The 48919-nt window shown below is 50.7% G+C and carries 41 protein-coding genes (1 of these 41 cut by a window edge); 34 read left to right on the plus strand and 7 right to left on the minus strand.

The genetic code is table 11. The features are described 5' to 3' along the window. A protein-coding gene (locus DFR27_RS11245; RefSeq protein WP_121877560.1) for a bifunctional serine/threonine-protein kinase/formylglycine-generating enzyme family protein crosses the window boundary here: on the plus strand, window positions 1–1563 show its 3' portion. Its footprint begins 753 nt before the window's first position; the window shows 1563 of its 2316 coding nt (coding positions 754–2316); its start codon lies beyond the left edge, outside the window; the stop codon is at window positions 1561–1563. 65 nt (window positions 1564–1628) lie between these two features. On the opposite strand, the gene DFR27_RS11250 is transcribed toward DFR27_RS11245, so the two are convergent. After that, window positions 1629–2159, minus strand: a complete 531-nt coding sequence (locus DFR27_RS11250; protein WP_121877561.1) for an Mpo1 family 2-hydroxy fatty acid dioxygenase — start codon at window positions 2157–2159, stop codon at window positions 1629–1631. Between the two features lie 269 nt (window positions 2160–2428). Between DFR27_RS11250 and DFR27_RS11255 the strand changes: the two genes are divergently transcribed. Both DFR27_RS11255 and DFR27_RS11260 read left to right on the plus strand, forming a co-directional pair. Continuing rightward, a complete protein-coding gene (locus DFR27_RS11255) occupies window positions 2429–2908 on the plus strand; it encodes a PaaI family thioesterase (RefSeq protein ID WP_121877562.1) in 480 nt (159 codons plus the stop codon). Beyond that, window positions 2908–3372 carry a PaaI family thioesterase gene (locus DFR27_RS11260; RefSeq protein ID WP_121877563.1) on the plus strand — a complete coding sequence of 155 codons (465 nt, stop codon included), beginning with the start codon at window positions 2908–2910 and terminating at the stop codon, window positions 3370–3372. Before DFR27_RS11255 ends, DFR27_RS11260 begins: the two co-directional genes overlap by 1 nt. Before the next feature lie 111 nt (window positions 3373–3483). Here the strand turns inward: DFR27_RS11260 and DFR27_RS11265 are convergent, their stop codons facing one another. Then, window positions 3484–4350, minus strand: coding sequence for a diacylglycerol/lipid kinase family protein (locus DFR27_RS11265; RefSeq protein ID WP_121877564.1), 867 nt, complete (start codon window positions 4348–4350; stop codon window positions 3484–3486). A gap of 106 nt (window positions 4351–4456) precedes the next feature. On the opposite strand from DFR27_RS11265, the gene htpG reads away from it, so the two are divergent. The 5 genes from htpG to DFR27_RS11290 all read left to right on the plus strand — a co-directional run bounded on the left by htpG (window position 4457) and on the right by DFR27_RS11290 (window position 9181). After that, window positions 4457–6358: a molecular chaperone HtpG gene (gene htpG, locus DFR27_RS11270; RefSeq protein WP_121877565.1), complete on the plus strand. Its 1902-nt coding sequence runs from the start codon at window positions 4457–4459 to the stop codon at window positions 6356–6358. Between the two features lie 200 nt (window positions 6359–6558). Further along, the gene (locus tag DFR27_RS11275; protein WP_121877619.1) at window positions 6559–7584 is read left to right on the plus strand and encodes an NAD(P)H-dependent glycerol-3-phosphate dehydrogenase; all 1026 of its coding nucleotides are present in this window, start codon (window positions 6559–6561) and stop codon (window positions 7582–7584) included. Then, complete coding sequence (locus DFR27_RS11280) at window positions 7581–7859, plus strand: DUF4389 domain-containing protein (RefSeq protein WP_121877566.1); 279 nt, start codon at window positions 7581–7583, stop codon at window positions 7857–7859. The genes DFR27_RS11275 and DFR27_RS11280 overlap by 4 nt, the downstream gene beginning before the upstream one ends. Next, complete coding sequence (locus DFR27_RS11285) at window positions 7856–8308, plus strand: SixA phosphatase family protein (RefSeq protein ID WP_121877567.1); 453 nt, start codon at window positions 7856–7858, stop codon at window positions 8306–8308. The genes DFR27_RS11280 and DFR27_RS11285 overlap by 4 nt, the downstream gene beginning before the upstream one ends. Before the next feature lie 12 nt (window positions 8309–8320). Then, the gene (locus tag DFR27_RS11290; protein WP_121877568.1) at window positions 8321–9181 is read left to right on the plus strand and encodes an alpha/beta fold hydrolase; all 861 of its coding nucleotides are present in this window, start codon (window positions 8321–8323) and stop codon (window positions 9179–9181) included. Window positions 9182–9190: 9 nt separating this feature from the next. Here the strand turns inward: DFR27_RS11290 and folE are convergent, their stop codons facing one another. After that, on the minus strand, window positions 9191–9733 hold the full coding sequence (folE, locus tag DFR27_RS11295; RefSeq protein WP_121877569.1) for a GTP cyclohydrolase I FolE: 543 nt from the start codon (window positions 9731–9733) through the stop codon (window positions 9191–9193). Window positions 9734–9855: 122 nt separating this feature from the next. Between folE and prmB the strand changes: the two genes are divergently transcribed. The 4 genes from prmB to DFR27_RS11315 all read left to right on the plus strand — a co-directional run bounded on the left by prmB (window position 9856) and on the right by DFR27_RS11315 (window position 14121). Next, entirely contained in the window at window positions 9856–10779 is a 924-nt protein-coding gene (gene prmB, locus DFR27_RS11300) for a 50S ribosomal protein L3 N(5)-glutamine methyltransferase (RefSeq protein WP_121877570.1), read from the plus strand. A 106-nt stretch (window positions 10780–10885) separates the two neighbouring features. Continuing rightward, entirely contained in the window at window positions 10886–11968 is a 1083-nt protein-coding gene (gene aroC / locus DFR27_RS11305; RefSeq protein ID WP_121877571.1) for a chorismate synthase, read from the plus strand. A gap of 4 nt (window positions 11969–11972) precedes the next feature. Beyond that, window positions 11973–13124, plus strand: coding sequence for an MFS transporter (locus DFR27_RS11310; protein ID WP_121877572.1), 1152 nt, complete (start codon window positions 11973–11975; stop codon window positions 13122–13124). Window positions 13125–13212: 88 nt separating this feature from the next. After that, window positions 13213–14121: a hypothetical protein gene (locus DFR27_RS11315; RefSeq protein WP_121877573.1), complete on the plus strand. Its 909-nt coding sequence runs from the start codon at window positions 13213–13215 to the stop codon at window positions 14119–14121. Between the two features lie 166 nt (window positions 14122–14287). Here the strand turns inward: DFR27_RS11315 and DFR27_RS11320 are convergent, their stop codons facing one another. Beyond that, window positions 14288–15187 (minus strand): LysR family transcriptional regulator, encoded by a 900-nt coding sequence (locus tag DFR27_RS11320; RefSeq protein ID WP_121877574.1) that lies wholly within the window; start codon window positions 15185–15187, stop codon window positions 14288–14290. 130 nt (window positions 15188–15317) lie between these two features. On the opposite strand from DFR27_RS11320, the gene leuC reads away from it, so the two are divergent. The 18 genes from leuC (at window position 15318) to DFR27_RS11410 (ending at window position 37239) form a co-directional block, all read left to right on the plus strand. Further along, window positions 15318–16757: a 3-isopropylmalate dehydratase large subunit gene (gene leuC / locus DFR27_RS11325; RefSeq protein ID WP_121877575.1), complete on the plus strand. Its 1440-nt coding sequence runs from the start codon at window positions 15318–15320 to the stop codon at window positions 16755–16757. Continuing rightward, on the plus strand, window positions 16754–17395 hold the full coding sequence (leuD, locus tag DFR27_RS11330) for a 3-isopropylmalate dehydratase small subunit (RefSeq protein ID WP_121877576.1): 642 nt from the start codon (window positions 16754–16756) through the stop codon (window positions 17393–17395). Before leuC ends, leuD begins: the two co-directional genes overlap by 4 nt. Before the next feature lie 9 nt (window positions 17396–17404). Beyond that, entirely contained in the window at window positions 17405–18484 is a 1080-nt protein-coding gene (gene leuB / locus DFR27_RS11335; RefSeq protein ID WP_121877577.1) for a 3-isopropylmalate dehydrogenase, read from the plus strand. A 9-nt stretch (window positions 18485–18493) separates the two neighbouring features. Next, a complete protein-coding gene (gene asd / locus DFR27_RS11340; RefSeq protein ID WP_121877578.1) occupies window positions 18494–19597 on the plus strand; it encodes an aspartate-semialdehyde dehydrogenase in 1104 nt (367 codons plus the stop codon). A 227-nt stretch (window positions 19598–19824) separates the two neighbouring features. Then, window positions 19825–23736, plus strand: a complete 3912-nt coding sequence (locus DFR27_RS11345) for a FimV/HubP family polar landmark protein (protein ID WP_121877579.1) — start codon at window positions 19825–19827, stop codon at window positions 23734–23736. A gap of 97 nt (window positions 23737–23833) precedes the next feature. Further along, window positions 23834–24679, plus strand: a complete 846-nt coding sequence (truA, locus tag DFR27_RS11350; protein ID WP_211327628.1) for a tRNA pseudouridine(38-40) synthase TruA — start codon at window positions 23834–23836, stop codon at window positions 24677–24679. Window positions 24680–24769: 90 nt separating this feature from the next. Continuing rightward, the gene (locus DFR27_RS11355) at window positions 24770–25390 is read left to right on the plus strand and encodes a phosphoribosylanthranilate isomerase (RefSeq protein ID WP_121877580.1); all 621 of its coding nucleotides are present in this window, start codon (window positions 24770–24772) and stop codon (window positions 25388–25390) included. A 17-nt stretch (window positions 25391–25407) separates the two neighbouring features. Then, on the plus strand, window positions 25408–26637 hold the full coding sequence (gene trpB / locus DFR27_RS11360; protein ID WP_425452025.1) for a tryptophan synthase subunit beta: 1230 nt from the start codon (window positions 25408–25410) through the stop codon (window positions 26635–26637). Next, a complete protein-coding gene (trpA, locus tag DFR27_RS11365) occupies window positions 26634–27437 on the plus strand; it encodes a tryptophan synthase subunit alpha (RefSeq protein ID WP_121877582.1) in 804 nt (267 codons plus the stop codon). The genes trpB and trpA overlap by 4 nt, the downstream gene beginning before the upstream one ends. A gap of 93 nt (window positions 27438–27530) precedes the next feature. After that, the gene (gene accD, locus DFR27_RS11370; protein ID WP_121877583.1) at window positions 27531–28397 is read left to right on the plus strand and encodes an acetyl-CoA carboxylase, carboxyltransferase subunit beta; all 867 of its coding nucleotides are present in this window, start codon (window positions 27531–27533) and stop codon (window positions 28395–28397) included. Beyond that, window positions 28398–29657 (plus strand): bifunctional tetrahydrofolate synthase/dihydrofolate synthase, encoded by a 1260-nt coding sequence (gene folC / locus DFR27_RS11375; RefSeq protein WP_121877584.1) that lies wholly within the window; start codon window positions 28398–28400, stop codon window positions 29655–29657. 7 nt (window positions 29658–29664) lie between these two features. After that, window positions 29665–30180, plus strand: coding sequence for an SPOR domain-containing protein (locus DFR27_RS11380; protein WP_121877585.1), 516 nt, complete (start codon window positions 29665–29667; stop codon window positions 30178–30180). A gap of 11 nt (window positions 30181–30191) precedes the next feature. Next, window positions 30192–30692, plus strand: coding sequence for a CvpA family protein (locus DFR27_RS11385; RefSeq protein ID WP_121877586.1), 501 nt, complete (start codon window positions 30192–30194; stop codon window positions 30690–30692). Window positions 30693–30694: 2 nt separating this feature from the next. Next, entirely contained in the window at window positions 30695–32227 is a 1533-nt protein-coding gene (gene purF / locus DFR27_RS11390) for an amidophosphoribosyltransferase (protein WP_121877587.1), read from the plus strand. A gap of 62 nt (window positions 32228–32289) precedes the next feature. Continuing rightward, the gene (locus DFR27_RS11395) at window positions 32290–33504 is read left to right on the plus strand and encodes an O-succinylhomoserine sulfhydrylase (protein WP_121877588.1); all 1215 of its coding nucleotides are present in this window, start codon (window positions 32290–32292) and stop codon (window positions 33502–33504) included. Further along, window positions 33505–34416 (plus strand): AAA family ATPase, encoded by a 912-nt coding sequence (locus tag DFR27_RS11400; RefSeq protein WP_121877589.1) that lies wholly within the window; start codon window positions 33505–33507, stop codon window positions 34414–34416. After that, window positions 34416–35360: a DUF58 domain-containing protein gene (locus DFR27_RS11405; protein WP_121877590.1), complete on the plus strand. Its 945-nt coding sequence runs from the start codon at window positions 34416–34418 to the stop codon at window positions 35358–35360. The genes DFR27_RS11400 and DFR27_RS11405 overlap by 1 nt, the downstream gene beginning before the upstream one ends. Further along, complete coding sequence (locus tag DFR27_RS11410) at window positions 35353–37239, plus strand: transglutaminase TgpA family protein (protein WP_170150853.1); 1887 nt, start codon at window positions 35353–35355, stop codon at window positions 37237–37239. The genes DFR27_RS11405 and DFR27_RS11410 overlap by 8 nt, the downstream gene beginning before the upstream one ends. 161 nt (window positions 37240–37400) lie before the next feature. On the opposite strand, the gene DFR27_RS11415 is transcribed toward DFR27_RS11410, so the two are convergent. Both DFR27_RS11415 and DFR27_RS11420 read right to left on the minus strand, forming a co-directional pair. Further along, window positions 37401–38402, minus strand: a complete 1002-nt coding sequence (locus DFR27_RS11415) for a YheT family hydrolase (protein WP_121877592.1) — start codon at window positions 38400–38402, stop codon at window positions 37401–37403. A 444-nt stretch (window positions 38403–38846) separates the two neighbouring features. Then, the gene (locus DFR27_RS11420) at window positions 38847–40304 is read right to left on the minus strand and encodes an NAD-dependent succinate-semialdehyde dehydrogenase (protein ID WP_121877593.1); all 1458 of its coding nucleotides are present in this window, start codon (window positions 40302–40304) and stop codon (window positions 38847–38849) included. Between the two features lie 579 nt (window positions 40305–40883). Here DFR27_RS11420 and DFR27_RS11425 point away from each other — a divergent pair. From DFR27_RS11425 to DFR27_RS11435, 3 genes are all read left to right on the plus strand, one after another. After that, window positions 40884–41300, plus strand: a complete 417-nt coding sequence (locus DFR27_RS11425; protein ID WP_121877594.1) for a hypothetical protein — start codon at window positions 40884–40886, stop codon at window positions 41298–41300. Window positions 41301–41523: 223 nt separating this feature from the next. After that, on the plus strand, window positions 41524–42744 hold the full coding sequence (locus DFR27_RS11430) for an efflux RND transporter periplasmic adaptor subunit (protein WP_121877595.1): 1221 nt from the start codon (window positions 41524–41526) through the stop codon (window positions 42742–42744). Between the two features lie 8 nt (window positions 42745–42752). Beyond that, window positions 42753–45881, plus strand: a complete 3129-nt coding sequence (locus DFR27_RS11435; RefSeq protein WP_121877596.1) for an efflux RND transporter permease subunit — start codon at window positions 42753–42755, stop codon at window positions 45879–45881. 162 nt (window positions 45882–46043) lie between these two features. Here the strand turns inward: DFR27_RS11435 and DFR27_RS11440 are convergent, their stop codons facing one another. Further along, the gene (locus DFR27_RS11440) at window positions 46044–47129 is read right to left on the minus strand and encodes an integron integrase (RefSeq protein ID WP_121877597.1); all 1086 of its coding nucleotides are present in this window, start codon (window positions 47127–47129) and stop codon (window positions 46044–46046) included. A 752-nt stretch (window positions 47130–47881) separates the two neighbouring features. Between DFR27_RS11440 and DFR27_RS11450 the strand changes: the two genes are divergently transcribed. Next, a complete protein-coding gene (locus DFR27_RS11450; protein WP_121877599.1) occupies window positions 47882–48319 on the plus strand; it encodes a hypothetical protein in 438 nt (145 codons plus the stop codon). The last annotated feature ends 600 nt before the right edge of the window (window positions 48320–48919 follow it).

Raw genomic sequence — 48919 nt, forward strand, 5'->3', positions numbered from 1 at the left:
GATCCTGATCCGGTTGCCGCGTTAAATCCATCGAGTTATCCCGATTTTCCCGCGGGTTTTATTCTAGCAGTGTGGCAGGGCATGGCGGTTATTCGTAAGCATCGGATTCGCGATGTGAGTGCCTATCGCGAAGTGATGAATGCCTCACTTAATTCGCCATCGCCGCAGAAACCAATAGCACCCGTGACGCCCCCCCCTCAGCCGGCTCGTCCAAGCGGCCCGTCAACCTCAGGACCCCAGTCTAAGGTGGGCTCTGGCCCCCAATCACAGGGTTCTACTCATTCATCCGCTAAGGTGCCAATAAGTAGTGGTGGGCGCGTGGTTCAGATCATTCTGGCCGTGGTGGCGGTTGCAGTGGTAGCCATCGTAATCATTAACCCCTTCGCCAAGAAAGAGGATCCAATATTAGATCATGGTGGCGGTAGCGAGGAAGTTCAACTTCATTCAGTTTCGGTTAATGTTAAGCCAAGCGCTGCCGTCGATCGCATTTTGATTAATGGTTCAAGTGTCGCTAATGGTGCCACGACGAGCCTTGCCGAGGGAGAGCATCACGTTGAAATTCGCGGTGCGAGTGGCTATTCCAATGTAGATGAGCGCATTTTCGTTGACCGAAATAATCGCCAGTTCGAGTTTAGTTTAACTCAGGACCTCGTTCCCTTGACGCTTACACTAACGCCCTCTAACGCACGAGTCATTCTACCGGATCTGCCAGCAAACGTGACCTATCGTCCAGGCGTTCAACTTCCCCGCGGCACCCATCGAGTGCGCGTTATCGCCAGCGGTTATCAGCGATACGAGGGAAGTATTGACCTGAACCAGGGGTCAAACTGGCAGATTACCCTCGAGCGAGCAACGCCGATTGCACAAATCAATGCGCAGATGGTGGCGATACCTGCCGGGCGCTTTAATATGGGTGGGGATGTATACACCGATGAGAAGCCAGTGCACCGAGTTAATGTCCCCGCTTTTGAACTGCAGAAGACCGAAGTTACTTGGGAGCAATACCGGGAATGTGTCAATGCCGGGGGCTGCACCGCGCCGGCGAATTCATCATCGTTTGCCGATGATGAGCCGGTTCGCAGCGTGTCTTGGGATGACGCGCAGCGTTTTATCAGTTGGCTAAACCGTGAAACGGGATCTTCGTATAGGCTGCCTTCCGAATCGGAATGGGAGTACGCGGCAAGAGCTGGCTCAGGGGCGCGATACAGTTCCGGAAACACCCTTTACTGTGATGACGCTCGCTATGGGCAGGTTGAAGATGGTGCCTGTTATAATGGCGGCAGTGGTCCCGTGGAAGTAGGAAGCTACCGAGCTAATAATTTCGGTTTGTATGATATGGCGGGTAACGTCAACGAATGGGTAGAAGATTGTTTCTACAACGATTATAACGGCGCCCCCAATGATGGCTCAGCATGGGTTCGCAAAGCTGACTGTAGCGTTCGTTCTATGCGCGGCGGCGGTTGGGCTGGTTCGGTAGAGCAAGTGGCCGCTCCGTATCGTAATAGTGATCAACGCGATGCAACGTTTACCGATGTAGGTTTTCGCTTAGCAAGAAGTCGGTAGACATCACCTAGGGCGCTAGGCGTCCTAGGTGCGGCTTTAACCGAGCGGAGAAGTTTTCGAACGTCTTAGTCTTCGCTAGGACTGGTTTGTAGAGCAGTAAAATGCGCTTCGATCTTCGCATTAAGCGATTTAAAGGCGCCCAGCATGAAGGCCCATTCGGCAACCACAAATAACGGACCAATGGCCAAGCCCATGATGTCGTCCACAAAGGCCGGCTTTTTACCTTCAAAGTAATGCCCTATGAATTGAATAATCCACCCAACCACAAACAGTCCTATGCTGACGGTTAGCCAAAGACTAGTGCTGTAAGCCGCGAAAAGTCCGGCAATGGCGAAACATCCAGCGTTAAAGAGTAGCATTAAGATGCCTAGGCCGCGGTGAAGGCGCAGGTAATAGAAGCAGAGGATAGCGGCCAGAATATAAGCGGGCGTAAAGCTCAGCGTTACCGCGTCACTGGCTAAGCTAATCACTGGGCGTGATAACAGGCTCACCACTGAAAGATAAATTAGCGGTACCCCAACAAAGTGAGTGAGAATATTTTTGAAATTGCGGTGATAGCTGGCATAGCTAATCAGTTGTTGATCAATTGTCTTCACGGCGTTGGCCACTCCATTATTATACTTCAGTTCCCTTTATAAGTCTTAGCGACGGCTTTGTAAATGCGCTTGCTTCGCCTCTTAACCATCATTCGCAACTAGATACCTACAAGCATAACGTGCGTTAAGGCCAGCGTGGCGTGTCTTTTCGCTGCCCAGTGAGGCACGAAAGTTGGCGTGTCTAGACAGCTATTTGATCACCTAAGTTACAGTTTGGTGCATGATTTACGCTACACTAGGCAGACGCTAATAATTAAAGACTGGTAGCCATGAAGATCAACTATACGCAACTGATGAAGGCGGTAATCCCCACGATACGCCACTGTGAAGTACTGGGAATAAGCACTGTAGAAGCGTCTGCCGGTAAGCTTAAGTTGGCAATGCCCTGGAAGGAAGACATGTTAGGTGATCGAGACCGAGAGATTATCCACGGCGGAGCACTTACTACGCTGTTGGATACCACCTGTGGCTTTGCCTCAGCGTCAGCCTTAGACCCTTGGGGGCTTGCTCCTACGCTAGACCTTCGTATTGATTATATGCGCCCAGCTGAACCCAGAAAGACGGTGTTTGGTTTTGCTGAAGTCTATCGAAAGACAACTAACGTGATCTTTACCCGTGGTATTGCTTTTCACGAGGGTGAAGAGGATGAGCCGATTGCGCATTGTACGGCCACTTTCATGCAGTTAGATAAAACGGCGAGCGCTGGCCTAGAAGAGTGGCTTCGCCAATTTGAAGTGGAGGAAGTCTAATGGGAACAAGTTTATCTGCCTTGGTGGAAGCGCAGGAGTACGGTTCCATTGATAGCCTAGTGGCGGCGATTCCCTATGCTGAACTCATTGGGGTAGAGGGTATGCAGCTGGGCAGCGAATTGATTTTTAAGTTGCCTCGAAACCCAGACAACATTGGCAATCCAAGCCTGCCTGCAATTCACGGTGGGGTAATTGGCGGCTTCATGGAAGTGGTGGCTATGTTGGAAGTGCTCTACGAAACGAAAGTTACCACTTTACCCAAGGTGGTAGATTTCTCCATTGACTATATCCGTGCCGGTCGTGACCAGGACACCTTCGCCCGAGCCGAGGTAGTTCGCCGCGGAAGAAATGTGGTCAACGTTTCTATCAGCGCTTGGCAAACTTCCGAAGATACGCCGATTGCTAATGCTCGGGCGCATTTCTTGATCAAGCCTGTGTCAGCCGTTTCGCCACTAAGTGGCTAGTCAAAGCTAGTTAAAGCTAGTTAAAGCTAGTCAAAGCTAGTCAAAGCTAGTCACAGCTATTCAAAGCTATTAAATAGGCTAGCCCTAAAGCAGGCTCATAGTGATTTGGGGCTATCTGTAGATGGGGACACGCAATGCATCGCTGATCACCTCAACTCGCAGTGTCTTGGCGGGGGGATAGAGTTCACCGTCAATCTGTAGGGCCGTGGGTTGGTCGAACTCAACGTGCAGTTCAGGTTGTTGGTAGTGCAGTACATTAGGGTTGCTAATAAACCCCCCGGTTTTTAACCGAGGTAGCTCGCGATAGAGTTCCGAATTATTCAGTGGCGCAACCTCGGTAATACTTAGGGTGCGATTGTTCAACTTTGCCTGTGGCAAGAGACACATGCCAGACCCTGCAAAGCGTCCCTTGCCAATTAATAGTAAAATACGGTCCGCTTGATGATCACCAAAACACAAGGTTACCGGTTTTCGCTCCTTCAACATGGCAAGCAGTGAACGCCAATATTTGAAACGACCCTGTGGGTTGTCCTGCATATAGCTTAAGACCTGAGTGTCAAAACCACAGCCCACGCTATTTAGTCCCAGCGCCGTGTAATGGTCCGTAGTGACTTTAAAGAAGTCGATGCTTTGGGTTGGATTACTGAGTGCTAGACCCAGGGCGCCAGAAAAATTGAGCGGAGCTTTGAGTGAGCGGCACCAATCGTTGCCTGAACCTTTGGGGATTGGAGCTAGGCAGAGCGGCCTCGATTCCGTTGGCTGCATGGCATTCAAAGCTCGGTGTAGTGTCCCGTCGCCGCCAGCGACCAAGAAGAATTGCTCACCACGGGCTACGAGCGCCTGTAATTGCTCCCGCTGTTCCTGCTCAGAGTGAGTTTGGTGCCATTCAATGTTGGGATGCTTAGCACATTCACGGGACAGTCTCTTGGAGAGCGAACCGCTGCGTCCAGATTGCCGATTGATAAAGCCGTGCCACATAGTTTTAAAGCCTATTATTTTTTTCGCCCTATCATACCTTGAAAACTGGCTGACGCATCCCCATTTATTGAGACAGATAACAAAACCGCCTACTTAGGAGTTCATCATGACGGCAGAAACCGCAAACGAAAAACATGGTTTTCAGACCGAAGCCAAGCAATTGCTTCAGTTAATGATTCATTCTTTGTATTCAAATAAAGAAATTTTCCTTCGCGAGTTAATCTCAAACGCCTCTGATGCAGCGGATAAGCTGCGCTTCGAAGCATTGAGTAATGATTCTCTCTACGAAAATGACCCAAATTTACGTATTCGCATTAGCTTTGATGCCGATGCAGGTACCTTGACCATTGATGACAATGGTATCGGGATGACCCGAGACGAAGCGATGGCGAATCTTGGTACCATTGCACGTTCGGGAACTTCAGAGTTCATTAAGAACCTCAGTGGCGACCAGCAGAAGGATTCTCAGCTAATTGGTCAGTTTGGTGTAGGTTTTTACTCGGCGTTTATTGTGGCGGACAAAGTGGATGTCTTTACCCGCAAGGCGGGTGCGGCAGCTGCTGACGGCGTGCATTGGTCTTCGACTGGCGAAGCCGACTTTGATATTGCTACCCTAGAGAAAGCAGAGCGCGGTACCCGTATTGTGCTAACACTCAAGGAAGAGGGGAAAGAATTTGCTGACAACTTCCGTCTGCGAAGCATCATCAAAAAATACTCTGATCATATTGCCATTCCGGTTGAAATGGAGAAGCTCCATTACGGCGAAGAAGAGAAGCCAGAGACACCAGAGTATGAAGCAGTAAACGATGCAACGGCACTCTGGGCTCGTTCTCGCCAAGAGGTTAGCGACGAAGAGTACCAAACTTTCTACAAGCACATTAGCAATGACTTCCAAGACCCAGCTAGCTGGAGTCATAATCGTGTTGAAGGCAAGTTGGAGTATACCAGTTTGCTATTTGTGCCCAAGAAGGCACCGTTTGATCTGTACCACCGTGAAGCAAGCCGTGGTTTGAAGCTCTATGTGCAGCGTACCTTCATTATGGATGATGCCGAACAGTTCCTGCCGCTCTACTTACGTTTCATTAAGGGTGTAGTGGATTCGAATGACCTGAGTTTGAACGTTTCGCGTGAAATTCTTCAGCAGGACCCTGCGGTAGATTCAATGAAAAATGCGCTCACTAAGCGCTCTTTGGATATGCTTAGCAAATTGGCAAACAAACAACCTGAGGTCTATCAGGAGATTTGGAACGAGTTTGGCTCCGTGCTAAAAGAAGGCCCAGCGGAAGATGCCAACAATAAAGAGAAGATTGCTAAACTACTTCGCTTTGCTACAACTCAGAGCGAAACTTCCGTTCAGGATCAAAGTTTAGAGAACTATGTCTCGCGCATGAAAGCAGGGCAGAAGGACATTTATTTTGTCTGTGCTGAGAACTTCAATACCGCGAAGCACAGCCCGCATTTAGAAGTGTTCCGTCGTAAAGGGATTGAGGTCCTGTTGCTGACGGATCGTGTGGATGAGTGGTTCATTGCTCACCTGAATGAATTCGACGGCAAGAGCTTCAAAGATGTCGCCAAAGGCTCACTCGATCTAGGCGAGTTGGAAGACGAGTCAGACAAGAAGGCGGCTGAAGAGGCTTCTGAAACTAATAAGGCGTTACTCGAGCGCGTTCAAGCTATCTTGGCTGACGAGGTAGAGGCGGTTCGTGCCACAACTCGCTTAGTTGAGTCCCCAGCTTGCCTAGTAGTTGCTGAAGACGAAATGGGATTGCAGATGCGTAAGCTCATGGAAGCAGCTGGTCAGGAAGTACCGTCGGCGAAACCGACCTTGGAGCTCAATGTTGATCACGCTTTGGTGGCAAAAATGGATACCGAGACCGACGAAGATCGCTTTGCTGAACTTAGCCATTTGCTATTAGGGCAGGCGAAGCTAGCGGCGGGTGATCAGTTGGAAGATCCGGCAACATTTGTGGCTCGACTTAACAAATTGCTGCTTGAGTTGTCTAACTAAGGATTGAGAATGAGGTATTGTTGATCTAGAACCTACCTCATGGAACTCAGAATCTGTTAAACTGACGTGCGAATGGCGGAAGCTATTCGCACGTTTTTCTTTCTCTTAGAATAATAAAAATAACCATCTGAGCATTGACTATGCTTGTGATACACGGAGTTTAGCAAGGGTAATCTCAACCTGAGCGTATGCGGGATACTATGACAAACACTACAACAAAAGTTGCCGTTCTTGGTGGCGGAAGCTTCGGAACGGTTTTAGCGAATCTAGTGGCCGGGAATGGGATCAGCTGTGCGCTGTGGATGCGCAATGAGCAGCGAGCCGCTGAGGTGATGAACAGCCGTGAGAACGCGGAGTATTTTCCAGGCTTTATACTTGATAAGCGACTTAACATTACTAGTAATTTCGACGAAGCGATCGAAGATGCTGAGCTTATTATTATGGCGGTGCCTTCATCGGCTTATGATACGGTGTGCAGTCAGCTTGAGCAGCGAATTTCGCGCAATACTTTGATTCTATCAACAGCGAAAGGTATTCGCGCTGACGGCTTCCGATTAATGAGTGAAGTGATTCAAGAGCATTTACCACACAACCCTGTAGGGGTGTTGTCGGGGCCGAACCTCGCCAAGGAAATAGCCGATAATCAATACACCGCTACGCTTGTGGCCAGTGCCTCGACAGAGGTTGTGGAAGCCTCACAAACCGCGCTAGCGTCACCCACTTTTCGAGTATATGCTGGTGATGACCCACAGGGGGCCGAACTAGCGGGAGCGTTGAAAAATATCTATGCCATTATTGCTGGAATTACTGGCAGTATGCAGTTAGGACAGAATACTGTCAGCATGTTGATCACACGGTCTCTAGCGGAAATGTGCCGCTTGGCGAGTGAGTTGGGCGCAGAGCCAATGACCTTTATGGGTTTAGCGGGAGTAGGTGACTTATTCGTCACCTGTACGTCGCCCTTGTCTCGAAATTATCGAGTTGGTCAGGCGTTAGGGCAGGGCAAGACGCTAGAGCAGGCTGTTGCGGAAATTGGGCAAACGGCCGAAGGTGTAGCAACGCTGAAAACCGTCTACGACAAAGCTCAGGAATTAGGGGTTAGAATGCCGTTGGTTGACGGCCTTTACCGACTGATTTACGAGCACGTTGAAATTAGCGAGATCATCACTTCGTTGATGACAGCGCAACAGGCCACGGATGTTGAACATAAGGTGAAGGGAATATGAAGCCAGAATCTAAATACCGTTTTTTTGAGGACGCCCATTGGGTGCGATTGCTACTCATGGCCATTTTTTGGCTGGTGGTGCCCGTTATCCAGTTTCTAATCGGCGTAGTCGCCATTGTTCAAGCTCTGGCGGCGCTGGTTCGTCAAGAGCCAATTGAGTCACTCACGCCGCTGGGTTCGCAGTTAGCTCGTTGGGTGCTGCAAATTAATGACTTCTTGGTCTACCGCTCTGACCGTCGACCGTTCCCTCTTTCGGACTGGCCTGACGCGGAGTGAAGCTGTATATATTGCGTCACGGTACCGCGGAACGCTGGATCAACGACAGTATGGATTTTGATCGTCAGCTGACGGAGTTTGGCGTGGCGCAAATTGAGCAGCTAGTGGCGCAGTGGCGTCCGCAATTTTCTCAGTTGGAAACTTGGGTCAGTCCCTATCAGCGTACCCAGCAAACGGCAAAAGTCTTGCTGGGGACTAACGCGAGCTACCACACTACTCGGTTAATCACGCCCGAGGCCTCGTTAGCGAGTCTGCTTAATCTGCTGCCCGAGCAAACTCAGGATCTACTGCTAGTGAGCCATCAGCCGTTGGTGAGTGCTTTGGTCGCAAAATTATCGGGTCAATCACCCTATGATTGCCCTATGTCACCTGCCTCGCTGGCAGTTCTTGAGGGCGATGTTATGGCTTCTGGCTGTATGGATCTCATCGCACTTAATCACTTCGTTTGAGATTGATTTACCATGCTTGAAAAGCAGTTTAGCTGTGCCGATTTAAGCTTGGCTGGTGTCTATTACCCTGGCCAAGCCAGCGATGAGGGCGAACACCTTCCCGTTATTGCGCTCCATGGTTGGCTTGATAATGCTGCCAGTTTCCACCGTTTAGCGCCGCTACTGGCGCCACACCCAGTTCTTGCTCTTGATTTGGCGGGTCACGGCCAGAGTGATCATCGGCCTGCCTCAGCGGGGTATTCAATTTGGGCAGACATCAGTGATGTACTGTCGGTTGCGAATCAGATGGGATGGGAGCGGTTTGCGCTGGTTGCGCACTCGCGTGGTGCGGCTATTGCAACACTGATTACTGCGGTTTCGCCTCAACGCGTAGCGCATCTAGCTTGGTTAGATGGGGGGTGGCCGATGCTTGCCGGTGATAACGATTTTGTGTCGCAATTACGCGAGTCGGTGGCAGATCAGCTTGCCGAAGAGGGCGAAAAACGTGCCTTTCCCAGTTTTGATCATGCGGTAATTGCTCGTCGGCGAGGGCTGTTTAAATTAAGCGAAAGTGCTGCACGAGTGTTAACAGAACGTGGGACGCGCCAGACCAACCGTGGTTTTGAATGGTCATCCGATCGTCAACTTATGGCTGCCTCCCCGGTGCGCTTAATGCGCTCGCAGATGGAGCAGGCTATGGCAGCAATCGAATGTGATATTCAGCTATTTTACGCCGACTGTGAGCGAACAGATATGAATCGTTGGCGTTCAAAATTACGCGAGCTTAAAGGAGTTGAGAGCTTTGCGATGGCGGGTGAGCATCACTTGCACATGGAATCAGCAGCCGACGAAATTGCCCAGCGATTGATTGCGAGTTATCAATCACTGGACTGAGGGCACGGCTTAGTTGGCAATAAGGGAAAGGAATTCAGCGCGAGTTTCCGAGCGCTCTTTGAATTTACCTAGCATTGCCGAAGTTTTCATGGATGAATTCTGTTTTTCTACACCGCGCATCATCATACACATGTGTTTGGCTTCAACAACAACGGCAACGCCGTCAGCACCAGTCACTTCTTGAATGGTGGTAGCAATCTGGTGGGTCAAGGACTCCTGAATTTGCAGCCGACGGGCAAACATATCCACTATTCGCGCAAGCTTAGACAGGCCAAGGACTTTTCCTGTAGGCAGATAGGCGATATGAGCCTTACCGATGAAAGGTAATAAGTGGTGTTCGCAGAGCGAATATAGCTCGATGTCTTTGACGATGACCATTTCACGAGAGTCACTAGGAAATAGCGCGCCGTTGATTACTGTCTCGAGATCTTGAGTGTAGCCTTGGTTGAGAAATTCAAACGCCTTTGCTGCGCGTTTGGGAGTGTCTTGTAGACCAGGGCGATTTAAATCTTCACCAATGGCTTCGATAATACTGGCAAATGCCTTTTCCATTTGTCGTCTCTTTTTGGTCAGTTATGGTTTACGAATAAAAACTCGCATGATCCTTACGTAAAAACTTGGGTTTAGGATCTATGCTTCGTATTATAGGGTAATAACTAGTTGAGTGGGAAATAATGCAGGATTCAATTGATTCTTTAGCAACGGAGTTAATCACCGTTCGCGACTATATTCGCTGGGGGGCAAGTACTTTCGAGCGCGCTGGGCTGTATTTCGGTCACGGAACCGATAATGCTTGGGACGATGCAGTGCAAATTGTTCTGCATACATTGAACCTGCCGCCGGAGAGCGATCAAATGGTGTTAGATGCCCGGCTGGCGCCAAGTGAGCGTAAGCAGGTGTTGAAGTTACTATCACGTCGTGCCGAAGAGCGAGTGCCAACGCCCTATTTGTTAGGCTATGCCTGGTTCTGCGGGATGCGTTTTAAAGTGGATGAGCGGGTGTTGATTCCTCGCAGTCCCATTGCGGAATTGATTGAGTCGGGCTTTCAACCTTGGTTGGTATCGGAGCCAAAGCGAATCTTGGACCTGTGCACAGGTAGCGGTTGTATTGGCTTAGCCTGCGCGGATGCGTTTCCGCATGCCGAGGTAGATTTGGCAGATATTTCTACTGACGCCTTAGCGGTGGCGGCTGAGAATATCGCTTGGCATCAGATGGGACATCGAGTGGTGGCAGTTAACTCGGATCTCTTTGACAGTTTATCGGGGCGTCGCTACGACATCATTGTCTCCAATCCACCCTATGTGGACGCGCAGGATATGTCAGATCTGCCGGCAGAATATCATCATGAGCCTGAACTCGCGTTGGCAGCGGGTAATGATGGCTTGGATTTGGTCCGACGGATACTGATTGAGGCGCCCAAGCATCTGAGCGAAGATGGTATCTTGATTTGTGAATTAGGTAATTCATGGGTGCATCTTCAGGATGCATACCCTGAGATACCTTTTACCTGGTTGGAGTTTGAACGCGGTGGTCACGGAGTTTTTCTCCTGACGGCTGGTGAGCTCTTGGCACATAAAGACGCCTTTTCAACACGATAACCCACGCGACTAGGCACCTTGCAGTACCCTCGTTATGATGGTTTTAATTCGCGCTAGCCGCCTAGGTCGCGTCATGGTTTACAGCATTAAAGATTAAGGAAGGGCAATGTCCGGCAATACTATCGGCAAATTATTTTCGGTGAGCACCTTTGGTGAGAGCCACGGTGTGGCCTTGGGGTGTGTGGTTGATGGTTGTCCACCAGGCATTGAGCTTAACGAGGCTATTCTGCAAGTCGACCTCGATCGCCGCAAGCCGGGGCAGTCTAAGTTTACTACTCAGCGTCGCGAAGCGGATGAAGTGCGAATTCTATCGGGCGTTTTCGAGGGGAAGACCACGGGTACGTCTATTGGTATGGTGATCGAGAATACCGATCAGCGTTCTAAGGACTACGGTGATATCAAGCATAAGTTTCGCCCCGGACATGCCGATTACACCTATTGGCAGAAGTATGGCATCCGTGACTATCGTGGCGGTGGACGGTCGTCAGCGCGTGAGACTGCTATGCGCGTTGCTGCCGGTACAATCGCCAAGCAAGTGCTAAAGCAGCTGGGGATTGAAGTACGTGCGTATCTCTCGCAGTTGGGACCCATAGCGCTCCCGTTGGTAGCCTGGGATGGCGTAGAAGAGAATCCATTCTTCTGTGCCGATCCAACTAAAATTGAAGCGTTAGAAGCCTACATGGTTCAGTTACGCCGTGACGGCGACTCCGTTGGTGCCAAGGTAACTGTGGTAGCCAGTGGCGTTGAAGTTGGCTTGGGTGAGCCGGTTTTCGATCGTTTAGATGCTGAATTGGCGCATAGCCTGATGAGTATTAATGCGGTGAAAGGCGTGGAAATTGGTGCGGGCTTTGACTGTATCACGCAACGCGGTTCGGAGCATCGCGACGAGATGACTCCCGGGGGCTTTAAATCCAACCACGCTGGCGGCGTCTTAGGTGGTATTTCTACCGGGCAGGATATCGTTGCCAGCATTGCGATGAAGCCCACTTCGAGTATCACGGTATCGGGCGAGACGATCGATATTGAAGGCAATAGCACCGAACTTATCACTAAAGGTAGGCATGACCCATGCGTGGGAATCCGAGCGGTACCCATTGCAGAGGCAATGATGGCGATTACTCTATTGGATCATGTTTTGCGTCATCGAGCTCAAAATCAGGGCGTTAGCACCATAACGCCGAAAATCTAAGCTGATGACTCGTCAAGCCCCAGTAAAGCGCCTTTCAGGTGTTTATAGTTTCTACTTCGCGTTACTGGGCGTTTGGGTTCCTTATTGGGGGCTCTATCTAGCTGATATCGGCTTCGATGGTCGTATCATTGGTGTGGTGTTTGGCATCTCGTTCTTAGCGCGAATTCTGGGTCCTTATTGCGCGGCTTACTTTGCCGAGCGAACGGGCTCACGAGTGCTAGTGATGCGTTGGCTGGCATGGCTGAGTGTCGTGTCGGCGCTTCCGTTGGTAATGAGTACTAATCTAACGGTAATCGTTATCAGCGTGGCGTTGTATAGCTTCTTTTGGAACGCAATTCTACCCATTCTTGAAGCGTTAACGCTGGAATGGTTTACCGAAGACCCCGCTCGCTATGGACGAATTCGTATATGGGGATCACTGAGCTTTATCGCGCTAGTGATGGGTTTAGGCGAGTTGTTGGCAACGGGATCAAGTAGCTGGGTGCCGGTGATTTTGCTCACGACCTTAGTCTTGTTAGGGGTGGGGCTCAGTTCGGTTCCCGAGCCCGCGCGAACGGTTGAAAAACGTCACGGTGAAGGATTTGTTCACTACCTAAAGCAACGCCCAGTACTGGTCTTTTTTGCCACCGCCTTCTTACTCCAAGTATCACATGGCGTTTACTACGCCCTGTTCTCGTTATTTTTAGAAACACATACTTTTTCGCGATCAAGTATTTCCTATCTCTGGACCTTGGCGGTGGTTGCCGAGGTGTTGATGTTTTGGATGATGACGCGGTTATTCCACCGCTGGTCAATTGAAGCGGCATTACCACTCTGTCTGTTACTCTCCTCAGTGAGGTGGGTCGTTCTAGCGCTATTCGTTGCCGACCCAGCATGGGTGGCATTTACCCAAGTTTTGCATGCGTTCACTTATGCGGCACACCATGGTGCTTGCATGATCTGGTTGGCTAGGGCAATACCCGCCAACGCCGCGGACCAAGCACAGGCTTTCTATGCCGCTATTTGTTTTGGTTTGGGTGGGGCGTCTGGGGCCTTTATCGGCGGTGAAATTTGGCTCTATTCCCCGTTGGGAAGTTTCCTTTTTGCAGCCTCTTCCTCAGCGCTTGCGTTGGTACTCTGGTGGGCATTTATGCCCCAAAAGCGGACCGTTAGTTAGGTCTCGTCGGTGCAGCCTTGCGACTCGGTTAAAAATCAGCGACACTAAAACTACTCTGACTCCTAAATAACAATAATACGGGGCATGTATGTTCTACCGAATATTTATCATCGCGGTGATGGCGTTGAGTGCTGTTGAATCCAGTGCTCAGGCCGTTAATCAATGCGCGCTTATTCAATGTGACTGCGCTGCTATCAACCAAGGTACTTGGCGGAACAGTTGCGAAACGAGAGAGCGGAATATTAAGGCGCGTTGCAATGCTAGTGGTGGCGAGCGAGTTTCGGCTTGTACCATCGCTGGGGCCAGTGCCTGGCCGTTAACGCTTCAGACTGTCTCGGCCGAGCGAACGCCGACGTTTTTGCTGGATGAAGATCCGCTGGATAACTGGATGGATGAAGCAAATAGTCAGCTCGATGCGCTGAACTTTCAGATGGCTAGTTCACGGGACTGGACTATTGGTAAATTACAGGAGGCAAGTTGGAGTCAAGCCATCGTCAGTGCGGTTGCTTGGCGAGATCAGTTGCGTAACGAATGGTGGTTGACCAGTAATTCACTCCGAGGGGAAGCAAAGCTGGATGAGGATCCGGTAGATGAGGATCGTGTTGCGGAGCTACTTCCCAATGTTGATGCGCGAATCGCCGAGTTGCGTCGACTGCGCGAAGCGGTTAATAACCCCGGGGCTGAGGCGTTCGCACTGATCAATGTCTTGAGTTCTATGGAGATTGAACAGCTGCAAGTGAAAGCGCAATTGCTTGCAATGATCGCGCAGTATGAGCCCTCGGCTGAAGTATGGCAACAGGTGGCTCGGCGTAGCGAGGGTCTATTTCGACAGTCAGGTCTAACACCGAATGAGCAACGCAGAGCAGCAATTGATGCTGTGGCTGAGCACTACCAAGCGGCCACAGCATTTGATCGTGCGGGTAATCAGCGAGCCGCGTTAGTTGCCTTCGACCGTGCCGAGGAAATTAAAGCTAACCCAATGGTATTAGCAGAGTAAACACGCTGGCGGTTTGGTTGCGCTAACTTAGTTTTGGCGCCCATCTTCACCTGTTAATATGAGTGCTACAGCCATGTAAAAAAGGCCGCTCAGTGAGCGGCCTTTTTCATTGGTAGGATATGCCGCTTAGCTGCGGTTTTAGCCTATTAGCTACATGCTTAACTTACTACTCAATGGCAGGAATATCGGCAATGCCGTCATCGCGATGTTCGCTCAGGCTACCAATAAAGGCCTTCGCGGCATTCGAAAGGGTGCGCGCTTTATGCCAGATAACTCCGAGGTTGCGCGAAATCTCTACGTCCGTGAGTTCAAATTGCACTAAGTCCTCACTCATGCAGCGAGGAAGAACGCTCCAGCCCATCCCAACATTGACCAACATCTTAATGGTCTCGAGGTAGTTGGTAGACATGGCGACGTGTAACGGGACCTCGCGAGATTCGAAGAGGTGCTTGACGATTCGGCCGGTATAGGTCACATCTCCAGGCAAAATGGCTGGCCACTTTGACATAGATTCAATGTTTAGTTCGCCAACTTCAGCTAGTACATGTTCTTTGCCCACTACGAATACCAAGTCATCACGCCAAATAGGGTGGGTATTTAAGTTGGAGTTATTCGTTGGAGCTAACGTCACAACCGCTAACTCTTGGCGCCCCGCGAGTACTTCTTCGTAGGCTTTTTCTGAATCCATGAAAGCCATGTCAGGTGATACTTTTGGGTAGCTTTTAGCGAAGTCCTTGAGCACCGGCGGTAAACGATGAAGGCCAACGTGGTGGCTGGTGGCCATTTTTAGTGGGCCTTCGATTTCACCGGTCATATCACGTAATACGCGGCGTGCGTCCATCACTTCCTTGAGGATGTGCTGAGCGCGAGGTAGCAGTACGCGGCCACTTTCAGTGAGGCTGACACGGCGATTAATACGATCAAATAAACGGACGTTTAGCTGGTCTTCCAGTGAGGCGATTCGTTTTGATACTGCTGGCTGTGTTAGGTGGAGCGACTCCGCTGCCTCGGAGAACGAACCCGTTTCTGCAACCCATAAAAAAGCTTTTAAACTCTGCGTGTCCATAACATTTCTCGAACTTGGTGAAAAAGAGATTACTTATTGTAATCGAACTGATACATAAGATGAATTTATTTTATTTCATGTGGTGCGTACACTCCAATCACACAACAATTATTAGATTTAGGAGAGACAGGTGGCGGGATCTACCTTGTACGACAAATTGTGGGAGGCGCACTTAGTTCAAGAGCGCGCAGATGGCACAGCATTGATCTACATTGATCGCCATCTTCTCCATGAGGTTACTTCACCTCAGGCTTTTGAGGGTCTTCGTTTAGCTGGTCGAAAGCCGTGGCGCGTATCAGCCAACGTGGCGACACCCGATCACAACGTACCCACTACGACGGCGGAGCGTCAACTTGGTGTAGCCGGAATTCAAGACCCAGTGTCAAAGATTCAGGTGCAAACACTGGATGACAATTGTGATGAATTTGGTATTACCGAGTTCAAAATCAACGATGCAAAGCAGGGTATTGTTCATGTAATTGGTCCAGAGACCGGTGCCACGTTACCTGGAATGACGGTTGTTTGTGGTGATTCACACACCTCAACTCATGGCGCACTGGGAGCGTTGGCTCACGGCATTGGCACATCCGAAGTTGAGCATGTCTTGGCGACTCAATGCTTGATCCAGCGCAAGATGAAGAATATGCGAGTTCGCGTTGACGGTGACCTTCCTGCCTATATTACGGGTAAGGATATTGCCTTGGCGGTCATTGCTAAGATCGGTACTGCAGGTGGTAATGGCTATGCTATTGAATTTGCTGGCACAGCCATTGAGCAGCTATCTATGGAGGGGCGAATGTCGCTGTGTAATATGGCGATTGAGGGTGGAGCTCGAGCAGGCTTGGTTGCTGTTGATGCGGTAACTTTAGATTACGTGAAGGGACGCGAGTACGCTCCTAAAGATGATGCTTGGGATCAGGCCGTTAACTACTGGTCAACACTTCATAGCGATGAAAATGCGGTTTTTGATCATGAAGTCTCGTTGCAGGTTGAGGAAATTAAACCGCAAGTTTCGTGGGGTACTTCGCCTGAGATGACCTTAGCTGTGGATCAAAAGGTACCTGATCCCGCTGCTGAAAAAGACCCGGTGAAGCGTTCGTCTATTGAACGTGCATTGGCCTACATGGGGCTAGAAGCTAATCAAGCCATTACCTCTATCTCCGTTGATAAGGTCTTTATTGGCTCCTGTACCAATTCACGCATTGAAGACTTGAGGGAGGCAGCGAAAGTTGTTGCGGGTCATCAGGTGGCTAGTTCGGTTAAAGAGGCACTTGTGGTACCGGGGTCGCAGCAGGTTAAGGCTCAGGCTGAAGCCGAAGGATTAGATAAAATTTTCAGTGCGGCGGGACTGCAGTGGCGTGAGCCAGGTTGTTCTATGTGTCTTGCGATGAATGCCGACAAATTGGGTGCAGGTGAGCATTGTGCTTCCACCTCGAATCGCAATTTCGAAGGCCGTCAGGGCTGGGGTGGACGCACTCACCTCGTCTCTCCCGCAATGGCAGCCGCGGCCGCCATTGCGGGGCATTTCGTTGATGTTCGTGAATTAATAAAAGAGGAGGTGTCAGCATGAAGGCATTTACTCGTTTGAAAGCATTGGTTGCACCCATGGATCGTGCCAATGTTGATACCGATATGATTATTCCAAAGCAGTTCTTGAAATCCATTAAGCGAACTGGCTTTGGTAAAAATCTGTTTGATGAACTTCGTTATCTTGATGAAGGACAGCCTGATCAAGACTGCAGCGGCAGACCTCTCAATCCAGATTTTCCACTTAATTACCCCCGCTATCAAGGTGCTCAAGTTCTATTGGCGCGCGAAAACTTTGGTTGTGGCTCATCGAGAGAACACGCGCCTTGGGCGCTAGAGGACTACGGGTTCCGTGTCGTGATTGCGCCCAGCTTCGCCGATATCTTCTATAATAACTGCTTCAAGAACGGTCTGTTAGCAATTGTATTGCCAGCAGCGGTGGTGGATGAGTTGTTTGACAAGTTGGCTGCTACTGAAGGCTTTCAGCTTGATGTAGATTTAAGTGCTAAGACCGTCAGCACCAGTGACGGCGACACGTTTGCGTTTGAGATTGATGACTTTCGTCAGCACTGCCTACTAAACGGCCTTGATGATATTGGTTTGACCCTCGAGGACCGAGCGGCAATTAGCGCCTTCGAAGCGCAACATTTACAGCGTTACCCCTGGGTTGCGATAGATTAAGAGAGTTTTATGAGTCAGCAAGTTTTAGTTCTCCCAGGTGACGGAATTGGCCCTGAGATAATGGGCGCCGCCCGTGCAGTATTTGAATTAGTTATCGAAAAACACAATCTGGATATCCAGTTAGTCGACGGTTTATTAGGCGGTGCGGCCATTGAGGCCACCGGCGAGCCACTTCCAGAGGCGACGCTAGAAGCTGCTAAGGCCAGTGATGCCATTTTATTGGGCGCGGTGGGTGGACCTCAGTGGGACCACCTGCCAATGGCGCAACGACCAGAAAAGGGTTTGTTGGGTATTCGCTCGCAGCTCGAATTGTTTGGCAACCTTAGGCCAGCGCTACTCTACCCGCAGCTTGCCGATGCTTCATCGCTGAAGCCCGAGATTGTTTCAGGGTTAGACTTGTTAATTGTTCGTGAGCTCACTGGCGGGATCTATTTTGGTCAGCCGCGTGGTGTTCGCGAACTCGAAAATGGTGAGCGAGAGGGTTTTAATACCTATGTGTATCGTGAGTCGGAAATCCGCCGGATTGCGCACCTCGCGTTTGGCTTAGCTCAGAAGCGTAACAAGAAATTATGCTCAGTAGATAAGGCTAACGTCTTGGAAGTAACGGTGTTGTGGCGTGAAGTATTGAATGAAATTGCGCCTCAGTATCCAGATGTCGAGCTCTCGCACATGTATGTTGATAACGCGGCGATGCAGTTAGTTAAGGCGCCCAAGCAATTTGATGTGATGGTGACTGGGAATATGTTTGGCGATATTTTATCGGATGCCGCAGCCATGCTTACTGGTTCTATCGGGATGTTGCCCTCCGCCTCTCTAGATGAGCAAGGGCGAGGCATGTACGAGCCGTGCCACGGTTCTGCGCCAGATATTGCTGGTCAAAATCTGGCGAACCCATTAGCGACGATTCTTTCGGTCGCCATGATGTTGCGCTACTCACTGGGTCAAGCTCAGGTGGCAGCAGAAATTGAGGCCGCGGTAGAGCGGGTGTTGGAGCAAGGTTTGCGTACCGCCGACATCTATTCCGATGGCTGTACCCAGATTGGCACGGTAGAAATGGGCCAAGCTGTTTGTAACGAATTATTGAAATAGGTATTGCACGTGAAAGTAGGATTTGTAGGTTGGCGCGGCATGGTAGGCTCGGTGTTGTTGGAGCGCATGTTAGCGGAAGGTGACTTCAATGGTTTGCAGCCAGTATTCTTTACCACCTCGAATGTTGGTGGCGATGCACCCAACGTAGGGGTTGATTGCCCAGCTTTAGAGGACGCCTATGACATTGACGCCTTGAGTGCTCTCGACGCCATTATTAGCTGTCAGGGTGGTGAGTACACCAAAGCAGTGCACCCATCGTTACGTGCAGCGGGGTGGGACGGTTACTGGATTGATGCCGCCTCGTCACTGCGGATGAGTGATCAGGCTGCTATTGTTTTGGATCCGATTAACCGCGAAGTGATTGATCAATCGTTGAATTCTGGCGTGAAGGATTTCATTGGTGGTAACTGTACGGTTTCGCTTATGTTGATGGCCGTGGGCGGACTCTTTAAGGAAGGCCTGGTTGAATGGGGTTCGGCCATGACCTATCAGGCGGCGAGTGGTTCTGGTGCAAAGAATATGCGAGAACTGATTTCCCAGATGGGTTATCTCCGAGACTCCGTAGCGGAGCCTTTGGCGAATCCAGCCAGCTCGATCTTGGATATAGATCGCCAGATTACCGCAGCGCTTAACGGTGATGGCTACCCGAAAGATCAATTCGGCTATCCGTTGGCGGGCAGCCTTTTGCCGTTCATTGATACTCAATTAGCAAATGGCCAGAGCCGTGAAGAATGGAAGGCGCAATGCGAGACTAACAAAATACTCGCTACCCAGCAGGAGATTCCGCTTGATGGGATCTGCGTTAGAGTTGGCGCGATGCGTTGTCATAGCCAAGGCTTGACGCTAAAGCTCAATCGCAACGTCCCGATGGCTGATATTGAAGCCATTATTAAAGAGGCTACGCCTTGGTCTAAGTGGGTTGATAATGATCGTGAAGCGAGTTTAGCTGCGCTAACACCCGCGGCAGTAACAGGGGGGCTGGACGTTCCTGTAGGTCGTGTTCGCAAGATGAATATGGGACCTGAATACCTTTCTGCATTCACCGTGGGTGATCAGCTTCTATGGGGTGCGGCGGAGCCGTTGCGACGGATGTTGCAACTTCTTCGCAACTAACCGCTTTTACTCGCCGAAGCTATTGTTCAAAACCACCCCTAGCGGTGGTTTTGTGCTATTTGAGCGTTTATCCCCCCCTAAAACTGTTAATTTGTTCGCATTGGGTCCGTAAAGGGTTTAAAACTTTGAAGTTATCGCGATATACTCTTTTTAGTATAGCTCCGTCATGCGTCGCTAAGGGTAGCGATTGATCGGGGCTAAAAAAGCGATAAAGGATAATATAACTAATGCTGCGTAAAGTGCTCGTTACGGCAACCGCTGTTGCTTCATTAACTTCCTCACTGAGCTATTCGCTCGGATTGGGTGAAGTGACTTTGACCTCATCTCTCAATGAGCCACTGGCCGCTGAAATTCGCCTTATTGACGCCTCCTCCTTTGATGCGGAGAACTTGGTGGTTCGTCTAGCGGATCAGCGAGCTTTTGACTTCAGTCAATTGGAGCGAGTGCCATTTTTATCACGCCTTAATTTCCGCTTAGACGCTGATCGCGGCGTGGTCGTGGTTACTAGCGCGGATCCGGTTAGAGAACCGTATCTTAGCTTTCTCGTAGAGGCTAAGTGGGCCTCCGGTAAAGTGCTGCGCGAATACACATTACTGATGGACCTTCCTACCTTAGCGGGTCCTGCGGTTACGGCGCCGGTTCAACGGCCAACGGTTGAAGAGACGATGCCGCCAGCAAGCGCTCCGGTCACAATTCCGGCTGAAGTGCCGGCTGTTGCCGTGGCAACGCGAGAGACTCGCGCCGCCGATGCGGCTAATAATTCCGGCGGCTATTTTGTTCGTGATGGCGACACGCTTTGGAGTATTGCGAAGGCACTGAAGCCAGCGGCTGACATTAGCGTTCAGCAAATGATCGTGGCGCTTCAACAAAGCAATCCTGGTGCCTTTATTGGTGGCGATATCAATCGCTTAATGCGCGGCGCTACCCTAGCAGTGCCCACAGAAGCAGCCATCCGTTCCATCTATCAAGAAGACGCCGTATCTCAAGTACGCACCCAAACCGGTGCTCAGGCTTCGGGCCGACTAGATAGCAGTACGGCTGCCGGTACTGCGGGCACCTTATCCGTGACAGCAGGCGACGACGTCGACAGTCAGGTGGGCGAAGAGCTAGATGGGTTGCGCAATGAAAATGAGCAGTTGCGCCGACAAGTTGATAGCTTGGAAGAGCAAAATGAAGTCATGTCGGAGCTGGTTGAACTTCGCTCTGCTGAATTAGCCCGCGTACAGGCTGCCGCTAACCAAGCCGAAGCTGCTGAAACACAGCTGGATGACGCATCGTCTCCGGAAACGCTAGCGGCTGAAACGATGCCTCAGCCAGAAGAAACTACTGAGACTCCAGTTGCTACCGCAACACCAGTTTCGCCACCGCTGGTCCAGGCGCAAACGAACACAAGCCCGGCGTGGTACACCCAACCGCTTTATCAGGGTATTGGTTTGGGTGGTTTGATCTTGTTGTTGGGAGGCCTTTTATGGCGCCGCCGTCAACAGAACGAAGCGAATAATAGCATTGAAGAGTCACTGGTGACGTCGGAAGATTCGGCCTCGGCTGGTGCTGTTCAAGAGTTGTTGGCCGAAGCTCGAAGAGAAGGCTTCAACGATGGTGAAGTGAGTTTGGACATCGATGATGACAAACTCGAATCAACGCTGGTTGATTATCTTGAATCGGTGGATTCAACCTATGACCAGGAACTCACTGAAGAGTCTCCAATTGCTGCAGCGGAAGGCTATTTGGCGTTTGATCAATTCGATCAGGCTCGCGGGCTATTAGAATCGGCATTGGAGCGAGATGCTTCCGATACCAGCGCACGCTTGAAGCTATTGGAAGTCTTGGTGTTACTCAATGACCAAGACGCATTTGAAGAGCACGCGGATGTTCTTAATTTGGAAGGCGACGAAGCGATTGAAATACAAATTGACGCTTTGCGATCCAGTTTCGAGCCCTTAGCCGATGATACGGAAGAGGCAGAGGGAGCGGTTGAAGCTCAGGAAGCCTCGGAAGCAGAATTCCTAGTTCAGACGGATGATCGCGGTGATGATGTTCTTGATGAAGCTGACTTCCAGCTAGGTGACTTAGACTCGCTCTATGCCGATATGGAAGGCTCATCTGCACCGGTCGAAGATGCCGAGGCGGGTTCAGCTACCGAGGCCACAACGGAAGTTAATGCCGACTTTGAGCTGGATCTAGAAGATTTTGATTTCAATTCGGACCTCACCACTGAAACGAATGCCTTGGATGTTGTGGCAGAAGCTACCGACGACGATGCCAAAGAAGATCAGATTGATCTTGTAAGTGTTGAAACGCTGGAAAACCACGCTGGGCTGGCTACCGGGTTAGACACTGAGTCTGAACTCGCTACAGAGACAGAGCTAGAAGCTGAAGTAGAAGCTGAAGTAGAAGCTGAAGTAGAAGCTGAAGTAGAAGCTGAAGTAGAAGCTGAAGTAGAAGCTGAAGTAGAAGCTGAAGTAGAAGCTGAAGTAGAAGCTGAAGTAGAAGCTGAAGTAGAAGCTGAAGTAGAAGCTGAAGTAGAAGCTGAAGTAGAAGCTGAATTAGCAGCTACTGATCTTGAGTTGATGCTCGAAGAGGAAGATGAATTCGTTACGACGGCTGAAGACGGTGTTAACACCGCTGAAGCTGGTGAGCTTGATGCTTTCTCAGTTGAGAATGCTGACGAAGCGACTGAATTAACGTTGCATGATAGCGAATTAAGCAGTGAGATTGAACTCGGTCAAACCGCTGATGATGAACCAGACGCTAGGGACTTGGCGGCCGGCGTAGCTGCTACCGCAGTACTTGCATCAACCGCCGAGTCGGCGATTGAAGGTGATGTGGCGGCAGATGACGTTGAGTTAACGGAAAGCGATCTAACGTTGGACCTACCGGCGATCTTTGCGAGTGTGGAGAGCGGCGATCAAGAGACGGCCGCCTATTACACAGACGTGGCAGAAGATGAGACGCTGGCCAGCTCCGATTCAGAGAATCTCGCTGAGGAAACCTCATTCGGCACCATTGAAGATGAGCCGTTTGAGCCTTCATTTGGTAGCTTGGATGATCTTGCTACGCAAGAATCAGTTATTGAGGCACCGAGCTTAAGCGATTTAGCGGAAGTCGATACAACTAACGAAGAGGGCGCTACCTTAGCGATCTCCGACGATGAGTTATTCCATCCTACTGAGGATACGCTTGACGTAGATGACAAGCTTGTTGAATTGACTCAGAGCTCGGAGGAAGCCGAAGCCCCCGAAGTTGAATGGACAACGGATGATGCCTATCTCACCGGTCTTGACGATGATGACGCGGAAGCAGAGCTAGCTTCCCTGGTAGTGGAAGACCTGAAGGCGGACTTGGAAGGTGATATCGAGTTTAGCAATGATAGTCACGAGCTAACGAGCAATCAACTCGATGATACTGAGGTTGTAGCGTTTAAGGAAGTTGAAGCGAATTTAGATGACTCGCTTGACGCTGACTTAGCGATTGACTTGGACAGTATTGCTGAGCTGGATGAAAGTGAGCTGGAGACGGTTGCTGGCTTTGATTTTGAATCGAGCTTGTCTGAATTAGACGATCTTCTTGCGCCAAACGATACGCCGATTACAGCTGAAGGCGATTCCTTTGAGGAGAGCAATGAGACCGCTGGACATACTGATCCAATCGTGGCGGATGACCTCAAAGTGCTTGAAGTTGCTGAAGTTGAGGTTACTGAAGTTGAGGTTACTGAAGTTGAGGCTGCTGAAGTTGAGGTTACTGAAGTTGAGGTTACTGAAGTTGAGGCTGCTGAAGTTGAGCTTGCTGAAGTTTCTGAGGAAGCGGAACTTGCTGAAGCTGATGAGGGTATGGCCGGTCTGGAAGCTGAGCTAAATGCATTGGATTCATCACTAGGCGAAGTTGAGTTAGCGGAAGAGACGTTCGAGTTTGTCGATCCAGCTGCTGAGCAGCAGTCGGATGAACCGTCGGAGGACGATAACGCTGACTATGCGCTCCTTGGTGGGGCGGACGAAGCGGCGACCAAACTGGATCTTGCTCGCGCCTACATCAATATGGAAGATATTGAAGGTGCCATTGATTTGTTGGATGAAGTCATTGACGAAGCTACGGATGCTGCACTGATCGCAGAAGCCCGAGCTATGCGAGACGAGCTCTAAGTTATTTTAGTTTAGAGAAATTTGTCTAATCTTAGAAAGCGGCTCTGGCCGCTTTTTTTAATGAGCGACTTAATATCGCCAGAGAGTGAATGTAAAAGTGAACAAGCCCTTTGTAAAAGATACTAATCGTCGCTACGCCATCGCAGAGGGTGAGGCACGTTTAGCCTTGTGTGTTGAATACGACGGTAGGAATTTTAACGGCTATCAGATTCAGCGTGGTAGAGCCGATCGGACCGTCCAAGGTCAGCTTGAGCTGGCCCTGTCATCCATTGCGAACCACCCGGTAAATTCTCATTGCACCGGCCGCACAGATACCGGGGTTCACGCTACGCGGCAAATTGTTCATTTCGACACTCCCGCAGATCGCCCGCTCAAGGCTTGGGTGGAAGGTGTAAATAATCAGCTACCCGAGGATGTAGCGGTGCGCTGGGCAACGCCAGTGGATGATCGTTTTCATGCCCGCCATAGTGCCCTCTCTCGTACCTATCGTTATTTAATCAGCAATGCCGCGACGCGGCCGACGCACACGGCTGGTTTGGCTACTTGGGCTCGGCGTCCTCTCAATCTTGAAGCAATGAATGAAGCCTGTCAGGCGCTGATTGGTGAGCAGGACTTCAGCGCGTTCCGTGGCGCCGGTTGTCAGTCAGTTAGCCCAATGAGGAATGTGACCGCTGCAAAGTTCAGCAACGAAGGGCCTTTCATTGTGTTTGAAGTCACGGCAAATGCCTTTCTTCTGCATATGGTGCGCAACTTCGTGGGAAGCTTAATGGCGGTAGGATTTGGTCAGCGAGAACCGGCTTGGATTGGTGAACTAATTGCGTTGAAAGATCGTAACAAAGCTGGAGTGACTGCAAAGCCGGAAGGCTTGTATTTGGTGGATGTGGAATATCCGAGTTGGGTCAGCTTACCACGTGGCCCCATTGGACCTTTCCACCTTCGCTAGCGACTTATAATTAACAGTGCGCGGACCTAGCACAAACTGTTATCGTAAAGCGCGTCATTTGTCGCTACGATAGGCTGCTAGGGGGACGCTATGCGCACGCTGATAAAAATATGTGGAATTACCTCAGTTGAAGATGCTATCGCGGCTCGAGAGAGCGGTGCAGATGCCATTGGCCTCGTGTTTTATGCGCAAAGTACTCGGGCAGTTGACCCATCCCAGGCTGCAGAGATCTGTCAGCGCGTAGGGCCTTTTATCACCACGGTAGGGCTGTTCGTGAATGAAGATCCCTCAGTGATCCGCGAGCTAATGCGCCAAGTTCCGTTACAGTTGCTTCAGTTCCACGGTGACGAGACACCGGAGTTCTGTGAACAGTTCGGCCGTCCGTACCTTAAGGCTGTAAGAGTGCAATCTTCGGAGGACGTTCAGCAAGCCTTCGCAGATCATCCCAAGGCGGTAGGGATTCTTCTTGATGCCTATGTTAAGGGGGTAGCGGGCGGTACCGGGCAGCGTTTCAACTGGTCACTTATTCCCGAAAAGCTGAGATCTAAATGTATTCTTGCCGGTGGTTTGTCACCCGAAAATGTGTCAGAAGCCGTACAGAGCGTCCGCCCCTTAGGTGTGGATGTGAGTGGTGGCGTTGAGTCGTCACCGGGGGTGAAAGACCCTGAAGCCATGACTCGTTTTTGTAGAGCGAGTGAATTACTAAAGTGAAGGAGACTACTGTGTCGTTGTCAGACCTGTCGTTACAGCAAATTGCTGCCGCCCCCGATGAGCAGGGGCGTTTTGGTCAGTTCGGAGGCCGCTTCGTTTCAGAGACCCTGATTCAAGCGCTTGACGAATTGCGAGATACCTATGAAAAATTATCCAAAGACCCGGAGTTTTGGGCCGAGTTTGATCGCGATTTAGCGCATTACGTGGGGCGTCCTTCACCGCTTTACCATGCCGAGCGATGGTCGAACGAGGTGGGTGGGGCACAAATCTATCTCAAACGCGAAGACCTTAACCATACGGGTGCGCACAAGATCAACAACACCATTGGTCAAGCCTTGCTTGCCAAGCACATGGGTAAGCCGCGGATTATTGCCGAGACCGGAGCCGGTCAGCACGGGGTGGCCTCGGCCACCGTTGCCGCCCGTTTAGGTTTAGAGTGTCATGTATTCATGGGTTCGGAAGATATTCAGCGCCAGGCGCTTAATGTGTATCGTATGAAGCTTTTGGGTGCGAATGTGATTAGCGTAGAAAGCGGCTCGAAAACCCTTAAGGACGCGATGAACGAAGCCATGCGTGATTGGGTAACTAATGTTGATGATACCTACTACATCATTGGCACCGCGGCAGGTCCGCACCCCTACCCGAAACTAGTGCGTGATTTTCAGGCCATTATTGGGCGTGAGACTCGCCGTCAGTCGCTAGCGCAAATTGGCAAGCTGCCGGATGCGCTGGTAGCGTGCGTAGGCGGTGGCTCTAATGCCATTGGTATGTTCTATCCCTTCATTGAAGACGAAGGCGTTGAAATGTACGGTGTTGAGGCTGGTGGTGACGGAGTTGAAACCGGTCGTCATGCGGCGCCGCTGTCAGCGGGTATCCCCGGTGTTTTGCACGGTAATCGCACCTACCTTATGGAGGACGAGGATGGTCAGATCATTGAGACGCATTCTGTCTCGGCAGGGTTGGATTATCCTGGCGTGGGTCCAGAGCACAGCTGGTTGAAGGATGTTGGGAGAGCCAACTACGTGGCGATCAATGATGACGAAGCGCTGGTAGCATTCCGTAAACTCACGCGTACCGAAGGTATTATGCCTGCGCTTGAGTCGGCACACGCTATCGCCTACGCCGAGAAGTTGGCGGCCACGATGACCCCTGATCAAAGCATTGTGGTGAACTTATCTGGTAGAGGCGACAAGGATATCCTTACGGTGGCCGCGATTGATGGAATTTCCGTGGAGGGGCAGTCATGAGTCGAATTGCGGGTGTTCTCGCTGACTTAAAAGCTCAGGGAAAGAAGGCGCTTATTCCCTATATTGTTGCCGGTGATCCTGCCATTGATGCGACAGTTCCGCTGATGCACAAGATGGTTGCTCAAGGGGCGACAATTATTGAGCTAGGTGTTCCTTTCTCGGATCCAATGGCTGAAGGGCCTACTATCGCACTGGGTCATGAGCGGGCGCTGGCCAATAAGGTTAGCTTGCGTAAAGTACTGGCGATGGTAGCGGAGTTCCGCCAAAGCGATCCGATAACCCCAGTAGTGCTTATGGGTTATGCTAATCCGGTGGAAAGGATGGGTTACGAGACCTTTGCTAAGGCCGCGAGTGAAGCGGGGGTTGATGGTGTGCTCACCGTGGATTTACCGCCGGAAGAGGCGGTGGAACCCAACGCAATCTTTAAGGCGCATGAACTCGATACTATTTTTTTAGTGTCTCCCACTACTGAAGATGAGCGCGCTAAGTCTATCCTGTCGCTCGCCTCGGGTTACGTTTATTGCGTTTCCTTAAAAGGGGTTACTGGCGCCGGGAACTTAGACATTGCTGCAGTCGCTGAACGCTTGGCTCAGTTGCGTGAATACAGTGATTTACCACTGTGTGTTGGTTTTGGTATTAAAGATGCTGAATCAGCTAAAGCGATTGCCAGCGTTGCCGATGGCGCAGTAGTAGGAAGTGTGTTGGTAAATGCGTGTGCTCAACATGCAGGCTCATCAATTGAAGACCTGAGTGATGCACTTGGTCACATAATTGGTGAAATGCACCGAGCATTCGATTAATTTTAGCGTTACAATAGCTGAAAATAGACTAGCCAGTCACGAAAGTGCTGGCTATGTTTCTGTGTAGCTAAAGATAAAGTTGGAATTGCATCAATGAGTTGGTTAGACAAAATTGTCCCTGCAGTGCGTGGTAAAGATGACCGCGAAGCTGCCAATATTCCGGAAGGCTTGTGGAAGAAGTGTCCCAAGTGTGAAGCGGTATTATACCGCCCAGAACTCGAACGTAATTTGGATGTGTGCCCAAAGTGTGAGCACCACATGCGCGTTGGAGCTCGTGCTCGGCTAGATATCTTCCTCGACACTGAGTGGCGTGAAGAGATTGAACCGGAGTTGGAAACCAAAGATCGCCTTAAGTTTAAGGACGTCAAAAAGTATAAAGACCGCCTGAGCGCAGCCCAAAAGCAAACCGGCGAGAAAGACGCCATTGTTGCCATGAAAGGTTCAGTGAAGGGCGTTCCATGTGTTGCGGTAGCGTTTGAGTTTGCTTTCCACGGTGGCTCAATGGGCTATGCCGTAGGTGAGAAATTTACGCGTGCGGCAAACGTTGCTCTGGCTGAAGGTATTCCTCTTGTGTGCTTCTCGGCCACCGGTGGGGCGCGAATGCAGGAAGCGTTAATTTCCTTGATGCAGATGGCTAAAACCTCGGCAGTCATTGAGCGCATGAAGACTCAAGGTATCCCCTATATCAGTGTGATGACAGATCCCGTTTACGGCGGTGTCTCCGCATCGCTGGCGCTGTTGGGTGACCTCAATATTGCGGAGCCTGGATCGCGTGCTGGTTTCGCTGGGCCTTCAATCATTGAACAAACCATCCGCCAAAAGCTGCCCAAAGGTTTCCAGCGAGCAGAGTTCCTTTTGGAGCATGGCGCTATTGATATGATTGTTCATCGCGCAGAGATGCGTGACAAGTTGGCTGGAATCCTATCCAAGCTAACTCACCGAGAGGAGCCTTCGGCTTAAATGACGGCAAAGATGACGCTTCCCGAGTGGTTACTGACGCTCGAACAGCGTCATCATACCGCTATTGATATGGGTTTAAGCCGCGTTCGCCAAGTGGCCGAGCGTATGGGCTTAACCCGTCCCCACGGAACGGTAATCACCGTTGCGGGTACCAATGGTAAGGGTTCATGCGTTCGAACGCTTGAGACTTTGCTACGTGACCAAGGTTTTAGTACCGGCGCGTACACCTCCCCACACCTTCTTAAATACAATGAACGTGTTCGCCTGAACGCGCTTGACGCCTCTGATGAAGCTTTAGTTGCAGCTTTTGATGCGGTGGAAGCGGCGCGCGGCGACATTGGCTTGAGCTATTTTGAAGCCGGCACTTTAGCGGCCTTTTGGCTATTTGATCAACTTCGCGTTGACTTTTGGCTACTCGAAGTAGGCTTGGGCGGGCGCCTTGATGCCGTTAACATCCTGGACGCCGATATCGCTGTGGTGACCTCCATAGCCGTTGATCATGAAGCTTGGTTGGGTTCCGATCGGAGTCAGATTGCCCGCGAGAAAATGGGGGTGTCTCGTCCAGCTCGGCCACTTTTTGTAGCGGAACAGGACCCGCCTGAGGGGATGCGCGAACATGCCGAGCTGCTCTGCACAGAAGCTTATTTTGTTGGTCAGGAATTTAGCTTTCAGATTGAAGGTCCGTCACTATCACTTAGTTTGCCTGCACGAGACGGATCGCGCCTAACGTTGAGCGGCCTAGCCATTCCAGAGCTACCACTACCCTCGGTGGCAGCGGCGCTGGCTGTATGTCATTGGTTGGGACTGTTGCCCCAGGATAGACGCTTAGATAAGTTGCTCAGCGAGCTCAATTTGGCGGGACGCCTGCAGCGTATCGAAGCGGGCGGACGAATCTGGCTATTAGATGTGGGTCATAATCCGGCGGCGGCGGCCTATCTCATCCAGCGTAAAGCACTGCAGCGTGTAAAACGATTGGTGCTTGGGATGGTCCATGACAAAGATGTCAGCGCTACCTTAAAAGTCTTTGAGCCGCATTTTGATCACTGGTATTTCGCGACGCCGAATGCCCATGGTCGTGAGGCCAATGCGGAAGAATTACAGCGTTTAATCGCAAACACGCATGAAAGTCAAGCATTTGCCAGTGTGAAGGATGCCATGCAATCTGCATTGGATGAAAGCCGTCATGGGGATACAATACTTGTGGCTGGCTCGTTTTACACGGTCGGTGACGCATTAAATTGGTTGGCAACCATCAGCTAGAGACCCTATGAAAAAGTCAAAGCGTAAGTTAGGCTTTAAACTCGTTTTTCTCCTCGCAATAGGCGTCATTCTGCTACCTGCGCTTTGGGAACGTTTCCAGCTGGAACAGACTCAAGGGTCGTTGGTAATTCCACCGCCACCGCTTGATTATCGAGATCTAGCGCGCGATATCCCTATTATCCCCAGTCCAGACAGTGAAGACTATTTCAATAGTCTCTACCTACTTGATGAAAGTCGGGTGGTGGAGTCTGACGAGGTGAGTATTGATGACCTCGGAGATCAGCTACCGCGCGCTTGGGTTGTCTATGTCGAAGAATTTCGCGAAGCAGCCGATGCGCATGCTTTAGAGCAGCTACTTCGGGAGCGCGACCTCAACGCTTTTGTCACCCCGAATCGCAATGCGCCAGGCCCCTATCGTGTGATGATAGGGCCCATGATTGTATTTGAACGTGTTGTGGAAGTGCGAAATGTCCTGAGTACCGATTTGGGACTGGCAACTTCCATCATGAAATTTAAACCTTAGAGCACAAACATATGATGACAGTAGATTGGATAATCGTTGGTCTGATTGGTTTCTCCGCCTTGATTGGCGCCTACCGAGGTTTCGTTAAAGAAGCTATGAGTTTGGTAGGCTGGTTTGCATCCTTTGTTTTGGCAATGACCTTTGCCGATCAACTAGCACCTATGTTCACTGGGATCGAAGCGGGATCAGTTCGATATCTTGCCGCTTTCGGCGCCATCTTTGTGTTGAGTCTTGTAGCGGTTGCGCTCATAAATGGCCTGCTGTCGTTACTCATTGAAGCGACAGGTCTCTCTGGGACAGATCGGGTCTTGGGAGCGGTGTTCGGTTTTGCCAGAGGTCTTATTTTTATTCTAGCGGCGGTTGTTTTCCTACCAGGCTTGGTGCCAGTGGACCAAGACGGTTGGTGGCAGAGTTCGTCACTTATTCCAGAGTTCCAACAATTTGAAGGTTGGGCTCGTGATATTTTTCAGCAATTTTATTCTTGGCTGCAAAGCCTAATGGGGAGAAGTTAAGTATGTGTGGCATTGTTGGTATTATTGGCCAGAGCCCCGTCAACACGCAGATCTATGACGCGCTAACGCTGTTACAGCACCGTGGCCAGGATGCCGCTGGTATCATGACTAGTTCACGTGGCAAGTTTCAGCTGCAGAAGGCTAATGGGCTTGTGAAGGATGTTTTTCGCACCCGTCATATGAAGCGCCTAGAGGGTAATATTGGTATTGGTCACGTCCGCTATCCCACCGCAGGTTCTTCCTCTCCGGCATTAGCTCAGCCATTCTACGTTAACTCACCCTACGGTATTGGTATGGCCCACAACGGCAACCTGACGAATACGTCGGAGTTGGCGGAAGATTTGTTTCGAACTGACCTGCGTCACCTCAACACCGACTCTGACTCCGAGGTGTTGCTTAATGTTTTTGCTCACGAATTGGGTGATCTAAAGAAGCTGCGCCCAACTCCTGATGATGTCTTTACCGCCTTAACGGCACTCTACAAACGTTGCCGTGGCGCCTATGCTGCAACGGGTATGATTAGTGGTTTCGGTATTTTTGCTTTTCGTGATCCCAATGGAATTCGTCCGCTAGTATATGGCAAACGCGAAGCCGATAACGGAAGTATTGAGTATATGGTTGCCTCCGAAAGCGTGGCGCTAGATGTACTTGGTTTTGAACTCGTTCGTGATGTTCGCCCAGGTGAAGCACTGGTGATTACTGAATCGGGCAAACTATACACTAAGCAATGTGCTGAGAATTCAACGCTCACGCCGTGTATTTTTGAACACGTCTATTTCGCCCGTCCCGATTCTGTGATGGACGATGTGGTGGTGTATAAAGCTCGTCGTAGAATGGGTGAACGTTTGGCTGAGAAGATCAAACGCGAGTGGGCGGATCACGATATCGATGTGGTTATTCCTATTCCTGATACGTCTCGAGTTTCGGGTTTAGCCATGGCGCAAACCTTAGGTGTTAAATATTGCGAAGGTTTGGTCAAGAACCGCTATATTGGTCGTACTTTTATTATGCCAGGTCAGGCTCAGCGTAAGAAATCAGTGCGTCAGAAACTGAACTGTGTATCGCTGGAGTTTGAAGGTCGCAATGTGATGCTGGTGGACGATTCCATTGTCCGAGGTACAACTAGTCGACAAATTATTCAAATGGCACGTGAAGCCGGTGCGAAGAAAGTCTATCTTGCTTCAGCTGCCCCAGCCGTTAAGTTTCCTAACGTGTACGGTATTGATATGCCTAGCGCGGAGGAACTTATCGCTTCGGGACGAACCGTAGAGCAGGTTGAGCGCGAAATTGGTGCCGACAAGCTGGTGTATCAGGACCTTGATGATTTAATCGCCTGCGTCGACGGCATTAACCCAGACATCAAAGAGTTTGAGTGTTCGGTATTTAGTGGCGAATACGTCACGGGCGATGTTGATGCAGAATACTTGCTTCGCTTGGATGCCGCCCGTAATGATGCGGCAAAGAAAAGTGATGGCAATAAGAAAGAAGAAGATGAAGACGAAGCGGTAGTGGGTATTCACAACGAAGTCGACTAAGTTTCGTACCGCTTGTTGGCGTGGGCCGGCAAGCGGCAAGATGACGGAGAGGGTAGGTGAGCATGGATCGTAATAAACAGATGGCGGAAGGCCTAAGCGAGGCTCGCTTGGAAACCTTGGCGGTTAGGGCCGGGCACGAGCGAACAATGGAAGGCGAGCATAGCGAGCCAATTTATACCACCTCTAGTTACCTCTTCGATAGTGCCGCCGATGCCGCGGCAAGATTTAGCGGTGAGCGAGATGCTAACGTTTATTCGCGCTATACCAATCCAACCGTCCGTACCTTTGAACAGCGGTTAGCAGCAATGGAAGGCGCCGATGCAGCAGTTGGTACTAGTTCCGGTATGGCTGCCATCCTAGCCTGTTGTATGAGTTTTTTGGCCGCTGGTGATAAGGTCGTTTGCTCGCGGAGTGTATTCGGTACGACGACGGCTCTCTTTACCCGCTATATGACTAAGTTCGGTGTTATCACTGAATTCGTTGATCTATGCGATGTGAGCGCATGGGAAGCCGCCGTGGATAGCCATACCAAATTGCTGTTCATGGAAACTCCGTCTAACCCGACCAATGATGTTGTCTCAATTCGAAAAATCGCCACTATCGCGCAGTCAGTGGGCGCATTATTAGCGGTGGACAACTGCTTTAGCACACCGGCGTTGCAGCGCCCAATTGAGCACGGCGCTGATCTCGTGGTGCACTCAGCGACTAAGTTCCTTGATGGTCAAGGGCGAGTGGTGGGTGGCGCGGTTTGCGGACGCCAAGCGCTGATTGATGAACTAGTTGTTTATGTGCGAACCTGCGGCCCAACTATGAGTCCATTCAACGCTTGGGTGTTCCTCAAGGGGCTAGAGACGCTGAGCTTGAGAATGAAGGCTCATTCGGCCAACGCGATGGAATTAGCGCAGTGGCTGGAAGCGCAACCTTCCATTGGCAAAGTAAATTACTGTGGCTTGCCTTCGCATTCCTCCCATGCGGCTGCCAGCGAGCAGATGTCTGGATTTGGTAGTGTAATGAGTTTTACCGTTAGCGGTGGTCAAGCGGGTGCGTGGGCGTTTATTGATGCCACCCGTATTTGTTCACTGACAGCGAACCTAGGTGACGCAAAGACCACCATTGTGCACCCTGCGACCACAACACACGGGCGTATTAGCCAAGCGGAGCGCGACGCGGCCGGGATTAGCGATAACTTGATTCGTGTTTGCGTTGGGCTTGAAGATGTCGAAGACCTTCGTGATGATTTTATTCGTGGTCTCGCCGCCGCTGAGGCAGTCTCCTAAATGATCGCGGGCGATGTACTAAAGCAGCTTGACGCGGTAGTGCTGGGAAAATCCCAGCAAACAAAACTGGCGTTAAGCTGTTTGTTAGCTAATGGTCATCTATTGATTGAAGACTTACCGGGGTTGGGAAAGACCACGCTCGCCCAAGCGATGGCCAAAACGCTTGGGCTAAAGTTTAAGCGCGCCCAGTTTACCAGCGATATGCTGCCAGCCGACATCATTGGTGTGTCAATTTTTGATACCGCGAAGCAAGCGTTCAAGTTCCATCCGGGGCCGGTTTTCAGTCAGATGTTGCTGGCAGACGAGATCAATCGGACCCACCCAAAGACTCAAAGTGCACTGTTAGAGGCTATGGAAGAAAGACAAGTCAGTGTGGATGGAAAACGTTATCGTTTGCCGGAGCCATTTTTCGTTGTAGCCAGTCAAAACCCGCTGTCCCAGGACGGCACCTTTAATCTTCCAGAGTCGCAATTAGACCGCTTCATGATGCGCATTGAGCTGGGCTATCCAAGCCTTGAAGCTGAGCGAGCCCTGCTACAGGGACGCAACCCACGACAGCAGATACCCGCTTTGCCGGGGCTGGGAAATGCCGAGACGATTGCACAGCTCCAAGCACAGGTATCCGACGTGAAGGCCAGTGAGGCGCTTACTGATTACGCCTTGCGGTTAGTTCGTGCCAGTAGAGCATTGGGCGGTGTTCATCATGGTTTGTCTCCGCGTGGTGGCTTGGCGTTGATTCAAGCTGCCAAAGCTTGGTCCTTCGTTGAAGGTCGTCAGGTGGTGCTTCCTGATGATATTCAAGCCGTCTTCCATGCGGTGGTAGGTCATCGTTTACTCCCGCACGCAAGCGTTGCCGAGGCGCTTGAGGCAAGTACCAAGCTACTCGCCAGTGTTGACGTTATAGCTGCCTAATGAAGTTGGCTCAACGCTTTCAGCGCTGGGCTGTTCGCCGCAGTACCGCCGAGCACCAAATTGCTTTAACCCATCGTAATCTCTATATCGTTCCCACTGTTGTTGGCTTTTTCTGGCTGGCGGTTTTTGGCTTAGTTTGGGTGGGGGCGGCAAACTATGACAATAATCCGGCGCGGTTTTTGGCCTGGTGGTTGCTCAGTGTGTTTTTTGTCGCGATGTGGAAGACCCATCGCCAGCTGCAAGGTGCTAAGGTTCGGTTACTCTCCGTTAGTGAGGCTCCGGTGGATGAATTCGCGCTGGTCAAACTCCAACTTGAGGACGTACCCCACGGTATAGAAGTTCAGATTGATCACGGCGAGTGGCAGCGCTGGCCCAGTCAACAGTCAGTATTTAGTGGCCAAGTGACGGTACCGCAGCGGGGTTACTATGCGCTGCCGCCAATTAAGCTTCGCACCCAGTTACCCTTTGGTTTATTCCGTTGCTGGACAGTGCTGCGCTTTACCAAGCCTTGTATTGGTTATCCGGCACCGTTAGCGAGTGTTTACCTGCCGTGCTCTCAGCACGCCAGCGACGATGCTGAACAGGCAAGTAGGCAAGTCATTCATGGGAGTGGTGAGGACTTTAACGAGTTGCGCGCTTATCAACCTGGCGAACCGCTCTCGCGCGTTGACTGGAAGGCTTTGGCAAAGACTCAGCAGTGGTTCAGCAAACACTACGGTTCTCCAAGTGCAGGCGCTTGGATCTTAGATTTTGACCGTTTGAGTGGACAGGCAGAGCAACGTCTGTCAGTTCTTTGCTTCTGGGTACTTGCCGCTCAGGCTAGTCAGCAAGCACTTGGGCTTCGTTTGGGGCCACAGTATTTTGATTTAGCCAATAGCGAGCTTCACTACCGCCAGATTCTCAAAGCGTTGGCGCTCTATGGTATGGGTGAGTCCAATGGCTAAGTTACCTATCAATCGCTTTCAATTAGCGGCGCTAGCCGGTGTTATTATCTTTGCTTATCTACCGTTTTCCACTGAGTTGGCGTGGGGCGTTAATCTCGCCGTCCCCATTTTACTGCTAGCGCGCGTTGCGGTGAGCTTCGGATGGGTAGCAAGCTTGGCAAAGTATCAAAAGTTAGTGCTCGTGGTGGCGGGAATTAGCATCATCGCCATGAGTTACAGCAGTGTTTTCTCGCTTGATGCCATGGTGAGCCTATTGTTGATTATGTGGTCAGCGAAGTTCCTTGAAGCTCAGCGGCTCCGCGACGCTTATATTCTCCTCTTACTGGCGTTTTTCGTAGCCTTCTGTGGTCTGCTGTATGCGCAGACCTTATTGTTTAGCCTCTGGGCATTAGCGCTCTGTCTGGCCTCCCTGAGTATTTTGGTCTTTGTCCACAGTAATCGATTCCGGCAATCGCTGGCCACGGCCACATCAACGGGTATCGCGAGTCTAGTTATCGCCTCCATGCTCTTTGTGTTGCTGCCAGCGACGGGTTCGCTGTGGCAAATCCCGTTGCAACGTGACAGGGCGGTGACTGGACTCAGTGACCGAGTAAGTCCAGGTGATATTGCCTCGCTTGCACAATCTAATGCAACGGCGTTCCGTGTGGAGAAAGCACGCGGCGATTACCCACCTCCACGAGACCGCTATTGGCGGGCGCTGGTGCTTGATTATTTTGATGGCCGTGCGTGGCGAACCGGTAGGTACTCGCCGGCGGGCTATGCGCCTCAGCGGATGACGAACTGTGAACACAGCGACTACGAATATACGGTAACGGTAGAACCGCATTTTCAGCCTTGGTTGTTTCAGCTTCAGGGGGCTGACTCCCCCAGTGCTGAGCTACGCCGTTATAGCAATCAGACCTTGCGTGCGGAACAGCCACTGGCACAACGCCTAAGCTACCGGCTCTGTGAAGCGCAACAGCACGAGCTTGGCCAAGGATTGTTGACGCAGGATCAGCGCAACTATTACCTGCGGCTAAGCGACAACAACCCGATGGCAACCGCTTGGGGGCAAGAGTTAGCCCAATTAGCGAGCACTGAAGCCGTTGTTGAAGCGGTGCTACAGCACTATTTTTATAACGCTACTTACACCCTTGAACCGCCTGGTTTAGGTGCAGATTCCGTTGATGAATTTCTCTTTCAAACTCAACGCGGATTTTGTGAGCACTTTGCGTCGAGTTTCAGCTTTGTCATGCGTGCTGCGGGGATCCCGAGCCGTGTGGTGGTGGGTTATCAGGGCGGTGAGGAATCGCCATTTGAGCCGTACCTTCGGGTAGCTCAGAGTGACGCCCATGCCTGGGCGGAGATCTTTGTTGATGGACAGGGATGGGTGCAGGTTGACCCAACCGCCTATGTTGCCCCAGAGCGAATTGAGCGTGGTTTAGACGGCGACGGTGAAGCGGTAAGTTGGCTTGCTGACCAAGGTTGGCTGCAATCGTCCAGTAATGAACTGCTACGCCGTTTAGCGCTGCGCTTGGATGCGGTGAATTATCGATTTGCAAACTGGGTATCGGGTTTCAACGAGCAGCGACGTCAGGGCTGGCTGGATGGTGTTGGTATTGCCTCGCTATGGCAGAGTGCGGCCGTGCTATTCGCAGCGATACTAGTGTGTATTAGTGGTTCATTAGGCTGGCAAAAGTGGCGTGATAGACCGAGATATTCGGCCGCTGCGAAACGTTATCGCAGGGCCTTGAAGGTTGTTATGCGAAGTGGCATTCAACCAAACGCAGGCGAGACCCCACAGCAGTTTCTAACGCGAGTAGAGGCAACTGAACCCTCGCTGGCCAGTGCCTTAGCAATAGCGACTCAGCGTTACTACCAAGAAGAATATGGCGGCTGAAAAGATCGTTAGCCTGCCTGGCTCTGAGGGCACTTAAGGCGATTAATGAGCGAAGCTCAGGGTGCTCAAGGCGAGCGATGAGCGAAACTCAGGCCGCTCAAGACGAGCGATGAGCGAAACTCAGGCCGCTCAAGACGAGCGATGAACGAAACTCAGGCCGCTTAAGGAGATTGATGAGCGAAACTGCTCTGGGCAATTTCAACAATCCGATCCGAGGCCCACGAATCAAAACTCCAATCCTTAATAAACGCGCAGTGACCTCCGAACTGTTGAAGTTCGATACTGAGGTAGTCTGACTTAGCGAGTTCGCCTAGCTGCGCTGGTGGAATCATTGGATCATCGGCGGAAGTGATAATGGTAGTAGGTGTCTTTAAGTCCGCTAAGAAGTCGCCGACGATGGCATACGCTTCGAAATAATCATTTGTTTGTGCGAAGTCCGTATAGCCTAAGACAAAGAAATCATTCATTTGATCTAGCGTCTTAAGCTTTGGTAGCGCGGGGCCAAAGTCTAGACTTGGGAAGTGCGAGAGCTTGGTGTTCAGTGATTTCTTCCACTTACGGACAAAGTATTGCTCATACAAGCTGATGCCATTGTTGAGGGCTTCCATGGTGGTTGGCGGGTGAAGGACCGGGCAGATGGCAACGACTTGATGTAAATTAATACTGGCCTCATTGGCAAAGCGGGCCACACGCACGCTGAAGTTTCCTCCGAGCGAATAGCCACACAACAGATTATGCTGCCCACCCCACGCTTCGCAGGCTAGCTTTACCGCGTCTAATACTTCTTGAAGGCGCGTTGAGTTGAAAACTTCATCATTCAAATGATGGCTATCACCGTGGTCACGCAAATTCAGGCGCAACACATCATAGCCCGCGCTGAGTAACTTGCGGCCCGTTGATAGCACGTAAAGTGAATCCGATGAACCCTCCCAGCCGTGGAGAATAATAGCTAAGCCCTTGGTTTGTGCGGAAGAAACGGACGAGTGCTTGGTGAGATAAGCGAGGAGTTTGACTCCTTCAGGCGTTTCAATGACCACTTCCTTGGCGTGTTTCGTCAGTAGCTTGGCTCGCTGAGGTTCCAAAATTTTGCGTGGCCCCATACTAGATAAAATGGATTGAAGATGGGGATTGCTAAGTCCGCGAGCGGGGCGAAACGACGACATAATATAATTCCAAGGCGTTTATTCTAATAATATCTTGGCATTTTATCGTTAGTCGCTACCTCTTCGCTAGTTAGATAAACCGAAACGCAAGCTCAGACCTGATATTAAGGGGGCGCAAATTTCCATAGGCTTTTATAGTGGAACCAGGCGGCTTTACTTCGAGCGGTACGTTAGCACAGAGGCTACTTGGCGGAGTGTTGGGTAGTTCTTCTTCGGGTGAAACGTAGCGCTGGGATTATTTTTCCCCAGTGTTGGGTCTCTCTTCTTCGGGCGAAACGGAGCGGGGGTTACTTGGCTTAGTAAGCCAGTAGTAAGCCAGTAGTAAGCGGTGGGTTTTGGAGTAGATACAAAAAAGCACGCCAGTCATAAGCGTGCTCTGAGTCTAAAACGCAAGTGTGCTAAGTTGCTCAGCACGCTTGGTTAAAAAAATCAGTACCTTCGCGTTTATAGCCCACCCATGCATAGGTACTTAATTTCAGTGTAATCATCCATGCCATACTTAGAGCCTTCGCGACCGTTACCGGATTCCTTGACGCCTCCAAATGGTGCAACTTCCGTAGAGATAATTCCCTCGTTGATGCCGACAATGCCATAGTCCAGCTGCTCGGCGATTCGCCATACGCGGCCGATATCACGCGAGTAAAAGTACGAAGCCAAACCGAACTCGGTATCGTTTGCCATAGCCACTGCTTCTTCATCCGTTTTAAAGGTGAAAATTGGTGCGACAGGGCCGAAGATTTCCTCGCGGAAAACTTTCATGTCCGTGGTTACATTGGTTAGAATTGTAGGTGCTACGAAACAGCCACCTAGTCCGCCATCATTGCCGCCCGCCGCAATAGTTGCACCTTTGCTTACCGCGTCATCAATGAAAGTTTTCACGGTGTTTGCGGCCTTCTCATCAACCAGAGGACCCACCGTAACACCCTCAGCAAAGCCGTCGCCCATCTTCATTTCGGCAACCGCAGCGGCTAGCTTGGCGGTGAATTCTTCCGCCACGGATTCTTGGATCAAAAGACGGTTGGCACAAACGCAGGTTTGACCGGCGTTGCGGTACTTAGACATCATTGCACCTGCAACGGCCGCGTCAATGTCCGCATCGTCAAACACGATGAATGGTGCGTTGCCACCCAGTTCCATTGATGTACGCTTCACGGTCTGTGCACACTGTGCCATGAGGTGTTTGCCTACTGGTGTTGAGCCAGTGAAAGTAACTTTTTTAACAATTGGGTTACCGGTTAGTTCATCGCCGATTTCCGAGGTACGCCCAGTGATCATGTTAATTACACCGGCTGGGATGCCTGCGCGCTCAGCAAGTACGCCAATAGCGTAGGCCGATAGCGGCGTGGCGTTTGCTGGTTTACATACCACGGTACAACCGGCGGCTAGTGCTGGTCCCAACTTACGACCTAACATAGCCGATGGGAAGTTCCATGGAGTAATTGCGGCAACCACACCAATACCTTGCTTAATAACTACCATGCGCTTATCGGGCGTTGGCGCTGGAATAACATCACCGTAAAGACGTTTGCCTTCCTCGGCGAACCACTCCAAGAAACTGGCGCTATAGGCTACTTCGCCTTTTGCTTCGGCCAGTGGCTTACCTTGTTCGGCGGTCAGAATGGCGCCCAAATCATCCTGGTTTTCCATCATTAGGTTGAATAGATTACGGAGTAATACCGCTCGTTCCTTAGCGCTTTTGCCACGCCACGCAGGAAGCGCTGCTTCTGCCGCTTCGATGGCGCGTTGAGTCTCCGCTTGGCCGCCTTTAGCTACTTTGGCTACGATCTCACCGGTTGAGGGATTAATCACGTCAACGGTTTCACCTGAATCAGCGTTGACCCATTGACCGTTAATGAGCAGCTTTCCCTGGAGTAGGGAGGGATCTTTTAGTTGTAGTGCCATGTCAGCCTCCAAGCATTATTAAGGTTCGATCAACGAGAAACGTCTATTTATCAGTTCAAATGTGACTATCAGTTGATTTTATTGAACGGGTGTAAAATATATTAATCAGCGCAGTTTACTTTTCAAATGAGTTTATCGCAACCTAAATGAATGTGCAGTCATCTTTGTGTTGTTGAAGTGAAAAATTTCAATACTTCAATACTTCAATACTTCACTCAGCGCGAACGAGGCAGTCAGCCGAATCCTGTAAACGCTACACCACAGCGCTCCATGCGACTTCACCGCGACGCCACAGCACTCAAAAGCACTCAAAAGCACTCAACGACACCCGGTAGTGTCACTTGTTCGTATTAGCTCGGCTAGTATCGTTTCATCTGTCGCAACGTTGCCACCCGTATTTACCCGCAATGAGATGTATTAGGTTTGCAAGCTGAGGTCGTTATCGGAAGATTCGGCCTGCAAGCTGAGGCCGCCTTCGGAAGATTAGGTTTGCAAGCTCAGGCCGCCTTCGGAAAATTCGGGTTGGCTTATGACTGGTCATCACGCTAAAGTGTTTGTTAAAGCATTGTGGATCTTTCTATGAGAACAGTTTTGGTAGCCTGGTTGTGCGTGGTGTTGGCAATATTATCGCCGGCTACGCTCGCGTGGGCGCCCAATATGGCGTCTCAGCACACCATGATGAAGAGTGATTCAGCGGCTATGCCAAGCCAAAACAGTGTACAGATGCTCCATAGCGAAGATTCGCCCAGCCACCCAGCACACCACGGGGAATATCCCCGTAGTAGTTCAGCCAACCACGATTGCTGCGCTACGGATGTGGTAGGTAGTCCGCTGATGTCAATAAACTGCTTTATAGATTGCTCCGCGTTAGGCTTTGGCCTTCTGGTGATGAGCAGTCAACCACTGCTGCAGTTCAATCAAGTCCTTGCTATTACACACACACCCGTCCCTATCGCGTCACTCCCCACAGAGCACCTTCGCCCTCCAATTCAATAGTGCCCAATTTGATGGTTAGCCGTTAGCAGAATGAGTTGACGGTTGGCTCTCGTTCGTTACTAGAGCGCGTTAAGAGTAGCTGTTAAGTTTCCTCGCAGGTGGCCGTATTATGGCCCTAACGCTCGCTAGTAGGCGCTGTGATTAGACACTAAGTGTCTTCTTCAATAGGCCGAAATGGTCTAAGCGCGCATTGCAAATATTGTTAGTTAGATCAGGTTTTCGCATGAAGAAACTCGTTTTTGGCGCCTTAGTGGGTGTCAGTTTATTCGCAGCTGGTTGGCTTGCCCAACCGTTACTAAGCAGTCATTCTACGGCTAATCATAGCGGGCTGACAGCCGTGCCCTCCGAGCCTTCGGTGGCGGAAAAAGAACCGCTGTACTGGGTGGCACCAATGGATAGTAACTACCGGCGAGACGGGCCCGGCAAGAGCCCAATGGGTATGGACCTAGTTCCAGTTTATGAGGAGTCTGTTGAGGGTTTGGTACAAATTGACCCCGGTTTTCAAGCGAACTTTGGCATTACAACGGTGACAGCCCAGTCAGGACGGCTGGCACTGGCAGTAGAAACCGTGGGGTTCGTGGATTATGCCGAGGACGATGTAAGTCATGTGCATTCGCGGGTTGAAGGGTGGATTGAGAAGGTTTATGTGTACGCCGTGGGTGATGAGGTTCGCAAAGGCGAGCCGCTGTTTGAACTCTACTCACCGGAAGTTGTTTCGGCGCAGAATGAACTGATTGCCAACGTGCAGCGCAACAACACCGCGTTAATCGCGGCCACTGAACGCCGTTTACAGCTCATGGGCCTAGATAGTGAAACCATTGCGAATATAAAGCGCGGCGGTGAGGTGGTGGATTCTATTGCCTTCTTGGCACCGTCCGATGGCGTAGTCACTTCGTTGATGGCTCGTGAAGGGATGTACGTTGAGCCGTCGTTAGAGTTGCTCTCGATAGCTGACTTGAACGAGGTTTGGGTGCGGGCAGAGCTCTTTGAGCAGCAGCAAGCCTGGGTTGAGCAGGGGCAAGCAGTAACCGTGACGGTTGCGGGACTGCCTCGTAGGCAATGGGAGGGCGAAGTTGATTATATTTACCCGGTGGTCAGTAACGCACTGAGAACGGCGCAACTTCGCGTGGTACTTACAAATCATGACGGAGCGCTAAAGCCGAATATGTTCACCCAGCTACGTATTGAAGCCGGTGTTACCAAGTCTGGCATTGTGGTGCCTGAGCAGGCGCTCATAAAGGGTGAGCGTAGTGATCGTGTGGTCATTAGGGTAGGCGAAGCGGGCTTCAGAAGTGTGCGAGTCCGCGCTGGGCTGTCTGCCAATGGTGAAGTGATTATCCTGCGAGGATTGTCCGAGGGTGACCAAGTGGTAACGTCAGGGCAGTTCTTGATTGACTCAGAATCAAACATCTCCGCGGCTTCAAACCGCCTTAACGGGCAATAGGTGGAACGATGATTAAATGGATCATTAATCTTGCTATTGCCAACCGTGGATTTACCTTGCTGCTGGCGCTGTTGTTATTAGTTGCTGGGCTGGTTGGCGCGAAGCGTTTGGCTGTGGACGCTATACCCGACTTATCGGAGGTTCAAGTCATTGTTAAAACCAGTTACCCCGGTCAGTCGCCAGAGGTTGTGGAAGCTCAAGTTAGCTATCCGCTGACCACCGCTTTACTGGCGGTGCCGAAGGCGAAGGACGTACGGGGGTTTAGCTTTTTCGGTGACAGCTTTATCTATGTGATTTTTGAGGATGGTACAGATCCCTACTGGGCCCGATCACGAGTACTTGAGCGCCTTGCGCAGGTGGGAAGTGAGCTGCCCCCAGGTATCAATCCTTCACTCGGCCCCGACGCGAGCGGGGTGGGTTGGGTGTATCAGTATGCGCTGGTAGATGAAAGTGAACAGAGCACGCTAGCCGAGTTAACGAGTCTTCACGACAACTTCATTCGCTATCGTCTACAAAGCGTGGACGGAGTGGCAGAAATCGCTACCGTTGGCGGAATGGTTCAACAGTATCAGGTCATTGTGGACCCTAACCAACTTCGCGCCTACAACTTGAGCTTGCAAGATGTAGAACAAGCAATCAAAGGTGGCAATCAGGAAATAGGCGCTTCGGTGATTGAGATGGCTGAAGCCGAGTATATGGTTAAGCTGTCTGGCTATATTCAGTCTCTTGATGATTTGAAGGCAATCCCATTGGGACAAATCCACAATGGGGCGAGTCTGCAATTGGGTGATATCGCGCAGTTGCGACTGGGCCCTGAGATGCGCCGCGGCGTTGCCGAATTGAATGGAGCTGGCGAAGTGGTAGGCGGTATTGTGGTAATGCGAAGCGGTGAAAATGCGCTGGAAACCATTGACGCCGTCAAGGCAGAAATCGCTAAGCTTGCACCTAGTCTACCCCCAGGCGTGGCGATTAAGGCGGTTTATGATCGCGCTCAGCTCATTGAGCGAGCACAGGAAAATTTAGTTGATCGTCTAGGCGAAGAGCTATTGGTGGTAGCGCTTATCTGTGGCCTTTTTCTTTGGCATTTCCGCTCCACCTTAGTCATTGTGATAAGCCTGCCGCTAGGTATTGTGGCGGCCGTAGGTATTATGAGCGCGCAGGGTATCAACGCCAATATCATGAGTCTGAGTGGTATAGCAATTGCAATTGGCGCGATGGTTGATGGTGCCATTGTGATGGTGGAGAACCTCCATAGGCATCTTAGTGATAAACGCGGTCGATCTCACTGGGCGTGCGTTAGCGATGCCGCAGTGGAAGTTGGGCCGCCACTGTTCTTCTCTCTGCTTATTATCACCGTTAGCTTCCTGCCGGTGTTCGCGCTAGAAGGCGCATCGGGCAAGCTGTTTGCGCCGCTGGCGTATACCAAAACCTATGCCATGGCGGTTGCAGCTGGTTTAGCGATCACCGTGGTCCCAGTGTTGATGGGATATTTGCTTCGCGGTGACGTTCAAGCGCCAACGTATGGTGGTCTGGGGCACAAAGTCAGCAGCGCATATAGATGGTTACTTACCAGGATGCTGCGGACCCCGGTGCTCTGGATTCTGGTGTTTGGTGTGCTGGCGGCCAGCGCTTGGTATCCGGCGAAGCAATTAGGCCAAGAGTTTATGCCGCCACTGAACGAAGGCGATATTCTCTATATGCCCACGGTTGATGCCGGTATCTCTATTGGTAAAGCTCGCCAATTACTGCAGCAGACCGATAGGCTGATTGCGCAAATACCAGAGGTAGCAAGCGTGTTTGGTAAAGTAGGAAGAGCGAGCACCGCAACCGATCCCGCCCCGTTGACCATGATTGAAACGGTGATTCAATTGAAACCGCGAAACGAATGGCGCGAAGGGTTGAGTTATGATGATTTGCTTGCCGAACTTGATCAGCAAGTAGCCCTTCCAGGGCTCAGTAATGCTTGGGTAATGCCTATTAAAACGCGTATCGACATGCTGTCGACGGGTATTAAGACGCCTGTGGGATTGAAAGTATCTGGGCCGAACTTGGCTGAGATTGAGACACTTTCGCAGCAAATCGAAGCACTGCTGAGCGAAGATGAGCAGACCGAGTCCGTTTACGCAGAGCGTCCGGTAGGTGGGCGCTATATTGACATTGATATTGATAGAAATAAGGCGGCCCGCTATGGCCTTAATATCCAAGATATTCAGAACGTGGTCCGCTACGCGGTGGGCGGTATGAATGTGAGCTACAGCGTTGAAGGTGTGGCGAGGTATCCAATCAATCTACGTTACCCTCAGCACTATCGCTCGTCGGATGATCGCCTGGCGGAGTTACCTATTGTGACCCAATCTGGTGCAAGGGTGGCGCTTGGTGATGTGGCGCGCGTAAGCATCAAGGCGGGCCCTGGGGCCATTAAGACCGAGAACGGGCTACCTACTGCCTACATATATATTACCCCAGTAGGCGATGATATTGCTGGCTACGTGGCCAGTACGGAGGCCTTGCTAAGTTCGGAATTGAAGGTCACTGCGGGCTACAGTTGGCAGTGGGCTGGACAGTTTGAATACCTCGCGGAAGCGAAACAAACACTCCAACTAATTATCCCACTTACGCTGACAATCATTGTGGTACTGCTGTACTTGGCGTTTCGATCGACGATTGATGTGATGCTGATTGCAGTCTGTTTGCCGGTTGGTGTAAGCGGTGGGGTTTGGGCTCTGTGGCTATTAAACTACAATCTATCTATTGCGGTTGCCGTGGGCTTTGTTGCACTGGCTGGCTTGGTGGTTGAGCTGGGCGTGTTAATGCTTAGTTATCTTAAGCTGTCCGAAGCTGCGGGGCACGAGTCTGTGCAAGCTTTCGATACTAGCGAAACTCTGCAGGTGGGCTTGATTGTGGAAGGCGCAGCGCGCCGTCTTCGGCCGATTTGCATGACGGCGGCAACGGTTATCTTTAGCTTACTCGCCATTATGCAAAGTACCGGTTCTGGGAGTGAGACCATGCAGCGGATTGCGGCCCCTATGGTTGGCGGCATGATTAGCGCGATGCTCGTGACACTTATTGTGATTCCATTGGCGTATGCGGTGACACGGCGCGGGCGTACTTCAGCGCGAGCCTCCGAGATACAGTAGCAGCGATAGGGATTCTAACGACGGGCTAGTTCGTTAGTTTAGGGGCTCATGTCGATATTATCGGCGGGCTAGTTCGTTAATCTAGCGGGCTCTTAACGATATTAACGGCGGCTAGTTCGTTAATTTAGGGGCTCATATCGATGTTAAAACCGAGCTAGTTCGTTAATCTAGCGGGCTCTTAACGATATTAGTAATCCCGCCTGCAGTATGCAGATAAATCTGGGTTGTACGGATATCCTTATGACCCAGCAGTTTTTGGACTGTGGAGATATCAACGCCTCGTTGGATGAGTCGGGTTGCAAAACTGTGGCGAAAGGTATGCGAAGACGAGCGCTTGCCAATGCACGCAAGGCGAATTGCCTTGCGTACCGACTTCTGAATACTCGTTTCATGAATGTGATGACGCACCCATTCACCACTTACCGGTTCGCGAGCTAGGCGAGTTGCTGGGAAAACGAATTGCCAATGAAGTGACCGTTGCTCCGTGGGGTACTTTCGAGCCAAGGCATTGGGCATAGATACCTTACCAAACCCCTGCGCGATATCATGATCGTGGAGCGCTTGTATCTTAGCTAGGTGCTCCTGAAGCGCCGGAATAACCGATTGGGGTAGTAGGGTGATTCGATCAACCTCACCTTTGCCTGCTCGAATCACAATTTGACCGGCTTGAATGTCCACGTCCTTTATACGTAATCGGTAGACTTCACTCAGACGAAGGCCCGAGCCATACATCAATTTGCCCATTACTTGGTAGGGACCCTGAAGGTAGCTAATTACCCGCAGCGCTTCTTCGTGAGTAAATACCTCGGGCACTCTTGCTTCGCGCTTAACTCGAATAGCTTGGACATTATCAAAGGGAAGTAGCAGGACCTCTAAATAGAGGAACCTAAGCGCGTTAAAGGCAATGTTCTGAGTGGCCTTAGAGACAAGGCGATGCTCAGCAAGATGCGATAGAAAGGCTTCGACATCTCGCTCATTTAGTGCGCGAGGATGCTTGAAGTTGAAATACTTAAGATACTGCCGAATCCAATGCCAATAGGTTTTTACTGTTCGGTGAGAAAAGCCGCGCTGACGACAGCGATTGCGGTACAGTGTTTGCAGGCGTGGCTCAGCGCCCGAATAAGATGGAGGCTCATTCTCAATGCGGCGCTCATCTGGGTTAAGGTAACCGGTGATAAGCTCCGAACGAGCAAAGCTTGGCTGCCCACCGCCCCCAACATCACCCCAAACCCCTATAACTCTGCTCATTCTTCATAACCCCCAAACCAAGAATCAGGCGAGATTCCGCCTTTTCATCTAGCTAGTGCCAAATTTCACCTTCCGCTGAACCGAAGCGGAACCCCAAAACAACGCCACTAGACTTTGATTTTGTGGGGCTCAAGATAGCACTTCATTTCATGATATAAAGCTACCTAAAAGCCTAGTTCTCAAATAACGGGGCTATAAAGACAAGGGCTACACCTAATTCAATAACCAAGCATCCAGTTTGAAAATTATCCTTTTGATTTTGTGGGGTTTTCTGTAGTCTAATGGACTAAACAACAAGCTGGTGGCGTTACTATAAAGCGCAACGAGCTATCGAAACGGGATCTGGTATTCCGTAGACTAAATTAGTTATTACTATTGAGGATTGATTATAGTGAACTCTCTTAAACTAGGATTGGCGATAATTTTGATATTCCTTCTGTCCGGTTGCGATAGCAAGGAGAACAAGACGATTGAATTTGAAGATGCAACAGTCTTGTTTCAGCACGAAAGTAAATTGTTTTGGATAAGCGGAAATATCTCCGTTGAATTTATGGACGAGTACATTCGAGTAGAGAATTCAACAACTGACACGGTTCACTATATTCCTCATGAGCGGATAACCTATATCGGCGAAGCAATTGAAATAAGGTAATAACAAACGCAGGCAGCGGACAAATTTTCTGCTGCGCGTCAAATTAGCTCGCTGCTGCGAGCGTTATGAGTCCTTTTGTAGATAAACGGAGCAAAACCTTATGAAACTGACCCTCCTAGTATTGGTTGTGCTCCTAGTTGGCTGCACGAGTGCTGGGATTATTGATGCCAATGGTCCAAATAATTACACATTTCGAACTATCAATGCTTTAAATGCCGGTGATCGAATAAAGTTCGACGTTCTTAAAATTGCACCTACAGAAAACCTTCATTTTTATCTGTGTCGTTTAGAGTGTCGTCAGGCTCGGGAAATAGCTCATTACAAAGGGTCGGACTTTGGGGAAATAAACGAAGTTGAATTCACAGCTCCCAAAACCGGTAGCTACTATTTTTGGCTCCGCGATTCAGAAAAAGAGGGAGAGGAATCAGCCATACCTGTTGTAGGAGAGTCTTTTGACCCTAACAGAATGATAGAAGAGATTGACTTCAAATCGGGTAGTATTTTAATAGTTCACCCTAATGTTACTAGTCAGTTATAGATGAATACGAAATCGCAACAATTATTAATGGACACATAACAAACAAAGTCAGCGTCGCCCTTCGGGCTGGACGCGCTAACGCGCGCCGCTGCTTTGGGCGTTATAGATATCAAATGGAGTTGAGAATGTTGTATCCGAAGTCAATTGCTACCCTAGGACTCCTGATCATACTTGCAGGATGTTCTGGTATGTCTCAACCTAGCAGTCAACCTGACAGAGAGCCGATATCAGTAGAAGAAGCTTTGTCTCTGATAGAAGAGCGTTGCGCCATTGATCCCAGTGATGTACTAAAAGTGACGATTCGTGGGGGCCGCGATGATGATTCGCTTTTTAAACGTTTTAGATGTGACCGATTTGAATCTGAAATTCAGACAGTTGAGTCGTTGATACAATCATTCGATGGAATTCAAAGGGTGCGGTTAGAAAATCATCGCAATGTTCTGTTGGACGTATCTATAACAATGCCGTCAACCTAGACGGCCAAGAATTGGCCGCAGGTTACGGCGGCGTTATATTCGGCCCATTATCGAGCCGAAATCACCGGGTTCGACAGGTTCGTCGAGCGACGGTGCCTTGAAAGTATAGTTATCGAGTGGCGAG

It is taken from the genome of Umboniibacter marinipuniceus (assembly GCF_003688415.1).
Lineage (GTDB): Bacteria > Pseudomonadota > Gammaproteobacteria > Pseudomonadales > DSM-25080 > Umboniibacter > Umboniibacter marinipuniceus.

What these genes read in the sequence shown, in the direction of transcription:
- DFR27_RS11420 (WP_121877593.1), bottom strand. Translation starts at nt 40,304, where the DNA reads ATGGCACTACAACTAAAAGATCCCTCCCTACTCCAGGGAAAGCTGCTC.
- DFR27_RS11315 (WP_121877573.1), top strand. Translation starts at nt 13,213, where the DNA reads ATGTTCTACCGAATATTTATCATCGCGGTGATGGCGTTGAGTGCTGTT.
- DFR27_RS11290 (WP_121877568.1), top strand. Translation starts at nt 8,321, where the DNA reads ATGCTTGAAAAGCAGTTTAGCTGTGCCGATTTAAGCTTGGCTGGTGTC.
- DFR27_RS11400 (WP_121877589.1), top strand. Translation starts at nt 33,505, where the DNA reads ATGATCGCGGGCGATGTACTAAAGCAGCTTGACGCGGTAGTGCTGGGA.
- leuD (WP_121877576.1), top strand. Translation starts at nt 16,754, where the DNA reads ATGAAGGCATTTACTCGTTTGAAAGCATTGGTTGCACCCATGGATCGT.
- aroC (WP_121877571.1), top strand. Translation starts at nt 10,886, where the DNA reads ATGTCCGGCAATACTATCGGCAAATTATTTTCGGTGAGCACCTTTGGT.
- prmB (WP_121877570.1), top strand. Translation starts at nt 9,856, where the DNA reads ATGCAGGATTCAATTGATTCTTTAGCAACGGAGTTAATCACCGTTCGC.
- DFR27_RS11450 (WP_121877599.1), top strand. Translation starts at nt 47,882, where the DNA reads ATGAAACTGACCCTCCTAGTATTGGTTGTGCTCCTAGTTGGCTGCACG.
- purF (WP_121877587.1), top strand. Translation starts at nt 30,695, where the DNA reads ATGTGTGGCATTGTTGGTATTATTGGCCAGAGCCCCGTCAACACGCAG.
- DFR27_RS11410 (WP_170150853.1), top strand. Translation starts at nt 35,353, where the DNA reads ATGGCTAAGTTACCTATCAATCGCTTTCAATTAGCGGCGCTAGCCGGT.
- DFR27_RS11395 (WP_121877588.1), top strand. Translation starts at nt 32,290, where the DNA reads ATGGATCGTAATAAACAGATGGCGGAAGGCCTAAGCGAGGCTCGCTTG.
- htpG (WP_121877565.1), top strand. Translation starts at nt 4,457, where the DNA reads ATGACGGCAGAAACCGCAAACGAAAAACATGGTTTTCAGACCGAAGCC.
- accD (WP_121877583.1), top strand. Translation starts at nt 27,531, where the DNA reads ATGAGTTGGTTAGACAAAATTGTCCCTGCAGTGCGTGGTAAAGATGAC.
- leuB (WP_121877577.1), top strand. Translation starts at nt 17,405, where the DNA reads ATGAGTCAGCAAGTTTTAGTTCTCCCAGGTGACGGAATTGGCCCTGAG.
- DFR27_RS11320 (WP_121877574.1), bottom strand. Translation starts at nt 15,187, where the DNA reads ATGGACACGCAGAGTTTAAAAGCTTTTTTATGGGTTGCAGAAACGGGT.
- DFR27_RS11265 (WP_121877564.1), bottom strand. Translation starts at nt 4,350, where the DNA reads ATGTGGCACGGCTTTATCAATCGGCAATCTGGACGCAGCGGTTCGCTC.
- DFR27_RS11440 (WP_121877597.1), bottom strand. Translation starts at nt 47,129, where the DNA reads ATGAGCAGAGTTATAGGGGTTTGGGGTGATGTTGGGGGCGGTGGGCAG.
- DFR27_RS11255 (WP_121877562.1), top strand. Translation starts at nt 2,429, where the DNA reads ATGAAGATCAACTATACGCAACTGATGAAGGCGGTAATCCCCACGATA.
- DFR27_RS11355 (WP_121877580.1), top strand. Translation starts at nt 24,770, where the DNA reads ATGCGCACGCTGATAAAAATATGTGGAATTACCTCAGTTGAAGATGCT.
- DFR27_RS11345 (WP_121877579.1), top strand. Translation starts at nt 19,825, where the DNA reads ATGCTGCGTAAAGTGCTCGTTACGGCAACCGCTGTTGCTTCATTAACT.
- DFR27_RS11385 (WP_121877586.1), top strand. Translation starts at nt 30,192, where the DNA reads ATGATGACAGTAGATTGGATAATCGTTGGTCTGATTGGTTTCTCCGCC.
- DFR27_RS11415 (WP_121877592.1), bottom strand. Translation starts at nt 38,402, where the DNA reads ATGTCGTCGTTTCGCCCCGCTCGCGGACTTAGCAATCCCCATCTTCAA.
- DFR27_RS11425 (WP_121877594.1), top strand. Translation starts at nt 40,884, where the DNA reads ATGAGAACAGTTTTGGTAGCCTGGTTGTGCGTGGTGTTGGCAATATTA.
- DFR27_RS11405 (WP_121877590.1), top strand. Translation starts at nt 34,416, where the DNA reads ATGAAGTTGGCTCAACGCTTTCAGCGCTGGGCTGTTCGCCGCAGTACC.
- folE (WP_121877569.1), bottom strand. Translation starts at nt 9,733, where the DNA reads ATGGAAAAGGCATTTGCCAGTATTATCGAAGCCATTGGTGAAGATTTA.
- DFR27_RS11430 (WP_121877595.1), top strand. Translation starts at nt 41,524, where the DNA reads ATGAAGAAACTCGTTTTTGGCGCCTTAGTGGGTGTCAGTTTATTCGCA.
- trpA (WP_121877582.1), top strand. Translation starts at nt 26,634, where the DNA reads ATGAGTCGAATTGCGGGTGTTCTCGCTGACTTAAAAGCTCAGGGAAAG.
- DFR27_RS11260 (WP_121877563.1), top strand. Translation starts at nt 2,908, where the DNA reads ATGGGAACAAGTTTATCTGCCTTGGTGGAAGCGCAGGAGTACGGTTCC.
- DFR27_RS11275 (WP_121877619.1), top strand. Translation starts at nt 6,559, where the DNA reads ATGACAAACACTACAACAAAAGTTGCCGTTCTTGGTGGCGGAAGCTTC.
- DFR27_RS11435 (WP_121877596.1), top strand. Translation starts at nt 42,753, where the DNA reads ATGATTAAATGGATCATTAATCTTGCTATTGCCAACCGTGGATTTACC.
- DFR27_RS11380 (WP_121877585.1), top strand. Translation starts at nt 29,665, where the DNA reads ATGAAAAAGTCAAAGCGTAAGTTAGGCTTTAAACTCGTTTTTCTCCTC.
- DFR27_RS11310 (WP_121877572.1), top strand. Translation starts at nt 11,973, where the DNA reads ATGACTCGTCAAGCCCCAGTAAAGCGCCTTTCAGGTGTTTATAGTTTC.
- DFR27_RS11280 (WP_121877566.1), top strand. Translation starts at nt 7,581, where the DNA reads ATGAAGCCAGAATCTAAATACCGTTTTTTTGAGGACGCCCATTGGGTG.
- folC (WP_121877584.1), top strand. Translation starts at nt 28,398, where the DNA reads ATGACGGCAAAGATGACGCTTCCCGAGTGGTTACTGACGCTCGAACAG.